General features: G+C 70.4%; 51 protein-coding genes (1 of these 51 only partly in view). 14 read left to right on the top strand and 37 right to left on the bottom strand.

The features are described from left to right. Nucleotides 1-11 precede the first annotated feature (11 nt). Nucleotides 12-1931: a DUF2264 domain-containing protein gene (locus ACZ5CR_RS03485; RefSeq protein WP_468853152.1), complete on the top strand. Its 1920-nt coding sequence runs from the start codon at nt 12-14 to the stop codon at nt 1929-1931. 1 nt (nt 1932) lies between these two features. Here ACZ5CR_RS03485 and ACZ5CR_RS03480 read toward each other — a convergent pair whose 3' ends face one another. The 5 genes from ACZ5CR_RS03480 to ACZ5CR_RS03460 all read right to left on the bottom strand — a co-directional run bounded on the left by ACZ5CR_RS03480 (nt 1933) and on the right by ACZ5CR_RS03460 (nt 5721). Then, on the bottom strand, nt 1933-2460 hold the full coding sequence (locus ACZ5CR_RS03480; RefSeq protein ID WP_468853869.1) for a GAF domain-containing protein: 528 nt from the start codon (nt 2458-2460) through the stop codon (nt 1933-1935). Further along, nucleotides 2457-3053, bottom strand: a complete 597-nt coding sequence (locus ACZ5CR_RS03475; RefSeq protein ID WP_389900417.1) for a GTP-binding protein — start codon at nt 3051-3053, stop codon at nt 2457-2459. Before ACZ5CR_RS03475 ends, ACZ5CR_RS03480 begins: the two co-directional genes overlap by 4 nt. Continuing rightward, nucleotides 3031-3402, bottom strand: coding sequence for a DUF742 domain-containing protein (locus tag ACZ5CR_RS03470; RefSeq protein WP_468853150.1), 372 nt, complete (start codon nt 3400-3402; stop codon nt 3031-3033). Before ACZ5CR_RS03470 ends, ACZ5CR_RS03475 begins: the two co-directional genes overlap by 23 nt. Nucleotides 3403-3404: 2 nt before the next feature. Then, nucleotides 3405-3839 carry a roadblock/LC7 domain-containing protein gene (locus ACZ5CR_RS03465; protein WP_365855210.1) on the bottom strand — a complete coding sequence of 145 codons (435 nt, stop codon included), beginning with the start codon at nt 3837-3839 and terminating at the stop codon, nt 3405-3407. Between the two features lie 67 nt (nt 3840-3906). Then, nucleotides 3907-5721 (bottom strand): sensor histidine kinase, encoded by a 1815-nt coding sequence (locus tag ACZ5CR_RS03460; RefSeq protein ID WP_468853147.1) that lies wholly within the window; start codon nt 5719-5721, stop codon nt 3907-3909. A 299-nt stretch (nt 5722-6020) separates the two neighbouring features. Here ACZ5CR_RS03460 and ACZ5CR_RS03455 point away from each other — a divergent pair, with 299 nt between their 5' ends. Both ACZ5CR_RS03455 and ACZ5CR_RS03450 read left to right on the top strand, forming a co-directional pair. Continuing rightward, the gene (locus ACZ5CR_RS03455; protein ID WP_468853145.1) at nt 6021-6569 is read left to right on the top strand and encodes a YciI family protein; all 549 of its coding nucleotides are present in this window, start codon (nt 6021-6023) and stop codon (nt 6567-6569) included. A 253-nt stretch (nt 6570-6822) separates the two neighbouring features. Then, a complete protein-coding gene (locus ACZ5CR_RS03450; RefSeq protein WP_468853144.1) occupies nt 6823-8376 on the top strand; it encodes an ATP-binding SpoIIE family protein phosphatase in 1554 nt (517 codons plus the stop codon). 33 nt (nt 8377-8409) lie between these two features. On the opposite strand, the gene ACZ5CR_RS03445 is transcribed toward ACZ5CR_RS03450, so the two are convergent. Beyond that, nucleotides 8410-9630: an MBL fold metallo-hydrolase gene (locus tag ACZ5CR_RS03445; RefSeq protein WP_468853143.1), complete on the bottom strand. Its 1221-nt coding sequence runs from the start codon at nt 9628-9630 to the stop codon at nt 8410-8412. 153 nt (nt 9631-9783) lie between these two features. On the opposite strand from ACZ5CR_RS03445, the gene ACZ5CR_RS03440 reads away from it, so the two are divergent. Beyond that, nucleotides 9784-10977 (top strand): Glu/Leu/Phe/Val dehydrogenase dimerization domain-containing protein, encoded by a 1194-nt coding sequence (locus tag ACZ5CR_RS03440; protein ID WP_468853141.1) that lies wholly within the window; start codon nt 9784-9786, stop codon nt 10975-10977. Between the two features lie 55 nt (nt 10978-11032). Continuing rightward, the gene (locus tag ACZ5CR_RS03435; RefSeq protein WP_468853139.1) at nt 11033-11647 is read left to right on the top strand and encodes a TetR/AcrR family transcriptional regulator; all 615 of its coding nucleotides are present in this window, start codon (nt 11033-11035) and stop codon (nt 11645-11647) included. Between the two features lie 21 nt (nt 11648-11668). On the opposite strand, the gene ACZ5CR_RS03430 is transcribed toward ACZ5CR_RS03435, so the two are convergent. Next, on the bottom strand, nt 11669-12487 hold the full coding sequence (locus ACZ5CR_RS03430; protein WP_468853137.1) for an SGNH/GDSL hydrolase family protein: 819 nt from the start codon (nt 12485-12487) through the stop codon (nt 11669-11671). 272 nt (nt 12488-12759) lie between these two features. Here ACZ5CR_RS03430 and ACZ5CR_RS03425 point away from each other — a divergent pair, with 272 nt between their 5' ends. Further along, on the top strand, nt 12760-13566 hold the full coding sequence (locus ACZ5CR_RS03425) for a tyrosine-protein phosphatase (RefSeq protein ID WP_468853136.1): 807 nt from the start codon (nt 12760-12762) through the stop codon (nt 13564-13566). 16 nt (nt 13567-13582) lie between these two features. On the opposite strand, the gene ACZ5CR_RS03420 is transcribed toward ACZ5CR_RS03425, so the two are convergent. The 19 genes from ACZ5CR_RS03420 to ACZ5CR_RS03330 all read right to left on the bottom strand — a co-directional run bounded on the left by ACZ5CR_RS03420 (nt 13583) and on the right by ACZ5CR_RS03330 (nt 34568). Continuing rightward, nucleotides 13583-13699 (bottom strand): DUF6126 family protein, encoded by a 117-nt coding sequence (locus ACZ5CR_RS03420; protein WP_361830421.1) that lies wholly within the window; start codon nt 13697-13699, stop codon nt 13583-13585. A gap of 68 nt (nt 13700-13767) precedes the next feature. Next, nucleotides 13768-14409 carry a helix-turn-helix domain-containing protein gene (locus ACZ5CR_RS03415; RefSeq protein ID WP_468853134.1) on the bottom strand — a complete coding sequence of 214 codons (642 nt, stop codon included), beginning with the start codon at nt 14407-14409 and terminating at the stop codon, nt 13768-13770. A 76-nt stretch (nt 14410-14485) separates the two neighbouring features. Continuing rightward, nucleotides 14486-15871: an aspartate aminotransferase family protein gene (locus ACZ5CR_RS03410; RefSeq protein WP_468853133.1), complete on the bottom strand. Its 1386-nt coding sequence runs from the start codon at nt 15869-15871 to the stop codon at nt 14486-14488. Continuing rightward, nucleotides 15868-17748, bottom strand: a complete 1881-nt coding sequence (gene dxs / locus ACZ5CR_RS03405; RefSeq protein ID WP_468853131.1) for a 1-deoxy-D-xylulose-5-phosphate synthase — start codon at nt 17746-17748, stop codon at nt 15868-15870. Before dxs ends, ACZ5CR_RS03410 begins: the two co-directional genes overlap by 4 nt. 25 nt (nt 17749-17773) lie before the next feature. After that, entirely contained in the window at nt 17774-18940 is a 1167-nt protein-coding gene (ispG, locus tag ACZ5CR_RS03400; protein WP_468853129.1) for a flavodoxin-dependent (E)-4-hydroxy-3-methylbut-2-enyl-diphosphate synthase, read from the bottom strand. A gap of 4 nt (nt 18941-18944) precedes the next feature. Then, nucleotides 18945-19967, bottom strand: coding sequence for an adenosyl-hopene transferase HpnH (hpnH, locus tag ACZ5CR_RS03395; RefSeq protein WP_468853127.1), 1023 nt, complete (start codon nt 19965-19967; stop codon nt 18945-18947). 5 nt (nt 19968-19972) lie between these two features. Continuing rightward, nucleotides 19973-20626 (bottom strand): phosphorylase family protein, encoded by a 654-nt coding sequence (locus ACZ5CR_RS03390; protein ID WP_468853126.1) that lies wholly within the window; start codon nt 20624-20626, stop codon nt 19973-19975. Next, nucleotides 20626-22620, bottom strand: coding sequence for a squalene--hopene cyclase (gene shc, locus ACZ5CR_RS03385; protein ID WP_468853124.1), 1995 nt, complete (start codon nt 22618-22620; stop codon nt 20626-20628). The genes ACZ5CR_RS03390 and shc overlap by 1 nt, the downstream gene beginning before the upstream one ends. Before the next feature lie 101 nt (nt 22621-22721). Then, nucleotides 22722-23852, bottom strand: a complete 1131-nt coding sequence (locus ACZ5CR_RS03380) for a polyprenyl synthetase family protein (RefSeq protein ID WP_389900448.1) — start codon at nt 23850-23852, stop codon at nt 22722-22724. Next, nucleotides 23849-25261, bottom strand: coding sequence for a hydroxysqualene dehydroxylase HpnE (gene hpnE / locus ACZ5CR_RS03375; protein WP_468853122.1), 1413 nt, complete (start codon nt 25259-25261; stop codon nt 23849-23851). Before hpnE ends, ACZ5CR_RS03380 begins: the two co-directional genes overlap by 4 nt. Before the next feature lie 109 nt (nt 25262-25370). Continuing rightward, complete coding sequence (gene hpnD, locus ACZ5CR_RS03370) at nt 25371-26321, bottom strand: presqualene diphosphate synthase HpnD (RefSeq protein ID WP_468853121.1); 951 nt, start codon at nt 26319-26321, stop codon at nt 25371-25373. Further along, a complete protein-coding gene (hpnC, locus tag ACZ5CR_RS03365) occupies nt 26318-27217 on the bottom strand; it encodes a squalene synthase HpnC (protein WP_468853120.1) in 900 nt (299 codons plus the stop codon). Before hpnC ends, hpnD begins: the two co-directional genes overlap by 4 nt. 336 nt (nt 27218-27553) lie before the next feature. Then, on the bottom strand, nt 27554-28348 hold the full coding sequence (locus ACZ5CR_RS03360; protein ID WP_389900454.1) for an ABC transporter ATP-binding protein: 795 nt from the start codon (nt 28346-28348) through the stop codon (nt 27554-27556). Further along, nucleotides 28341-29288: an ABC transporter permease gene (locus ACZ5CR_RS03355; protein ID WP_468853119.1), complete on the bottom strand. Its 948-nt coding sequence runs from the start codon at nt 29286-29288 to the stop codon at nt 28341-28343. Before ACZ5CR_RS03355 ends, ACZ5CR_RS03360 begins: the two co-directional genes overlap by 8 nt. Before the next feature lie 95 nt (nt 29289-29383). Then, nucleotides 29384-30229 carry a glycosyltransferase family 2 protein gene (locus ACZ5CR_RS03350; RefSeq protein WP_468853865.1) on the bottom strand — a complete coding sequence of 282 codons (846 nt, stop codon included), beginning with the start codon at nt 30227-30229 and terminating at the stop codon, nt 29384-29386. 47 nt (nt 30230-30276) lie between these two features. Then, nucleotides 30277-31056 (bottom strand): CDP-alcohol phosphatidyltransferase family protein, encoded by a 780-nt coding sequence (locus ACZ5CR_RS03345; RefSeq protein WP_468853118.1) that lies wholly within the window; start codon nt 31054-31056, stop codon nt 30277-30279. After that, nucleotides 31034-32098, bottom strand: a complete 1065-nt coding sequence (locus ACZ5CR_RS03340) for an iron-containing alcohol dehydrogenase family protein (protein WP_468853117.1) — start codon at nt 32096-32098, stop codon at nt 31034-31036. The genes ACZ5CR_RS03345 and ACZ5CR_RS03340 overlap by 23 nt, the downstream gene beginning before the upstream one ends. Continuing rightward, a complete protein-coding gene (locus ACZ5CR_RS03335) occupies nt 32086-32823 on the bottom strand; it encodes a phosphocholine cytidylyltransferase family protein (protein ID WP_468853115.1) in 738 nt (245 codons plus the stop codon). The genes ACZ5CR_RS03340 and ACZ5CR_RS03335 overlap by 13 nt, the downstream gene beginning before the upstream one ends. After that, nucleotides 32820-34568: a DUF5941 domain-containing protein gene (locus ACZ5CR_RS03330; RefSeq protein ID WP_468853862.1), complete on the bottom strand. Its 1749-nt coding sequence runs from the start codon at nt 34566-34568 to the stop codon at nt 32820-32822. Before ACZ5CR_RS03330 ends, ACZ5CR_RS03335 begins: the two co-directional genes overlap by 4 nt. Here ACZ5CR_RS03330 and ACZ5CR_RS03325 point away from each other — a divergent pair. From ACZ5CR_RS03325 to idi, 4 genes are all read left to right on the top strand, one after another. Then, a complete protein-coding gene (locus tag ACZ5CR_RS03325; protein ID WP_468853113.1) occupies nt 34458-34685 on the top strand; it encodes a hypothetical protein in 228 nt (75 codons plus the stop codon). The genes ACZ5CR_RS03330 and ACZ5CR_RS03325 overlap by 111 nt on opposite strands. Before the next feature lie 206 nt (nt 34686-34891). Further along, nucleotides 34892-35875, top strand: a complete 984-nt coding sequence (gene galE, locus ACZ5CR_RS03320) for a UDP-glucose 4-epimerase GalE (RefSeq protein ID WP_468853112.1) — start codon at nt 34892-34894, stop codon at nt 35873-35875. Between the two features lie 165 nt (nt 35876-36040). Next, on the top strand, nt 36041-36967 hold the full coding sequence (locus ACZ5CR_RS03315; protein WP_468853111.1) for a cation diffusion facilitator family transporter: 927 nt from the start codon (nt 36041-36043) through the stop codon (nt 36965-36967). 91 nt (nt 36968-37058) lie between these two features. Then, nucleotides 37059-37652, top strand: a complete 594-nt coding sequence (idi, locus tag ACZ5CR_RS03310; RefSeq protein ID WP_468853110.1) for an isopentenyl-diphosphate Delta-isomerase — start codon at nt 37059-37061, stop codon at nt 37650-37652. A gap of 1 nt (nt 37653) precedes the next feature. Here the strand turns inward: idi and ACZ5CR_RS03305 are convergent, their stop codons facing one another. Next, complete coding sequence (locus ACZ5CR_RS03305; protein WP_468853859.1) at nt 37654-38145, bottom strand: ATP-binding protein; 492 nt, start codon at nt 38143-38145, stop codon at nt 37654-37656. Nucleotides 38146-38274: 129 nt separating this feature from the next. Continuing rightward, nucleotides 38275-38949: an HdeD family acid-resistance protein gene (locus tag ACZ5CR_RS03300; protein WP_468853108.1), complete on the bottom strand. Its 675-nt coding sequence runs from the start codon at nt 38947-38949 to the stop codon at nt 38275-38277. Between the two features lie 103 nt (nt 38950-39052). Here ACZ5CR_RS03300 and ACZ5CR_RS03295 point away from each other — a divergent pair, with 103 nt between their 5' ends. Continuing rightward, nucleotides 39053-39838, top strand: coding sequence for an enoyl-CoA hydratase/isomerase family protein (locus tag ACZ5CR_RS03295; protein WP_468853106.1), 786 nt, complete (start codon nt 39053-39055; stop codon nt 39836-39838). Between the two features lie 73 nt (nt 39839-39911). Here the strand turns inward: ACZ5CR_RS03295 and ACZ5CR_RS03290 are convergent, their stop codons facing one another. Next, nucleotides 39912-40979 carry a GlxA family transcriptional regulator gene (locus tag ACZ5CR_RS03290; RefSeq protein ID WP_468853105.1) on the bottom strand — a complete coding sequence of 356 codons (1068 nt, stop codon included), beginning with the start codon at nt 40977-40979 and terminating at the stop codon, nt 39912-39914. Between the two features lie 164 nt (nt 40980-41143). Between ACZ5CR_RS03290 and ACZ5CR_RS03285 the strand changes: the two genes are divergently transcribed. Together ACZ5CR_RS03285 and ACZ5CR_RS03280 are read left to right on the top strand one after the other, a co-directional pair. Then, on the top strand, nt 41144-42034 hold the full coding sequence (locus ACZ5CR_RS03285; RefSeq protein WP_468853104.1) for an SCO6745 family protein: 891 nt from the start codon (nt 41144-41146) through the stop codon (nt 42032-42034). Nucleotides 42035-42133: 99 nt separating this feature from the next. Next, the gene (locus tag ACZ5CR_RS03280) at nt 42134-44530 is read left to right on the top strand and encodes a Tex family protein (protein ID WP_468853102.1); all 2397 of its coding nucleotides are present in this window, start codon (nt 42134-42136) and stop codon (nt 44528-44530) included. 39 nt (nt 44531-44569) lie between these two features. Here ACZ5CR_RS03280 and ACZ5CR_RS03275 read toward each other — a convergent pair whose 3' ends face one another. The 5 genes from ACZ5CR_RS03275 to ACZ5CR_RS03255 form a co-directional block, all read right to left on the bottom strand. Then, the gene (locus ACZ5CR_RS03275; protein WP_468853100.1) at nt 44570-46213 is read right to left on the bottom strand and encodes an ABC-F family ATP-binding cassette domain-containing protein; all 1644 of its coding nucleotides are present in this window, start codon (nt 46211-46213) and stop codon (nt 44570-44572) included. A 257-nt stretch (nt 46214-46470) separates the two neighbouring features. Then, nucleotides 46471-47502 (bottom strand): oxidoreductase, encoded by a 1032-nt coding sequence (locus ACZ5CR_RS03270; RefSeq protein ID WP_468853099.1) that lies wholly within the window; start codon nt 47500-47502, stop codon nt 46471-46473. A gap of 290 nt (nt 47503-47792) precedes the next feature. Continuing rightward, on the bottom strand, nt 47793-49457 hold the full coding sequence (locus ACZ5CR_RS03265) for a BCCT family transporter (protein WP_468853098.1): 1665 nt from the start codon (nt 49455-49457) through the stop codon (nt 47793-47795). A gap of 136 nt (nt 49458-49593) precedes the next feature. Next, nucleotides 49594-50892, bottom strand: coding sequence for a M14 family metallopeptidase (locus ACZ5CR_RS03260; protein WP_468853096.1), 1299 nt, complete (start codon nt 50890-50892; stop codon nt 49594-49596). After that, nucleotides 50889-52850, bottom strand: a complete 1962-nt coding sequence (locus tag ACZ5CR_RS03255) for a Xaa-Pro dipeptidyl-peptidase (RefSeq protein ID WP_468853094.1) — start codon at nt 52848-52850, stop codon at nt 50889-50891. The genes ACZ5CR_RS03260 and ACZ5CR_RS03255 overlap by 4 nt, the downstream gene beginning before the upstream one ends. Nucleotides 52851-53057: 207 nt before the next feature. On the opposite strand from ACZ5CR_RS03255, the gene ACZ5CR_RS03250 reads away from it, so the two are divergent. Beyond that, the gene (locus ACZ5CR_RS03250) at nt 53058-54554 is read left to right on the top strand and encodes a M1 family metallopeptidase (protein ID WP_468853092.1); all 1497 of its coding nucleotides are present in this window, start codon (nt 53058-53060) and stop codon (nt 54552-54554) included. Between the two features lie 68 nt (nt 54555-54622). Here the strand turns inward: ACZ5CR_RS03250 and ACZ5CR_RS03245 are convergent, their stop codons facing one another. From ACZ5CR_RS03245 to ACZ5CR_RS03235, 3 genes are all read right to left on the bottom strand, one after another. Then, entirely contained in the window at nt 54623-55507 is an 885-nt protein-coding gene (locus ACZ5CR_RS03245) for an alpha/beta fold hydrolase (RefSeq protein WP_468853091.1), read from the bottom strand. An 87-nt stretch (nt 55508-55594) separates the two neighbouring features. Beyond that, a complete protein-coding gene (locus ACZ5CR_RS03240) occupies nt 55595-56074 on the bottom strand; it encodes a F0F1 ATP synthase subunit B family protein (RefSeq protein ID WP_468853090.1) in 480 nt (159 codons plus the stop codon). A gap of 109 nt (nt 56075-56183) precedes the next feature. After that, nucleotides 56184-56600, bottom strand: the 3' portion of a protein-coding gene (locus ACZ5CR_RS03235; protein WP_468853088.1) for a macro domain-containing protein. The gene runs 63 nt beyond the window's last position; 417 of the gene's 480 nt are visible here — the last part of the coding sequence; the start codon falls outside the window, past its right edge; the stop codon is at nt 56184-56186.

The following is a 56600-nucleotide window of genomic DNA, read 5'->3' as shown; positions in this document are numbered from 1 at the left end:
ACAGACCCACCATGTCCGCACCGCCGCTCAGGCCCGCACCGCACCTGGCCCTGCCGCCCACCGACCGTGTCCTGTCCCCGCTCACGGGCTGGACCCGGTCCCACTGGGAGGCGCTCGCCGACCGGCAGCTGGAGGCGCTCGTCCCGTACGCGACGCCGAACTTCGCGCAGTACAGACTGCCGGGGCGGGGCAGTTGGTCCGGGGTCGTGTCGGACGGTCTCGAGGGGTACGCACGGTCATTTCTCCTCGCCTCCTTCCGGATCGCGGGAGCGGGCGGCGAGGTGGACCCTCACCTCATCGAACGCTACGCGCAGGGTCTGACAACGGGCACGGACCGCGACGGCGCGGGCGGCGAGGCCTGGCCCGAACTCAGCGACTGCTCACAGCAGATGGTGGAGGCCGCGTCGATCGCGGTCGCTCTGCACGAGACCCGCCCCTGGATCTGGGACAAGCTCGATTCCCGGGTCCAGGAGCGGGTCGTCGACTGGTTCTCCGGCTTCGTCGGCGCCAGGACGTGGGACAACAACTGGCGTCTGTTCCAGGTGGTGTCCGAGCAGTTCCTGGCCTCCGTCGGCGCCCCGTACAGCAAGGCGGACATCGACGGCGGCCTGGACCGCATCGAGGACTGGTACCGGGGCGACGGCTGGTACAGCGACGGCGAAGGACGCAACTTCGACTACTACATCGGCTGGGCGATGCATCTGTACCCGCTGCTGTGGGCGCGCATGGCGGGCCCGGACGACGAAGGGCGCGCCAAGGTCTACCGCGAACGCCTTGCCCAGTTCCTCGCCACCTACCCGCACTTCTTCGGCGCCGACGGCGCCCCCGTCCACCAGGGCCGCTCCCTGACGTACCGCTTCGCGGCGACCGCCCCGGTCTGGATGGGCGCCCTGGCCGACTGCACGCCCCTGGCCCCCGGCCTCACCCGGCGCCTCGCGTCCGGCACCGCACGGCACTTCGTGGAGCGCGGCGTCCCCGACGAACGGGGACTGCTGCCGCTCGGCTGGTACGGAACATTCCTGCCGTCCACGCAGCCCTACTCGGGTCCTGCGTCCCCGTACTGGGCGAGCAAGGGATTCCTCGGCCTGCTCCTGCCCGCCGACCACCCGGTGTGGACGGAAGCCGAACTCCCGCTCCCCGTCGAGGAGTCCGACCAGTACACGGCGCTCCCCGAGCCCGGCTGGCTCCTGCACGGCACGCGCCACGACGGCATCGTCCGCCTGATCAACCACGGCAGCGACCACAACCCCCTTCAGGGCCCCGCGGCCGACGACCCGCACTACGCCAAGTTCGGCTACTCCACGGCGACCGCCCCCGAGACCGGCTCCCGCGCGTGGGCGCGCACCGTGGACAACCACCTCGCCCTGCTCGCGCCGGACGGCACAGCCTCCCGCCGCCGTCGGATCCATCCGGTGAGGTGCGAGGGACGCGTGGCCGCATCGCGCCACGACGCGCTCCTTCCGGGCACGCAGGAAGAGTTCCCCGTCGAGACGACCAGCGTGCTGCACGGCCCGTGGGAGGTGCGCGTCCACCGCGTCCAGGCCCCGCCCGGTGTGACGGTCCGCGAGGGCGGCTATGCGGTGGCCGACGAGACACCGCCTTGTGCCGAGCGGGGTCCTGGCTGGGCCCTCACCCGTACGGAGGCCGGGGTGACCAGCGCCGTCGTCGCACTCCACGGGTGGAACGAGGAGGCGGGCATCACCCGCGAGGTGGCGGCCAACGCCTACGGTCCGCACTCGGCGACGCCGTATCTCACGTTCGCCGGTCACGAGGGCGCCGGTCACCAGGGCGGGGCAAGCGTCCACGTCACGCTCGTCGTCCTGTCCCAGGACACCGTCAGGCCTTCGGTGTTGCGGGATTCCCTCACGTGCACGGTGGAGGAAGGCACCGTCGTCCTGCGCTTCCCCGACGGCACCGACCTTGAGGTATGAGTCAGATCCCGCCGTCCTCCCGGCGGTGAATCTGCTCGATCAGCTCCGCCGCCATCGCTTTGATCGTCTCAAGTCCCGCCCTGCCCCAGGGCCGGGGCTCGACGTCCACGACGCAGACCGTGCCGAGCGCGATGCCCGTGCGGTCGATGAGCGGGGCGCCCAGATAGGAGCGGATCCCGATCTCGTCGACCACCGGGTTCCCCGCGAACCGCGGATAGTCGCGGACGTCCTCAAGGACGAGGGCCTTGCGCCGCACGACCACATGCGGGCAGTAGCCGTGATCGCGCTCCATGTAGCGGCACGCCGTGCCGTCCGGGGTGTGCAGGCCCGCGAAGAACTGCCGGTTCTCGTCGATGAAGTTGACCATGGAGTACGGGGCGCCCGTGACCTGGGCGAGCCGGTCGGCGAAGGCGTCGAAGGCGAGGTCCGGACGGAGTCCTATGCCGAGCCTGTGCAACCGCCGCACCCGATTCGGCGCCTCCTTGTCGACGGGAGTGAGCAGCAGGTGCGCGGTCGAGTCGTACATCAGGTGTGGGCTCCGTAGCTCGGGGCGGCCGGGGCGTGGGCGAGGAGGTGTTTGACGAGGGTGAGGAGGGTCGCGATGCCGGAGCTGGAGATCCGCGCGTCACACCGCACGACGGGCACCTGAGGATCCAGGTCGATGGCGGAACGTACCTCTTCGGGTTCATAGCGGTGACCACCGTCGAATTCGTTGATGGCGACGATGAATCCCATGCCGCGCTGCTCGAAGAAGTCCACGGCCGCGAAGCAGTCCTCCAGGCGGCGGGTGTCGGCGAGGACCACCGCGCCGAGCGCCCCTTCGGAGAGTTCGTCCCACATGAACCAGAAGCGTTCCTGGCCGGGCGTACCGAAGAGATAGAGCACGTGCTCCGGATCGAGGGTGATGCGCCCGAAGTCCATGGCCACGGTCGTGGTGGTCTTGTTCTCGACGCCCGACAGATCGTCGGTGCCCTCGCTGACCGTGGTGAGGAGTTCCTCCGTGCTCAGCGGCGAGATCTCGCTCACCGCGCCCACAAAGGTCGTCTTGCCGACCCCGAACCCTCCCGCGACCAGGATCTTCAGCGCGGTGGGGAAGGGGTCAGAGCTGTCGTCGTAGTCCATCGAGCACTGCCTCCAACAGGGACCGGTCAGTGGGGTTGTGGTAGAAGTCCGGGGCTCTCAGGGTGAGTGCCCCGCAGTCGACGAGATCGGAGAGCAGCACCTTGGTCACGACCGCGGGCAGCTTCAGCTGCGCCGCGATCTCCGCGACCGATGTGGGTGTCGCGCAGAGCCCGAGCGCCGCCGAGTGCTCAGGGCCCAGGTAGCCGACGACCGGGCCTCCGGTGGCCATCACCTGGGTCAGGAGGTCCAGTTGGGCGGTCGGACGGGTCCGTCCGTCGCTGACCGTGTAAGGACGGACGAGCCGTCCTGCGGATTCGTCGAGCCATGGCCCGTCGTGCGGGGCCGCCACGGTCAATGCCTCATCGGGGCGGGTTCGCCGGCGAGCTGCCGGGGTGCCGTCATCAGGTAGGGGCGCACGCTCTTGACCAGCATCGCCATCTCGTAGCCGAGCACCGCCGCGTCCGCGTCGCGCCCGGCGAGCACCGCCAGACAGGTGCCCGAGCCCGCCGTGGAGACGAACAGGAGGGTGGAGTCGAGTTCCACGACGACCTGGCGTACGTCCCCGCCGTCACCGAACCGGATGCCGGCGCTGCGCCCCAGCGAGTAGAGCCCGGACGCGAGGGCCGCCATGTGGTCGGCGCTGTCCGGGTCGAGGCCATGGACCGACTTCACGAGTCCGTCGGAGGAGAGCAGGACCGCGCTGTGGGTGTGCGGCACGCGCTGCACGAGTCCGCTCATCAGCCAGTCGAGGTCGGATACCTGCCCGGTCGGCGCATCGCTGGCCATGGTGGATCGACTCCTAGGGGTACGAGGGTCTGCCTCGGCAGACGTGGGGCTTGCGGGGTGGTGCGGGTCAGCCACCCTGGTCGCCTCCGTCACGGGAGACGCCCAGGTCGGGTCCGGGCGCCGGGTCACGCGGCTCCTGTGCGGCGGCGAGTCCGATGCCGCGCTGGAAGGCGGCCATCAGGCCCGGGTCGTGACCGATGTGGTGTTCGCTCTCCGGGCGGGGCGAAGGACCGTCCCGCAGTTGGGGCGCGATGTGTTCCTGGGCGCGCCGCTTGGGCAGCAGGGGCTTCGCCACCCGGCCGTGCACGGCGCCGTTGAGGGGGGTCGGCGCGGTCCCCGCGTGCTCGGCGGCGGCCTGCCGGTCCTGAGGCCGGATCCCCGGCACGGCTTCGGCCGGGGTCGGCCTGCCCTCCCTGCTCCGCACGGGCAGCGGGACGGGGGCGGAGCCGTTCGCCGCGGGAGTCGAGCCGTTCGCCGCGGGAGCGGAGCCGTTCGTGGCGGGAGTGTGTGGCGCGCCCTGCGGCGCGTCCCGCTGCGGCTGCCGCGCCACGGGGACCGGTTGTGGGTGGGGAGCCGCCGCGGGCTGCTGTGCCGCTTCCCGTACGCCGACGGGGGCGACCGGCGGTGCGGCCTGCGGCGCCTGCTGCGGGCGCCCCGCGGCGGCGGGCTCGTCCTGCGGTTCGCTGCCCAACAGGCCCTGCGGCAGGATCAGTACGGCCTGCACGCCTCCGTAGATGTTGGTCTGGAGGCGGACCGCGATGCCGTGCCTGCGGGCGAGCGCGGAGACCACGTAGAGGCCGATCCGCCCGTCCTGGAGGAGGCTCGCGACGTTGACCTGGTCGGGGTCGGTGAGCAGGTGGTTCATCTTGTTTTGCTCGGTCAGGGGCATGCCGAGCCCCCGGTCCTCGACCTCGACGGCGAGCCCGGCCGTCACCAGGTTGGCGCGCAGCAGGACCTGGGTGTGCGGGGCGGAGAAGACCGTGGCGTTCTCGACGAGTTCGGCCAGGAGGTGGATGACGTCGGCGACGGCGTGACCGCGCAGGGTGCCGGCGATCGGCGGCACCAGCTTGACCCGTGAGTACTGCTCGACCTCGGCGATGGCCGAGCGGAGCACCTCGGTCATGGGGACGGGGCTGCTCCACTGGCGGCGCGAGATGGCGCCGCCGAGCACGGCGAGGTTCTCGGCGTGCCTGCGGATGCGGGTGGCCAGATGGTCGACGTGGAAGAGGCCCTTGAGGAGCTCCGGGTCCTCGACCTCGTTCTCCAGGTCGTCGAGGATCGAGATCTCGCGGTGCACGAGGGACTGCAGCCGCCGGGCCAGGTTGACGAAGACCTCGACCTTCTGTTCGCTGCCCGCGTGGCTGGAGAGCTGCGAGGCCTGCACGACGGCGGTGACGGCGACGTCCTGGGCCCGGTTCAGCTCATCGGCGAGCAGCCCGAACTCGTCGCCGTCCGGTGCGGATCTGGCCGGCGCCCTGCGGGCGGGCGGACCGTCGCCGCGGCGCAGCTTCTCGACGACTTCGCGCAGCTCGGCCTGTCCGCGCGCGGTGGTGCGTCGCAGGGTGCCGACGCGGTCGCGTACGGAGGAGGCGGTGCGGTCGGCTGCGACGGCGGCGATCACGACGCTGGCCAGGCTGATGGCCCCGGCGGCGGCGAGGATGACAAGGAGCGCGGGGTCGAGCGGGCCGGGGGCCGAGCGGACGATGAAAAGGACGGCGGCACCGGCGCAGAGCACCACCGCGACGGCGGGCAGCACGGCGATGCGCAGGAGCTGCGGCCGTATCCGGGCCTCGGGCAACGGCGCGGCCCGGCTCCCGGGCCTGCCGTGCCGCCCGCCCTCACGGCGGTCTGCGCGGGCGGCCGGTGCACGAAGGTGAGACATCAGCGTCCTCGGTCAGGGTGCGGGCTCCGACGGGCGCGCGACGCGTGGCTTCGCGGCATCGCCGTACCGGTCGGGAGGGCACAGACGTGATCGCTGCCATGATCCCTGCGTCGACCGGCGGACACTCACGGTAGTCACCAACGCTTGAAGTGCGGGGGGCAGTTGCCAAAGTCCGGCACCCATCGTCCCGCTCTGGTATGACACGTCGCACGGTCGTCCGAATGCTCCTTCGGACACCAGTTCAGATCATCGTTCAATTCCGTTGAAAGTCCGGTGTCCGTTGGACGAGAGTCTGCGGCATGGAATTCTTCTGCTACCACCGCGACCGGCCCGGCTCCCTCACGTTGCGCAACGAACTCGTCGAGGACCACTGGTCCTACATGGACCGGTACGCGCGGGAACTGATCGCGCGCGGCCCGACGTTCGCCGCCGACGGCGAGACGCCCACCGGCAGCGTGCACATCGTCGACCTGCCGGATCCCGCCGCCGCCCGCGCGTTCGCCTTCGACGAGCCCAACTACCAGGCGGGCGCGTACCGGGATGTGCTGCTGCGCCGGTGGCGCAACCGGCTCGGACGCACCATGTGGGATTTCCCCGGTGGCAACGCGGGTGGCAACCGTTATCTGGTCATCGGCCTCGGCTCGGGGCAGGCGGCCGACCTCGACGTACCGCACGACCGGGGCGAACTGATCGCTTACGGGCCGCTGCTGTCCGACGACGGCACCGTCTGGCTGGGCACGGCCGCACTGCTCAGGGCCCCGGACCCGGAGGCGGCACGCACCGTCCTGACCCCGGGCCGGTACGCCGACATCGAGGTCCACGACTGGGAGTTCGGCGGACGCCGGTGAGCCGACAGGCCGCCCGGCGCTTCCGGCGTGAGCGAAATTCTCAATATGACACCCGGTCCACCGGGAATTTGCACAGAGAGGACAACTGCGAATCCGTATCAGTGAAATACCGGCAGAACCCTGAGGGCGATCTCTGATGTGCTGCAATATCCGTCATCACAACAGGTGATGGATGACGTGGACGTGCGGCGATGTCGGAGGACGCGGTTCTCCGCCCGGGTGCGAACGCGTCAGGTGAAGCGAGGCATCAGTGATGTCAGTGGAAAAGCTGCGGGGCGCCGGAAGCCAGCCGGGGTTCTTCCGGGAGCTGGTCGAATCCTCACAGGACGCGATCCTCATGAAGACCCTCGACGGGGAGATCACCTTCTGGAACGCGGCAGCGCGACGGCTGTACGGATACTCGTCCGAAGAGGCCCTCGGCAGCCACGTCGACATGCTCGTGCCCCCCGATCTCAAGGACGAGGAAGCCTGCCTGCTCGAGCAGATCGCCCGCGGCGAGCGGATCGACCACTACGAGACCCGCCGGATGGCCAGCTGCGGCCGTGTCCTGGACATCGACGTGACCCTGTGGCCGATCCGCGCGCGCGACGGGTCCATCACCGCCGTCTGCTCGCTCATGCGCGATATCACCGACCGCAAGGCGGCCGAGGCGGAGCTCACCGAGTTGCACGCGCAGCAGCGGCAGATCGCCCTCGCCCTCAATCTGATGGGGAACGCCCGGCAGATTCCCGGCGCGCAGGCGGCCAGCCGCTATCTGCCGTCGACCCAGGGGCAGGGGGTCGGCGGGGACTGGTTCGACCTGATCGACCTGGGGGCCGGGCGGGTCGGGGTCTTCGTCGGGGACGTGATGGGGCGCGGTCTGGACGCGGCCGTGGTCATGGGGCAGTTGCGCTCGGCGGCCCGCGCCCTGGCCCTGGCGGGGCTCCCGCCGTGCGAGGTGATGCAGACGCTCGACGCGTTCACCCGCGACCTGCCCGAGCCGTTCGTCACCTGCGTCTATCTGGAGGCCGACCCGGCGCAGGGCGAGATGACCGTATGTTCGGCCGGTCACCTGCCGGTTCTCCTCATCGAACCGGACGCTAACGTCCGCGAGCTGCCGGTGCCGACCGGCATTCCCCTCGGGGTGGGCGGTGTGCCGCACCAGCAGGTCCGCCTTCCGCTGCGGGCCGGGACGATCCTGACCCTCTACACCGACGGTCTGGTGGAGACGTCGAGCAGCGACATCGACCTCCGTCTGAAGCTGGTGACCAGCATGCTGGAGGACGCCGTCGCCAGTGCCGGCGGCCTGGAGAGCGCCGCCGACCGCGTCCTGCACACGCTGCTTCCGGACACGAACACGTACGCCGACGACGTGACCCTGCTGCTCGTCAGTTTCCCCACGGCTCCGCTGGCCACCGCGGACACGGGGCTGGAGTGCGAGGCGGTCTCGGTCCCGGCCGGACGGCGGTTCCTGGGGGCGAAGCTCCAGGAATGGGGGCTCACGGCACAGGCCGACACGGCACTCCTGCTGGCCTCGGAACTCCTGACCAACGCGTTCCGCCACGCACAGGGGCCGCTCAATCTGCGGGTGTGGCACAGCGTCCGCGAACTGGGCGTGGAGATCACCGACCACAGCACGCCGCGGCCCCGGGCCCGGCTCGCCGAGAGCACCGAGGAGGACGGCCGCGGCCTGTACCTGGTCGAAGCCCTCGCCGACGCCTGGGGCACCCGGCCCACCACCAGCGGCAAGACCGTCTGGTTCACCATGCTCGTCGCACCGGCCGACAAGGGGGCCGACCGACCGGCCCTTGCGCCCTCGCCCGGCTGACGGGGCTCCCGGCTCCAGGGCCGGTCGGTACGGTCAGCCGACGCGCGCCGCCTCGGGCTCTCCGGTGCCCTCCGTGCGCTCAGGGCGGTCGGCGGGCTCGGCTCGCTCCGTGCCCGCGGCGATGTCCCGCGCAGGGGTCCACCCGCCCTCCGGCTCGATCGCGACACCGCGCCACCACGGCTGTGCCGGAACGGAGTCCGACGCGGGCTCGAACGGCTCCCCCGGGACGGGCAGCGCGACCCGCGCCCCCACCCGGCCCGCCGCGGCGAGTGTGCCCTCGCCCGGCGCTGACCACGGGTGCGGCGCGAGGTTGAACGTGCCCCAGTGGATCGGCAGCATCACACCGTCGGGCCGCCCGCCCTGGAGATCCAGGTGCGCGCGCATCCCCTCATCGGGCGTCATGTGGATGTCGGGCCAGAACTCGCTGTACGCGCCGATCTGGATCATGGTGACGTCGAAAGGTCCGTGCTCCGCGCCGATGTCCTTGAAGCCGCTGAAGTAGCCGGTGTCCCCGCTGTGGTAGATGCGGTGCTCGGATCCCGTGACGACCCAGGACGCCCAGAGCGTGTGCTGCTGGTTGCGCAGGCCGCGTCCGCAGAAGTGGCGCGCCGGCGTCGCCGTCAGGGTCAGGCCGCCCACCTTCGTGGCCTCGTTCCAGTCGAGCTCGCGCAGCCGGTCGGCGGGGACACCCCAGCGCTCCAGATGGGCTCCGACGCCCAGCGGGACCGCGAACACCGTGTCCGTGCCTGCCAGGGCCTGGATGGTGGGCATGTCGAGGTGGTCGTAGTGATCGTGCGAGATGACCACGACGTCCACCGGGCCGAGCGCCGCGAGCGGCACCGGCACGGGGTGCAGCCGCTTGGGCCCGACCCAGGAGAACGGAGAGCACCGCTCACCCCAGACCGGGTCGAAGAGCACCCGCTTCCCGTCGATCTCGGCGAGCACGCTGGAGTGCCCCATCCAGGTGATCCGCAGTCCGCCGGACGGAGGCTCGGCGAGGTCGGCGAGGGTCGTGGCATGCACGGGGACGGTGCCCGAGGGGCCGCGCCGGATCCGCTCCTCCTTACGGAAGTAGATCTTCGCGAATTCGAGCGAGGAACCGGTGGGCCGGGTCCGCGCCCCCTCGGGGTTCTGGAAGGTCCCGTCGGCGAAATTCGGCGATCTGTGGATCCTCGCGAGCCTCTCACCGGCCGGATCCGCGCCGAAGGGGGCGGTCCTGAGCGAGCGGAGCCCGGAGCTCAGCGAACGGGACACAGCGCCTCCTGAAATGGGTAGGTCAGATCTCCATTATGTGCACCGCCCCGGACAACGGCCGTCCGGAGGGGCCCGCACCGGCCACGTACGCCGGGGCCGCTTCCGGCGCGTGGTGTACTCCTACTGATTCCCGATTCAGTAGGAGTACGCTCCATGCCCCCACTTCCCACGCCTCTCCTGTCCCTCACCTGGACCGACCACATCACTGGCCACAGGGGTTTCCTGGTCATCGACCGCCTCGTACGGGGTGTCTGCAGCGGCGGTCTGCGGATGCGCCCCGGCTGCACCCTGGACGAGGTCGCGGGGCTTGCCCGTGGGATGACCATGAAGGAGGCCCTCCACTACGACCCGAACGCCCGCTACATACCGCTCGGCGGCGCCAAGGGCGGCATCGACTGCGATCCGCGCGCGCCAGAGGCGTACGGCGTCCTGGTGCGTTACCTGCGGGCGGTGCGGCCGTACATCGAGAGCTCCTGGACCACGGGCGAGGACCTGGGCCTGACCCAGGACCTGGTCGACAAGGCGGCGGCGGAAGCAGGCTTGATCTCTTCCATCCAGGCCGTCTATCCGCTCCTGGACGACGAGGCGGCGGCCCGTGCACGCCTGGCGGATGCCTTCTCCGTGGAGGTCGAGGGGATCGGCCTCGGCGAGCTGGTCGGCGGGCACGGGGTCGCCGAGGCGGTTCTCGCGGCGCTCGACCGGGACGGCTACGCGCACGCGGGCGCGCGCGTAGCCGTGCAGGGCCTTGGCACCATGGGCGGCGCGACCGCCCGTTTCCTCACGCGCGCGGGGCTGATCACGGTGGCCGTCGCCGACGTCAGGGGCACGATCGCCAACCCGGCCGGGCTCGACGTGGAGGCGCTGCTCGCCGCCCGCGACGCGCACGGCACCGTGGACCGCTCGGCGCTGCGCCCCGGCGACCGCGAGCTGCCGGGCGAGGCCTGGCTCTCCACGGAGGCCGAGATCCTGGTCCCCGCGGCGGTGTCGTACACGATCGACGAGGTCAACCAGGCGCGGATAAGGGCCCGTTGGATAGCCGAGGCGGCCAACATGCCGGTCCTGCCGGAGGCGGAGCGGCTCCTCGCGGAGCGCGGTGTCACCGTCCTGCCGGACGTCGTGGTCAACTCCGGCACCAACGCCTGGTGGTGGTGGACGCTGTTCGGTGACGTCGGGGCCGACGCGGACGAGGCCTTCGCGTACACGCGCCGCTCGATGCGGGCCTTGGTCGATGTGGTCCTGTGCCGCGCGGATGCGGACGGCACGACGCCGCGCGCGGCCGCCCACGCGCTGGTCGCCGACCGGCTGCCGGTGATCGGGGAGCGATTCGGCTGGTGGGCGAACCCATGAGCAGGCGCAGCCGGACATGGACACGTAGGGACCGGCGGCGGATAGGCTGACCGGCGTGGCGAGAGTGCGGTTGAGCGTGGCGGAACGGCGGGCGGAGCTGCTTGCCGCCACCGTCGAACAGATCCAGGTGCGCGGCGTGGCGGCCGTGCGCATCGCGGACGTGGCCGCGGCGCTCGGGGTGAGCAACGCCCTGGTCCTGTACCACTTCTCCACGAAGGAGAAGCTGGTGGCGGCGGCTTTCGCACACGCCGCCGAGGGCGACCTGGTCCACCTCCGCGCCCTCCTGGGCCGCCGCACCACGGCCCTGCGCCGTCTGCGCGCCGCCGTCCGCTGGTACGCCCCCACCGGTCAGGCCAAGGGCTGGCGCCTCTGGATCGAGGGCTGGTCCGCGGCACTGCGCGAGCCCACGCTGCGTACGGTGACGCGCGAACTGGACCAGCAGTGGAAAGCGGCCCTCGCGGAGGTCATCGGGGAGGGTGTCGCAGCAGGCGAGTTCACCTGCCCCGACCCCCGGAGTGCGGCCCTTCGCCTCACGGCCCTGCTCGACGGCCTCGCGGTCCAGACGACGGCGTACGAGGGCACGCTCCCCCGCGCCCGCATGCTGGCGTGGGTGGACGAGGCCCTCACACGCGAGCTCGGCCTGCTCCCTGCCGCCACTCCGGCGAGCTGACGACCCCCGTCCGAGGCCCCCTCAGGGTGCCGACTCGATGTGCATCCTGACGGTGTACGGGTCCACGCTGCCCTTGGCCTCCACGTGGTCCCCCGACGACTCTCCCCGCAGCCGGCGCCCGAACCACGGCACCAGGTACTCGCGCGCCCAGTTGATGTCGTCGCGCCGCACTTCCAGCGTGCCGCGCGGCGGCTCCGGGGGCCACGGCTGGTCCGGGTCCGCGGGGACCTCGAGGCCAAGGACCTGGGCCGCGCGGAGGGCCACCCGGGTGTGGCCCTCGGCCGAGAGGTGCAGGCGGTCGCCGTCCCAGGCGCGACGGTCCTGGATGGTCTTGAGGGACCACAGGTCCAGGACGGGGCAGCCGTAGCGGTCGGCGATCGCGCGGACATGGCCGTTGTACGTGGCGATCTTGCCGCGCAGGTGCTTGAGGACCGGCACCCCGCGGGTGTCGAAGCCCGTGGTCACCATGACCGTGCCGACCGCCGACGTGAGGTCGGCGACCGCCCGCTCGAACCGCTCGGCGACCTCGTCCGGGTCGGTGCCGGGACGGATGATGTCGTTGCCGCCCGCGCAGAACGTCAGGAAGTCGGGGCCCATGGCCTTGGCCAGGGGCACCTGGTCGGCGACGACCTGGTCGAGCAGCTTGCCGCGCACGGCGAGGTTGGCGTACCGGAAGGTGTGCTCCGGCATCCGGTCGTCGAGCAGGACGGCGAGGCGGTCGGCCCAGCCGACGAACGTTCCGTCAGGACCGGGGTCCCCCACGCCTTCGGTGAAGCTGTCGCCGACCGCTGCGTAGGAGGTGAATGTGTCTGGGATGAAGGATGTCGACTCTGCTCTCACATCGTCATATCTTTCACCTTGCTAAGTGACCTACGCCACCGTAGGGAGGGGTTGACGGGTGGTGAGATAAGCCACCGGTCAAGTTTCGTTCAAGCCCGGAATACACAGCGGGTCGTGCGCCGGCGGTCGAAGCGGAGGGGCATCACCGGTGCGGCAACGCTGCGGCACCAGCAGTGGACCAGCAGTGATTGCCTCAGGAACCCATGTCGTATGGTCGAAGCCGCAATCCCCACCGGCGAGCCGCGCCGGCGGCCGGATGGGAGGAGCCCCCCGTGACGCAGCAAGTCCCGCCGTCAGAGCTGTCGGAGCCCGAGCTGACCGGAGTCCGCAACTTCCGTGACGTGGGCGGACTTCCGACCACGGACGGCCGCCGGGTCCGCCACGGCAGGCTCTTCCGCAGCGGTCACCTCGCGCACGCCACGGCGGCCGACGCCGCGTTCCTCTCCACCCTGAACCTGCACACGGTCTACGACTTCCGCAACGCGGCCGACCAGCGGCTCGAAGGCCCGGACGTCGAGCTGCCCGGCGTCCGCAACGTGAACCTGCCGCTGACCGACCCGGCCCACGGCGCCGAGTTCTGGACGATGGTCCGCGACGGGGACATAGACCAGCTGCGCGCGGCCCTCTCCGACGGACAGGCCGCGGGGCGCCTCTCCGACACGTACCGCGAGATCATCAGGGACCGCACCGCCGAGCACAGCCGCGTGCTGCGCGAGCTGGCCGCCGACAGCGTGCCCGCCCTGATGCACTGCGCCGCGGGCAAGGACCGCGCGGGCCTCTCGATAGCCGTCACGCTCCTCGCCGTCGGCGTCGAGCGCGACGCCATCGAGGCGGACTACCTGGAGTCGAACGCCACCCACCGCCGCTACAAGGTGCGCCGCGGCGACAACTCCCCGAGTGCCATGTCCCCCGAGGTCATGCAGCTCCTCAGCCCGCTCTTCGAAGCCCGCGCCGAGTACCTGGCCGCCGCCTTCGAGACGATCGAGCAGACCTGGGGCGACACGGAGACCTACCTCTCCGAGGGCCTCAAGGTGACTCCGGAGATCCGCGAGCGGCTGCGCGAGCACCTCCTGGACTGAGCAGCCGCGCCCACGGCTACTGGTTCTGCGCGCCCAGCGTGAACAGCAGGTAGATGAAGGCCGCGAAGAGGTGGCCGACGGCCACGTAGACGATCAGCCGGACCCAGAGCCCGCGGGGGAACTTCTCCTCCATGGACATCTTCTTCTTGGCGGGCACGGCCGCGAGGTCCGTCCGGTCGGGCTGCTGCGCTTCAGGTTCCGTCATCGCGGGTCTCCCGTGGTGGGGCTGTGCGAGGTCCCGCCGAGGCACAGCGCGGTGGCGGGACTCTGCAGCAGGGTGTGGACGAAGAGAAGGTCGGTGCCGAGGTGGTCGGCGGCGGCGATCCGGTGCGGGGTCAGCGAGTCGAAGTGCGCGCTGTCGCCGGGTTCGAGCGTGTACGTGGTGTCGCCGAGCCGCAGTCGCAGGCGCCCCGTCAGGACGTACAGCCACTCCTCACCGGGGTGGACGCGCACGATGTCGCCCTGCGCCCCGTGCGGCACGTGCACCCGCAGCGCCTGCATGCCTCGGCCCTGCGCACCCGCCTGCCAGTAGGTCCAGCCGCCCGCCCGTGTCGGCTCCATGTCCGCGACGCGGACGATCGCGTCCCGGTCGGCGGGCGTCTCGCCGAGCAGCTCCGAGACCGTCGTACCGTAGGTGCGGGCGAGTGCGAGCAGCAGGGGCAGGGACGGCTGGCGCTGCCCGGTCTCCAGGCGGGAGAGATGGGCGGGCGAGAGCCCGGCGTTGCGGGCGGCGGCCTCCAGCGTCAGCGCGGCACGGCGCCGCAGCTCACGCAGTTGCGGGGCGACGGCCGGCAGGACCTCTGCGTCCTGCGGGTCGACCGGTTCGGGCTCGGCGGTGCTCATACCTCGATTGAGCCAGCATCTTGCCCCCGAGGCAACTTTCTTGCCTCAGAGGCAAAGGCCGTACGTCCCTCGCAGCTCAGCGGTTGGCGACCGCCTGCTTCACCAGCGTCTTCCCGAAGTCCCACATGAGGCCGCCCCCGCTGTGCGCCTCGTCCATCACCGCGGTGAAGGCCTCCACGAACCGGTCGACCTCCTTCTCCCCGACGGTCAGCGGCGGGATCAGCTTGATGACCTCCAGATGGTCGCCGGAGACCTGGGTGAGGATGCGGTGCTTCTGCAGCAGCGGCACGACCACCATCTGTGCGAAGAGTCCCTTGCGCGCCGCCTGGAGCATCGCCCAACGGCTGCGCAGCTTCAGCGACTTGGGGCGCCCGAACTCGATGCCGACCATCAGGCCACGGCCGCGCACCTCGCTCAGCAGCTCATAGCGGTCGACGAGCGCGCCGAGCCGGGACTTCAGGAGCTCACCGGTCACGCGCGCGTTCTCGACGATCTTCTCGTCGTCCATGACGGACAGGACCGCGAGCCCGGCGGCCATGGCCTGCGCGTTGGACCCGAAGCTCGCCGAGTGCACGAGGACCCGGTCCATGGACGAGAAGACCTTCTTGAAGATCCAGTCCTTGCCGAGGGTCGCGCCCACCGGTACATAGCCGCCCGACAGTGCCTTCGCGACGCACACCAGGTCCGGCTCGACGCCCTCCTCGTACTGATAGGCGTAGAACTCGCCGGTCCTGCCGAGCCCGGTCTGCACCTCGTCGGCGATGAGCAGCGCCTTGTGCTGATGAAGCAGCTCCTGGGCGGCGCGCAGATAGCCGGGCGGCGTCTCGTGCACACCCTTGCCCTGGATGGGCTCGATGATGAGCCCGGCCACGTCGCCCTTCCTCAGCTCCTTGCGCAGGGCGTCCAGATCGCCGAGCGGGACCGCCGTGTCGGGGAGCAGCGGCGCGAAGCCGTCCCGGAAGCCGGACTCGCCGTTGACCGAGAGCGAACCGGTCGTCAGGCCGTGGAAGGCGTGCGCGCAGTACAGCACCCTCGGTCGGCCCGTCGCGTACCGGGCGAACTTCAGCGCCGTCTCGACGGCCTCCGTGCCGCTGTTGCCGAAGAACACCCGGTCCAAGTGCGGGCTGTGGGAGAGCAGTTGCTCGGCGAGCAGGCCGGGCAGTGGCTGGCAGTCGAAGCGCGTCAGGTCGGCGAGCGAGGCGTCCAGGACGTCGTGCAGCGCCTTGCGTACGACGGGGTGGTGGCGGCCGAGGCCCATCACCCCGAAGCCCGCGAGCATGTCGAGGTAGTCGTTGCCGTCCGCGTCCCAGAAGTACGCGCCATCGGCCCGCTCGTAGACCTTGTCGAAGCCGATGGTGTGCAGCATGCGCGGCAGTTGGTGGTTCAGATGCCGCGCGTGCAGTTCGTAGCGCTCGGCGCCACGCTCGGCGAGGAGTCTGCCGAGGTCGAACTCCTTGGTCATGCTCCGTGCTCCTTGGCTGCCAGAGTGGCGCTGATGCGCCCCGCGATCTCGACCGGGGTGAGCCCGAGGTCCGCGAGCACCTCGCCCCGCTTGGCGTGCGCGAGGAACTGCTCGGGGATGCCGAACCGCCTTACGGGTACGTCGACTTCGGCATCGCCGAGCGCGAGGGCGACCGCCGCGCCGACCCCGGCCGCCCTGCTGTTGTCCTCCACGACCGCCACGACACGGTGTCCTGCGGCGAGGGCGGGCAGTTCGGCGTCGACCGGCTTGACCCAGCGCGGGTCGACCACGGTGACGCCGAGCCCCCGCTCCCGCAGCAGGTCGGCGGCCTGCAGGCAGACGGGCGCCATCACGCCGACCGCCACGAGCAGCACGTCCGCGTCGGGGTCCTGGCTCAGTACGTCCATACCGCCGATCCGGTCCACCGCGGGTATCGCGGGTCCGACCGACTCCTTGGGGAAGCGCAGGAGCGTCGGCGCGTCGTCCACGGCGACCGCCTCCCGCAGCTGCGTGCGCAGTTGGTCGGCGTCGCGCGGCGCGGCGATCCGCAGCCCCGGTACGACCTGGAGGATGGACATGTCCCACATGCCGTTGTGCGAAGCTCCGTCGACGCCGGTGATCCCGGCCCGGTCGAGGACGAAGGTGACTCCGCACTCGTGCAGCGCGACGTCCATCAGGAGCTGGTCGAAGGCCCGGTTGAGGAACGTGGCGTAGACGGCGAAGACGGGGTGTAGTCCCCCTGTCGCGAGCCCGGCCGCCGACACCGTGGCGTGCTGTTCCGCGATCCCGACGTCCCACACGCGATCCGGGTAGGCCTCGGCGAACTTGGTCAGGCCGACCGGCCCCGGCATGGCCGCGGTGATCGCGACCACGTCCTCCCGCTCGGCCCCGATACGTACGATCTCGTCGCCGAACACCGAGGTCCAGGAGGGCCCGTTGGACGGTGCGAGGGGCTCGCAGGTCAGCGGGTCCATCACGCCGACCGTATGAAAACGGTCGGCCTCGTCGGCGAGCGCGGGCTCGTAGCCGCGGCCCTTCTCGGTGAGGCAGTGGACGATGACGGGTCCGTGGAAGCGTTTCGCACGTCGCAGTGCCGACTCGACGGCTCCGGTGTCGTGCCCGTCGATCGGCCCCACGTATTTGAGCCCGAGGTCCTCGAACATGCCCTGAGGCGCGAAGGCGTCCTTGAACCCCTTCTTGGCGCCGTGCAGCGACTCGTACAGCGTGTGCCCGACGACGGGTGTGCGCTGGAGTATGTCCTTGCCCCAGGCGAGCACCTGCTCGTAGCTGTCGGTGGTGCGCAGCGTGGCGAGGTGGTTGGCGAGGCCGCCGATAGTGGGAGCGTACGAGCGTTCGTTGTCGTTGACGACGATGATCAGGGGCCGGTTCTTCGCGGCGGCGATGTTGTTGAGCGCCTCCCACGCCATGCCGCCGGTCAGCGCGCCGTCACCGATGACGGCGACGACGTGCCCGCGCTCCCCCAGGACCTCGCGCGCCTTGGCCAGGCCGTCGGCCCAGCCGAGCGCGGTCGACGCGTGGCTGTTCTCGACGATGTCGTGCTCGGACTCCGCGCGCGAGGGATAGCCGGAGAGACCTCCCTTGCCGCGCAGCTTGGAGAAGTCCTGGCGGCCCGTCAGGAGTTTGTGTACGTAGCTCTGGTGGCCGGTGTCCCACACGATGCGGTCGAGCGGCGACTCGAAGACCCGGTGGAGGGCGATGGAGAGTTCGACCACCCCCAGATTGGGGCCGAGGTGGCCCCCGGTTCTGGCCACCGCGTGGACCAGGAACTCCCGTACCTCCTCCGCCAGTTCGTGGAGATCGGCCTCCGTCAGCGCCTTCAGGTCCCGCGGTCCCTTGATGGTTTCCAGAATGGTCATGCTCGGGCCCCCTCTCTGGTTGATCTCAGCTCACGGTGACGTCGGGCACTCCTGAGGTGACGCCGTCGTCCTCCATCTGTGCGGCGATCTTCATCGCCTCTTCGATGAGGGTCTGAACGATCTTCGACTCGGGCACGGTCTTGATGACCTCGCCCTTGACGAAGATCTGCCCCTTGCCGTTGCCGGACGCGACGCCGAGATCCGCCTCACGAGCCTCACCCGGCCCGTTCACGACGCAGCCCATGACGGCCACGCGCAGCGGGACCTCCATGCCGTCCAGGCCCGCGGTGACCTCTTCAGCCAGCTTGTACACGTCGACCTGGGCACGGCCGCAGGACGGGCAGGAGACGATCTCCAGGCGGCGCGGCTTGAGGTTCAGCGACTCCAGGATCTGGAGACCGACCTTGATCTCCTCGACCGGCGGAGCCGAGAGCGAGACCCGGATCGTGTCGCCGATGCCCTCGGAGAGCAGCGCACCGAAGGCCACGGCCGACTTGATCGTGCCCTGGAAGGCCGGACCGGCCTCCGTCACACCGAGGTGCAGCGGATAATCGCTGGCCGCGGCGAGCTGCCGGTAGGCGTTGACCATCACGACCGGGTCGTTGTGCTTGACCGAGATCTTGATGTCACGGAAGCCGTGCTCCTCGAAGAGCGAGGCCTCCCACAGGGCCGACTCGACCAGCGCCTCCGGAGTGGCCTTGCCGTACTTCTTGAGCAGGCGCGCGTCCAGAGAACCCGCGTTGACGCCGATCCGGATCGGCGTGCCCGCGTCGTTCGCGGCCCGCGCGATCTCCTTGACCTTGTCGTCGAACTGCTTGATGTTGCCCGGGTTCACCCGCACCGCGGCGCACCCGGCGTCGATCGCGGCGAAGACGTACTTCGGCTGGAAGTGAATGTCCGCGATCACCGGGATCTGCGACTTCCGCGCGATCGTGGCAAGCGCGTCCGCGTCGTCCTGCGTAGGACAGGCGACCCGCACGATCTGGCAGCCGGACGCGGTCAGCTCCGCGATCTGCTGCAGCGTCGCCCCGATGTCGGACGTACGCGTCGTCGTCATCGACTGCACCGACACCGGTGCGCCACCCCCCACGGCCACCGGCCCGACCTCGATGCGCCGCGTGAGGCGACGCTCGGCGATCGGCCGGACCGGCAGCTCAGGAAGGCCCAGTGCGACGGGCGTTCCAGGGGTCATGACGTCACCCGCGGTTTCCGGAGACCGTCTCACGGGCGGCGCGGATGGACTCCTTGAGGGAACCCATGGTGGCGAGGACGGCGGTCGGCTCGTAGCCGCAGTGCGCCATGCAGTTGGCGCACCGCGGATCCTTGCCGCGGCCGTACTTGCTCCAGTCGGTCTCCTCGATGAGCTCCTTGTACGTGGGGACGTACCCGTCGCTCATCAGGTAGCAGGGACGCTGCCAGCCGAAGAGCGAGTAGTTCGGGATCGCCCACGCGGTGCACGGGAAGTCCGCCTTGCCCTCCAGGAAGTCGAGGAACAGCGGCGAGTGGTTCAGGCGCCAGCGCCGCCTGTTGCCGCCCGCGAAGGCCTTCTTGAAGAGCTCGCGGGTCTGGTCGACGCCCAGGAAGTGCTCCTGGTCCGGCGCCTTCTCGTAGGCGTAGGCGGGCGACAGCATCATCTCGTCGACTTCCAGCTCGTCGTTGAGGAAGTTGAGGACCTCGATGATGTTCTGCGGTGTGTCGTTGCTGAAGAAGGTGGAGTTGGTGGTCACCCGGAAACCGGCCTTCTTGGCTGCCTTGATGGCCTCCACCGCCTCGTCGAACACGCCCTCCTTCGCGACGGATTCGTCGTGCCGCTCCCGCATTCCGTCGATGTGCACGGCGAACGCGAAGTACGGGGAAGGGGTGAACTTCTCCAGCTTCTTGCGCAGCAGCATGGCGTTGGTGCAGAGGAAGACGTACTTCTTCTTCGCCACCAACTGCCGCACGATCTCGTCCATGTGAGGGTGCATCAGTGGTTCGCCACCGGCGATGGACACCATCGGCGCACCGGATTCGAGCACGGCGCCCACGGCCTGGGCCACCGGCATGCGCTGCTTGAGCACTCCGGCCGGGTGCTGGATCTTTCCGCATCCCTCGCACGCGAGGTTGCACGCGAAGAGCGGTTCCAACTCGACGATCAGCGGAAACTTGTCACGCTTGCGGAGCTTCTGTTCAAAGAGATACGTCGCGACCTTGACGGTCTGGCGCAGCGGCATGGCCATCTGGCTCACCTCCGAGGGAGCAAAGAAGAACGGTGCCATTCGAAAAATGCGGGAAGCACGGCACGAAGGACGCGGAAAGCCGATATTCCACCGCGTACCGTGCCGATGCGGACGAGTTCGTGCTGTGGGGCGTCCACGACCACCCGGACGGCGGCAACCGGCCGGGCTCCCGCCCGCAGCGCGCTGTGCAGCGTCGCGGCGGACTCCATGTCCACCGCGATCGCGCCCGTGGCGAGCAGGGCGGAGCGTTCGTGTCCGCGGACGACGTGGTCGGAGCCGGTCAGCGGGCCGGTGTGCACGGTGCGCCCGGGCACGGCCCGCACCAGCTCCTTGACCAGCAGTTCCGTACCGACGCAGGGCGTGTGGCCGTGTGCGTCGCGGGTCTGGTCGGCGACGACCAGATCGCCGGGGTGCATGCCGGGAGCGAGCCCGGCGCAGAAACCGGTGGCCACGACGGCGGCGTGGCGCAGCGATTCCTTGCCGAGGGCTCCGGTGACGGCGCGCTCGGCGTTCTTGGGGCCCATGCCCGTACGGAGCACGGTGACCCGCCCGCGCCGCGCGCCCCCGCGGTCGCCCGTGCGCAGGGCGAGGTGCTCGATGCCCAGGGCGCAGGCGATCAGGAGCGGTGCGGGGCTCTGAGCGGCCGGGGTCCGGTCCATCAACCCCCCTTGACGGTGAGGCCCGCGAACGGCTCCCCGTTCACGTACCGGCCGAGGGCCGTGAGCGGGAACACCTGCCGGTAGAGGTGGTAGTTGATGGAGAAGTCCCAGGGGAAGCCGGTGCCGGTGAAGTACGGCTCGTCCCAGGAGCCGTCGTCCCGCTGCGCCTCGGCGAGCCAGGCGATGCCCCGCTCCACGGCCTTGGACTCCTCCTCGCCCGCCGCGAGCAGCGCGAGCAGCGCCCAGGCGGTCTGTGACGCGGTGGAGACCCCGTGGCCCCGCCACTCCTCGTAGCGGTAGGAGCGCAGGTCCTCGCCCCAGCCCCCGTCGTCGTTCTGTACCGACTCCAGCCAGTCGACGGCGCGGCGCAGCGCGGGGTGCGAGCCCGGCAGGCCCGCCGCGGTGAGCGCGGGCACCACGGACCCCGTCCCGTACACGTAGTTGACGCCCCAGCGGCCGAACCAGGAACCGTCCGCCTCCTGTTCGGCGAGCAGCCACTCGATGCCGCGCCGGGTGCGCGGGTCGTGCGCCTTGCCCTCGATGGCGAGCATCTCGACGACGTGCCCCGTGACGTCGGCCGACGGCGGGTCGATGACCTCGCCGAAGTCGCAGAACGGCAGCCGGTTGGGGAACGGACTCGTGTTGTCGGCGTCGAAGGCGGCCCAGGCGCCGTTCTTGGACTGCATGCCCAGGTTCCAGCGCACTCCGCGGGAGATCGCGTTCTCCATGCGCGGGCGGTCCGGGTGGTCGACGCGGCGCAGGGCCAGGATGACCTCGGCTGTGTCGTCGATGTCGGGGTAGTTGTCGTTGTGGAACTCGAACGCCCAGCCGCCCGGGGCGAGACCCGGTCTGCGTACGGACCAGTCGCCTGGCCGCGCGATCTCCTCGCCGAGCATCCAGTCGGCCGCCTTGACGAGCTGCGGATGGTCGGCGGGCACGCCCGCGTCGGCGAGCGCGATGGTCGCGAGGCAGGTGTCCCAGACCGGCGACTGGCACGCCTCGATCATCCGGGAGCCGTCCTCGCGCCAGATCGCGAACCGGTCGAGCGAGGCGAGGCCCGCCTTGAGGACCGGGTGTTCCAGGTCGTAGCCGAGCAGGTGAAGAGCGATCACGGAGTAGACGGCGGGCGGCTGGATGCCGCCCCAGCAGCCGTCGTTCTCCTGCCGTTCGATGATCCAGCGAGCGGCACTGTTCATCGCGGCCCTGCGCACTTTGCGCGGGGCGACCTTGTGGTAGACGTGCAGCGCCTTGTCGAGCCGCTGGAAGATGCCGTCCCAACTGCCCACGCGGGCAAGGGGCTTGCTGGGGTTCGGTACGCGCGCATCGCTGTGCAGCTCTTCCAGCGGGAAGGGCGCGGGCCGGACCGGGCGCATCGCGGAGACGACCGTGAGCGGCACGATCGTCTGCCGGGCCCAGCACCCGAAGTCGTAGATGTTGAGGGGCAGCCACTTGGGGAAGTAGATGAGCTCCGGCGGGAGTTCGGGCAGGTCGTCCCATTTCCACCAGCCGAACAGGGCGAGCCAGATACGGGTGAAGACGCGACTCTCGGCGATGCCGCCCTGGTCGCGGATCCAGGCGGAGGCCCTCGCCATGTGCGGATCGCTCGGAGCGTCGCCGGCCAGACGCAGCGCGACGTACGCCTCGATGGTGGTGGAGAGTTCGCCGGGACCGCCGTAGAAGGTGGCCCAGGTTCCGTCCTCGCGCTGCTCGCCGCGGATGAAGAGCGCGGCGGCGCGGGTGGTCTTCTCGTCCCGGATCCCCAGGAACTGACGGAGCAGCAGGTCTTCGGCGTCCATCGTCACGTTCGTGTCGAGGTCGCCCTTCCACCAGCCTTCGGCGTCCTGCTGCGCGAGCAGGAAATCGGTGGAGCGCTGTATGGCGCGCGCGGCGACGTCAAGTGGCCCTGGCGGCGCGGCGGTCGTGTCGAGTGGCTGGCTGGCCGAAGGTGCGCGGGGCGTCACCGCTCCGGTGCTTCCGTCGGTCGTCGCTGTCATGGCTTCCCCTTCGTGCAGTCGTCTTCTCTGCTGTGGGTCCGCCGTCGGCCGACGCGCTGGGCGCCGGCCGGCGACTGCGAGTCATATGCGCTCGATAGTGATCATCTCTTCCGTACGACGACGAAGTCGGCGAGCGCCACGAGCTGGGCCCGTACCCGCTCCGGCATCTCGATGGTGTCCAGGGCCTCGATGGCGATGGTGTGCTGGCGCCGGGCCTCTTCGGCGGTCCACTCGCGGCCGCCCGCCTGCTCGATCAGGGCCGCGCGCGCGGCGAACTCCTCCTCGGAGAAGCTGTCGAAGTCGTTGCTCTTGGCGTCGGCCGCGAGCAGCTCGCCGAGCTGCTCGGACGCGGGCCCGCCCGCGGCGAGCGCGGCGACGACCGGCAGTGACTTCTTGCGCTGGCGAAGGTCGCTCCAGGTCTGCTTCCCCGTGGACTCCGGGTCGCCCCAGATGCCGAGCAGATCGTCCACGGCCTGGAAGGCGAGGCCGAGGTGGTAGCCGTACTTCTCCAGGGTGTCGGCGGTGCGGTCGTCGGCGCCGCCGAGTACGGCGCCGATGGAGACGGCGCAGGCGAGGAGGGCGCCGGTCTTGTTGCCCTCCATCTCCAGGCACTCCTCGACGGTGACCCGCTCGCGGTGCTCGTAGGAGATGTCCTGCGCCTGGCCGTCGATCAGGGCGCGGGTCGCTGAGGTCAGGCGGCGCGTGGCACGGCCCGCCTCGACGGTGCCGATCTCCAGGAGGATCTCGTTGGCGAGCGCGAAGAGGGCGTCGCCGACGAGGATGGCCTGGGCCGGGCCGTGCACCTTCCACACCGTGTCGCGGTGGCGGCGCTGCTCGTCGCCGTCCATCAGATCGTCGTGCAGCAACGAGAAGTTGTGCACCAGTTCGACGGCGACAGCTCCGGGTACGCCGACTTCCGGCGCGGCGCCCGCCGCCTCCGCGGAGAGCAGGGCGAGCGCCGGGCGCACGGCCTTGCCGCCGTCGCCGTCCGACGGGTTGCCCTCGGCGTCGATCCAGCCGAAGTGGTAGGCGGCGACGGTGTCCATGGGCGGCGCGAGGCGGTCCACGGCGGACCGCAGCACCGGGGTGGCCAGCGTCCTTCCGCGCTCGAGCAGTGAGGTCACGTCCACCGTGTCGGCAGCCGTTTCGGCCGAGGGCACAGTCGGCACAGTCTCTCCTCTTGTTCCGGTGCTGGATTTCTGGGGACCTGACCCCAGAAGGGCTGGCTTCACGCGGCCTCCTCGACGTCGAAGAGGTGGTCGCGGGGGCGGTCGAGTGCGAGGAGAGCTGCCCCGGCGGCACTGATGCCACTGCGCACGGCGCTCTCCATGGTCGCGGGCCACCCGGTGGCGGTCCACGCCCCGGCGAGGTACAGGCCGGGAGCCTTGGTGCGAGCGCCGGGCCGCAGCCGGCCCACGCCGGGAGTCGGGGCGAACGTCGCCGTGCGCTCCCGGGTCACGAAGAAGTCCCGTACTCCGGCGCCGTGCGCGGCGGGCAGCATGCGCTCCAGCTCCGGCAGATAGCGCTCGCGCAGCGCGGCGACGGGAGCGTCGATCTCGTCCTGGGCTGCGGACTGGGACAGCGCAAGGTACTGGCCCTCGGCGAGCCCGGAGGCCTCGGTCCGGTCGAAGACCCACTGCACCGGTGATCCGATGGCCGCGAAGAAGGGGCGCCTGAGCACCTTGCGGTCGTAGACGACGTGGATGTTGAGGATCGGGGCGGTGTCGATGTCGAGCAGCCGGTCCGGCTCGTCGAGGACGCCGTCCGGGAGCAGATCGTGCGTCTCGTGCTGCGGCACGGCGAGGACGACCGTCTCCGCCTCGATTTCCTCGCCGGGAACTTCGACCTTCCAACCCCCGTTGTCCGTACGGGAGATGGAGGTGACTCGTGTCTTCAGTTCGGTTCGCACGCCCGCGGAGTCGAGCGCCTTGCGGGCGAGCGTGTCATGGATGTCACCGAGGGGCACGTGTGCCCAGCCGATGTCGGCGGCGCCCGGCTGCGAGAGCAGCCCGGTCTTGAACACCATCGCGGCGAGACCGAGCGAGGAGTCCCCCGCGACGGCGTTCAGCGTGGCCACACCGACCAGGTCCCACAGGGCCTCGACGGCGCGCGCCGACTGACCGTGCGCGGCGAGCCAGCTGCCGAAGTCCTGGCCGTCGAGCTTGGGATCGGTCGGGTCGAGTCCCTTGAGGGCGAGCGCGGCGCGCCCCACGTTGGCGCGCTCCGCGAGCGACAGATGCGGATACGTGGCGAGGCTCGCCGCGAGGTGCAGCGGCACGGGCAGTTCGGTGCGCCGAAGGCGTCCGAGACGATTGCGGTCGGCGTCGAGCACCGGCACGTCGAGACGTTCCTGCAGGGGCGCGAGAGCCGCGCCGTCGACGCGGTCGAGGAACCAGCGGTAGGCGGTGCAGCAGCGCAGATAGACGTGCTGGCCGTTGTCGACGGTCAGCTCACCGCGCTTGAAGGAGAAGGCGAGCCCGCCGAGGCGCGGCCGCCCTTCGAGCAGCGTCACGCGCAGCCCCGCGTCGGCGAGGGACAGGGCCGCGGTGATACCGGCGAGACCTCCGCCGACCACCACGGCGGCCCCCCGCCCGGCACTGCCGTCGGCCTCCGCAGCCGGACGCGTGTCGTCGTCCCTCATGCGCTCTCCCCCTCGGCTGTCGCAGTCTGGGACGCCAGGGCCGTACGGAGGGTTGCCAGACGGTTGCAGGGTCTTGCCCTACGTTCACCGCATTCGCCGTGGATGCCCATCAGGTACGCCTCCGGACGCTCTGTCGGGAGACGGTGCGTGCGTCGAGACCGGAGAGACCGCGCACGGCGACATACGCCTTTTCGTGTCCCGGCAGCGAGACACGGCCGCGCAGGACCGCCTCCGGCTCCCGCTCGATGCGGTCGAGGAGCCGTCGGTAGATGCCCGCCATGGCGGCGACACAGGCACCGCTGCGCCGGTCAAGCATGGGAAGCAGCCGGTATCCCTCGGCGAAGAGGGCACGCGCCCTGCGCACCTCGAAGTGCACAAGACCGGCGAAGTCGGAACCGGCGGGCGGCTGTGAGCCCGAGAACCCGGCGGAGCAGCCGAACTTGGCGAGGTCGTCGGCGGGAAGATAGGTGCGGCCGTTCTCCGCGTCCTCGCGAACGTCGCGGAGGATGTTGGTGAGTTGGAGCGCGAGACCGAGCGTGTCGGCATACTCCGGCGCGCGCTCGACATTGAGCGCCCCCCGCTCCGTACCGAACACGCCCAGGGAGAGCCGCCCGATGGCCCCGGCCACGCACCGGCAGTAGACCTTGAGGTCCTCCCACGTCTCGTACGTCTCACCGCGGACGTCCATCAGGACGCCGTCGATCAGCTCGTCGAGACCGCCGAGCGGGATGGGAAAGCGCGTCGCGGCATGCGCGAGCGCCACCGCCACGGGGTCCGTGTCGTCCTCGTCCACCTCGCCCTCGCGGATCCGGACGAGCAGTGCCCGGGTCTCTTCGAGGCGGTCGGCCTTGACGTCCGGCTCGAGTGCGCCGTCACCGATGTCGTCCACGCGCCGCGAGAGGGCGTAGAGCGCCGACATCGCGCGGCGCTCGGGCATCGGGAGCAGCCTGATGCCGTACGCGAAATTGCGTGCTTGCTGTCCGGTCACGGCCTCGCAGTAGCTGTATGCGGCAAGAACCGGCGCGGACACGTTCGGGCCTGACTCCACGGTCCGGCTCACCCCTCTCCTCGCAGAACCGCTCCCACCTCGCGCAGCAAGCGCGGCCTGGTGGGCTTCGGCGGTCCAGGAAGTACGTCGTATCCGGCAGCGGCGATCGAATGGACCGCCGCCCTCCCCCCAGCCACGAATCCCGCAAGCAGCACCTTCAGCCTGCCGTGGACGCTACCCACCAAGGGGGTTCCTTCATTCAGGAGGCAGCGGGCGCGTTCTGCTTCATATGCAACCAGTGCGCGCACCGATGCGCCTGCTGTCGGTGCGGCCAGGTCCCGCTCCCGCACATGAAATCGCTTCATGTCCTCGGCGGGCAGGTAAATACGGTCGCGCCCCAGATCCTCGGCGACGTCCTGCAGGTGCTCGACGATCTGGAGGGCGGTGCACACCGCGTCCGAGCGGCGGATCCGCTCCGGGGTCGCGGTGCCGGTGATGCCGAGGACGAGACGGCCCACGGGGTTCGCGGACAGTTCGCAGTAGGCAAGGAGGTCGTCGTACGTCTCGTAGCGCGCGACGAGCTGGTCCTGGCGGTTGGCCGCGATCAGGCCGAGGAAGGGTTCGGGGGTGAGGTCGCAGCGGCGCACGGTCGGCTTGAGCGCGCGCATCAGGGGGTGGCGGGGCTCGCCGGGCCCGAAGACCCGGTGCAGGTCGGCCTCGAAGGCGTCCAGGAGAGCGAGCCGGTCCTCTGCGGCATCGGGGTCCACACCGAGGTGGCGCGCGTCGGCGCCGCCGGGGGCCAGGTCGCCGTCGCCGATGTCGTCGACGAGGCGGGCGTAGCCGTACACCGCCATGAGGTCGTCGCGCCAGGCGCGGGGCAGGAAGAAGGGCGCCACCGGGAAGTTCTCGTCCGCGGCCTTCGCGAGGACGGCGGATGCGTCGCGCAGCTGGAGATCATCCGTAGCCATTGCCGTCACATCTCCCGTTCTACACTGCCGACCCAATACATCCCATTTCGGACACGCCGCCCGAACCACCATGAGGCGGTCCGTGCCATGAGCCGGGGCGTCGCGCGATATCGCCCCACTTGCCGCGAATCAGCACCGCTACAGCTTACGTTGTACAACGCAGCCTGCGTCGTCGGGGTGTTCCGCGCATCACAACAACACACCGATTGGCGTCAATCTTCCTTGGGCCCAAGGGACTTGAGAGAGCTGCCGGGGCGGTCGAAGACTCAGGACGCACGAGGGCCCCACCGGGTTGACTCCGGTGGGGCCCTCACGCATTCGGGCGTACGCGGCGGGCTATTTACCCGTGAACTTCTCGTATTCCTTTATGACCTCGTCGGTCGGCCCGTCCATGCGCAGCTCACCGCGTTCGAGCCAGAGCACGCGGTCACAGGTGTCACGGATGGACTTGTTGTTGTGACTGACGAGGAAGACCGTGCCGGCCTCCTTGCGGAGCTCGCGGATACGGGCCTCGGAGCGCTTCTGGAACTTCCGGTCGCCGGTGGCGAGCGCCTCGTCGATCATCAGTACGTCGTGGTCCTTGGCGGCCGCGATGGAGAAGCGCAGGCGGGCCGCCATGCCGGACGAGTAGGTGCGCATCGGCAGGGTGATGAAGTCGCCCTTCTCGTTGATGCCCGAGAAGTCGACGATGTCCTGGTAGCGCTCCCTGATCTGCTCGCGCGTCATACCCATGGCGAGTCCGCCGAGTATGACGTTGCGCTCGCCCGTCAGGTCGTTCATCAGGGCCGCGTTGACGCCGAGCAGCGAGGGCTGGCCGTCGGTGTAGACCTTGCCCTGCTCGGCGGGGAGCAGGCCCGCGATGGCGCGGAGCAGGGTCGACTTGCCGGAGCCGTTCGAGCCGATCAGGCCGATGGCCTCGCCGCGGTAGGAGGTGAAGCTGACGCCGCGCACGGCGTGCACCTTGCGTACGCCCCGCTCCTCGCCGCGCTTGAACATGCGGCTCAGCGCGGAGGTGGCGCTGCCCTTGCCCGTCTTCGCGCCGTTCACGCGGTAGACGATGTGCAGCTCGTCGGCGATGACGGTGGGGATGTGCGTCCTGTCGACCTTGTCGACGGTGTTCTCATCAGCCACGGCCGTACCGCTCCTCAGCCTTCCAGAAGTACACGAAGCCGACCGCGCCGAACACGATGGCCCAGCCGACGGCGATGAACCACACGTGGTCGGGCAGGTACGAGCTGCCGTAGTCGTCGATCATCGCGAAGCGGATCAGGTCCATGTAGACGGCTGCGGGGTTCCACTGGAGAACCTCCCCGACCCAGCTCGGCACGCTCTCCTTGTCGGCGAGCATCGCGGGGATGCTGAACATGACGCCCGACGCGTACATCCACGTACGCATCACGAACGGCATGAGCTGGGCGAGGTCGGGCGTCTTGCTGCCCATCCTCGCGAAGATCAGGGCGAGCCCGGTGTTGAAGACGAACTGCAGGGCGAGCGCCGGGACCACCAGGAGCCAGGACCAGGTCGGGAAGATCCCGAAGCCCAGCATGATCAGCACGAGCACGATCATCGAGAACAGCAGCTGCTGGAGCTGCTGGAGCGAGAAGGAGATCGGCAGCGAGGCGCGCGGGAAGTGCAGCGCCCTGACCAGGCCGAGGTTCCCGGAGATCGCCCGCACGCCCGCCATGACGGAGCTCTGCGTGAAGGTGAAGACGAAGACACCCGTGACCAGGAACGGCACGTAGATGTCGTGGTCGATGCCCTTCCTCGCGCCGAGCAGCAGTCCGAAGATGAAGAAGTAGACCGCGGCGTTCAGGAGCGGCGTCGCCACCTGCCACAGCTGGCCGAGCTTGGCCTGGCTGTACTGGGCGGTCAGCTTCGCCTGCGAGAAGGCGAGGATGAAGTGGCGCCGTCCCCAGAGCTGGTGGACGTACTCGAAAAGTCCGGGCCGTGCGCCGCTGACGGTCAGACCGTACTTGGCGGCGAGATCGGCCCGGGAGAGCCCGTCATCGGGCGGCGGTGTCGACGGGGATGCTGTCACCGCGACTCCGCCGTCATGCGTTGTCTCACTCACGAGTGGAAACTTTCGTCTTCAGATGCGCAGCCGGTCGGGCGTAGGCATGGGCCAGGGACCGGAGTATGGCCCAGATGTTCTCAGACCCGAGCTTCTCAGATGACAGGAGGTCGGCCCAGTCGGGTCAGGCGCCACACCGTACGCCACCTCATCGGCTTGCGAGGTCCGCAGGGCGTGGTCCAGCCCTCCTTGAACCCGCCGAACCACGCCTTGAGCGCGGGGCCCGAAGGCCGCCTGGCCAGGGTCAGGAGCATCCACACACCGAGGTAGACCGGGACGAGGAGCGCGGGCAGATTACGGCGGGCGAGCCAGACGCGGTTGCGGGCGACCATCCGGTGGTAGACCGCGTGCCGGGACGGGGCGGTCGTCGGGTGGAAGAGCACCATGTCGGCGCGGTAGTCGATCATCCAGCCCGCGTTCAGCGCACGCCAGGCGAGGTCGGTCTCCTCATGGGCGTAGAAGAACTCGTCGGGCAGACCGCCGACCTCGGCCATGACCTGCGTACGGACGGCGTTGGCGCCGCCGAGGAAGGTCGTGACGCGCGAGGAGCGCATCGGGTCTGCCGCGCGCAGCCGCGGGACGTGACGGCGCTGGGTCTCCCCGGTCTCCGGGTCGGCGATGCGGAAGCTGATGATGCCGAGCTTCGGGTCGGCGGTGAAGGCCTCGCGGCACAGCTGGGCCGTGTCCGTGTTCGCCAGGAGGCCGTCGTCGTCGAGGAAGAGGAGGACGTCGACGTCGGTGCCGCCGGGGCCGAACGCCTCGATGCCGACGTTGCGGCCGCCGGGGATGCCGAGGTTCTCGGGCAGTTCGACGGTGCGTACGCCTTCGGGGACGTCGGGCACGGGGGCGCCGTTGCCGACGACCACCACCTCGACCGGGTCGCCGTCCTGCTTGGCGACCGAGTCGAGCAGGGCGCGCAGCTCCTGCGGCCTGTTGCCCATGGTGATGATGACCGCGCCGACCTTCAGGGGCCGGCTCCCCGCCGCACTCACTTGAGCCTGCTGGAGGCGAGGATGGACACGAGGTGCAGGAGCGTCTGGAGCAGCGCGATACCGGCCAGTACGGCGACACCGAGCCGCGAGAAGAACAGGTCGCCCCGCGCCTGGTCCACGATCGCGAGGACCAGGATGAGCAGGGACGCCTCGATGCCGAGCACGAGCCGGTGGAACTTGAGGGCTCCGGCGGCCTTGCGGGCCAGGGCCATGCCGGACGAGCGCGGCTCGGAGGCCGACTCCTTGACCGGCGCGAGGCCCTGCTGGTGCCGGGCGACACCGACGAGGTCGGTCTCCGCCTTGATCAGGATGGCGCCGAGCGCGGCGAGCGTGCCGAGGAAGGCCCACAGCCAGTCGATCCGGCCCGAGCCCCACAGGTCGGCGGCGCGAAGCCCGAAGCCGACCAGGACCGCGGCGTCGCACAGGTAGGCGGCGACCCGGTCGAGGTAGACCCCGGCCATCGAGTACTGCTTGCGCCAGCGGGCGATCTCGCCGTCGACGCAGTCGAGCAGGAGATACAGCTGGACCATGAGCACGCCGAGCACGGCGCCCGTGATCCCCGGTACCAGGAGGGCCGGGGCGGCGAGGGCGCCGGCCACGGTCATCAGGTACGTGAGCTGGTTGGGCGTGATCCTGGTGTTCACCAGGTAGCGGTCGCAGCGCAGCGAGATCTCTCGCATGTACAGGCGTCCCGCCCAGTGCTCACCGCTGCGCCGGTCCTTCACCCCTGCGGGGTGAACGACGGGGCGGAGTTCAGCTACCGATGGCCTTGGCATAGTCGGCGTATGCGTCCTTGATCTGGTCGGAATTCAGATTGAGGTGCTCGAGGATCGTGTAGCGCCCGGGGCGCGTCTGCGGGGCGTACTCCACGACCTGGACGAACTCGTCCACGGTGAAGCCGATCTCCTGAGGCGTCACGGGGAGGCCGTGCCTGCGCAGCACCTCCACCATGTACGCGGACTCCTCCTTCGCCCCGCGCAGGAACATCGCGAAGGCCGCACCCAGGCCGCACTGCTCGCCGTGGCTCGCCGCGCGCTTGGGGAAGAGGAGATCGAAGGCGTGGTTGATCTCGTGGCAGGCGCCGGACGCCGGGCGGGAGTCGCCCGACACGGACATCGCGATGCCGGTGAGGACCAGACCCTCGGCGAGGACCTGCAGGAAGGCGTCGTCGCCGACGCCACCGGGGTGCCGCAGGACGGCCTCGCCCGCCTGGCGCGCCATCGCGGCCGCGAGGCCGTCGATGTCCTCGCCGCGCTCGCGTGCGGCGAGCTCCCAGTCCGCGATCGCGGAGATGTTGGACACGGCGTCGCCGATGCCGGAGCGCACGAAACGTACGGGAGCCTCGCGGATCACATCGAGGTCGATGACGACCGCGATGGGGTTCGGGACTCCGTACGAGCCGCGGCCCGCGTCGTTGTCGAGCGTGGCGACCGGCGAGCAGAGGCCGTCGTGCGACAGGTTCGTCGCGACGGCGACCAGCGGCGCGCCGACCCGCGCGGCGGCGAACTTGGCGCAGTCGATGATCTTGCCGCCGCCGAGGCCGACGACCGCGTCGTAGCGGCCCTTCTTGATGGCGTCGGCGAGCTTGATGGCGTCGTCGAGCGTGCCGCCGCCCACCTCGAACCACTCGGCGGTGGGCAGCGACGCTTCGAGCCGCTGACGCAGGACCGCGCCGGAGCCGCCGCTGATGGCAATGGCGAGCTTGCCGCTTGACGAGCAGATCCGCTGGTCCGCGAGGACTCCGGCCAGGTCGTTGAGCGCCCCTGCCCGGATGTCCACGACGACCGGCGAGGGGATGAGCCTCGTCAGTACTGGCACGCGATCTCCCGGCCCTTGGCGAGGTCGTCGTGGTTGTCGATCTCGACCCACTTGACGTCGCCGATCGGCTCCACGTCGATCTTGAAGCCGCGGTTGACGAGCTCCTGGTAACCGTCCTCGTAGTAGAGGTCGGGGTCGCGCTCGAAGGTGGTCTTCAGGGCGTCGGCCAGCTGCTCGGCGGCGTCGCCCTCGATGAGCGTGACACCGATGTACTCACCGGTGGCGGACGCGGGGTCCATCAGCTTGGTGATCTTCTGGACGCCCTTCTCGGGGTCCACGATGACCTTCATCTCCTCGTCGGCGAGGTTCTTCACCGTGTCGAGGGCGAGGATGATCTTCTTGCCCTCGCCGCGGGCGGCGAGCAGCGTCTTCTCGACGGAGACCGGGTGCACGGTGTCGCCGTTGGCGAGGATCACGGTGTGCTTGATCGCGTCACGACCGCACCAGAGGGAGTAGGCGTTGTTCCACTCCTCGGCCTTGTCGTTGTCGATCAGCGTGAGCTTGAGGCCGTACTTCTCCTCGAGCGCCGCCTTGCGGTCGTAGACGGCTTCCTTGCGGTAGCCGACGATGATCGCCACCTCGGTGAGACCGATCTCCGCGAAGTTGCCGAGGGTCAGATCGAGGATGGTGGTGTCACCGTCGACCGGCACCAGGGCCTTGGGAAGCGTGTCGGTGTAGGGGCGAAGACGCCGTCCGGCGCCGGCCGCCAGCACAAGGCCGATCATGCGGGTTCTCCTTCATCGTGTACGGCGGGTGCGCCGCGCTTGTGAGCGGTCACCCAGTAGCGGATGCTCTCGACGAGCACCACGAGTGCCACGGCCACGGCGAGTGCCGTGAGCGCGACGGTGAAATCTGTGCCGGTGAGCAGAGCGGCGGCGACAGCGACCACAAGGGTCCTGCCTTCGTGTCCGACGATCGCCCGCACCAGCCAGTGCGGAGGGGCGCCGGCGTCGCCGCGGATGCGGTACACCGTGTCGTAGTGATGGTAGGCGACGGCGGACACCAGTCCGAAAGCCGCGGGCAAGGCGCCGTTCACGTCCGCCTTGGCGGCGAGCAGCAGGATCGTGCCGTACTCGGCCGCGCGGAAGAACGGCGGGACCAGCCAGTCGAGGGTGCCCTTGAGGGGGCGGGCGACGGCGAGACCCGAAGTGATGACGTAGATGACCGCGGCGACGACCACCCAGGGGCTGCCGTACGACGTGAGACCCGCCACGCAGACGACCACGGCGCCGCCGACGAAGGCGATGACCGGGGCGGGCAGGGGCAGGCGGCCGCGCCCGAGCGCCGCGAAGGCGGACGCGAGCGGCCCGCTGTCGGAGAGGTCCGCGAGTGCCTGCGCGGCGCGGTCGGTGCGGGTCGCCCTGCGGGTCAGCGAGCGCAGGACGCGCCCCGCCGTGGTGTAGCAGGCAGCGAGACCGCAGCCGATGAGCAGCACGATCAGGGTGATGCGGGGTGTGGTGACCGCGGTGAGCACGGCGATCAGCGCCCAGCGCTCACCGATCGGGAGGACGATCATCCGGCGCAGCCAGACGGTCCAGCCGACGCTGTCGAGCTTGTCGGAGAGGGCCGCGGTGGGGCTGGTGTTGGCGGTCGCGTCGTGGTTCGCCTCGTTGAAGGAGAAGTCCACGACGTGCCGGCAGGTCTGCAGGACCATCGCGCCGAGCGCGAGCGCCCATACGTCGTCGCCCGTGGCGTTGGCCGCGCCGAGGGCGAGGCCCGCGTAGTAGGCGTACTCCTTGGCGCGGTCGAAGGTCGCGTCGAGCCAGGCGCCGAGGGTCGAGTACTGCAGGGAGTAGCGGGCGAGCTGCCCGTCCGTGCAGTCCAGGACGAAGGAGAAGAGCAGAAGGAGGCCCGCCGCGATGAAGCCGGCGCGGGTGCCGGTGGCCGCGGAACCCGCCGCGATCAGGGCGACGAGCAGCGACGCGGTGGTGACCTGGTTCGGGGTGAGGCCGCGGCGCGCGCACCAGCGGGCGATGTAGCGGGAGTAAGGGGAGATGCAGTACGTCGTGAAGAAGCCGTCCCGCGACTTGACGGCGGTGCGCAGGCGTACGGCTTCGTCGTCCACGGCGGCGACGGCCTGGCGTGCCTCGTTGCGGGCCTGCGGGTCGCTGGGCACAGTGGCGACGAGGGTGCCGAGGTCGGGGCGGTTGAGTGCGCGGCCTGAGGCCTCGATCGCCTCGGCGACGTGGTCGGCGATCGCCTCGACCGTGAGCGCGGAGCCGCCGCCGTTGCCGGAGCCGGTGGTGGCGCGCAGCGCGTGGTCGAGGTCGGCCCGTGCCTCGGGCTGCGCGCAGACGGCGCCGGGGACGGCGGATGCGGCGAAGCGCGGGTCGGTCAGGCCCAGGCGGAGCGCGTGGACGTGGCCCACGAAGCGCGCGTCCACGACCGCGACACGCTCTCCGGCCGGGACGGCGGCGAGCAGCGTCTCGGTGTCCGCCGCGTCGGACGCGACCCGGACGTCAAACCCCAGGGACCGCAGATCGCCTTCGAGCGGCGACCCGGGGACCGGCTGACCGGTCAGGATGGCGGTCGACAGACGAACTCACTCCTTGATTCCCGGCGCGGCTCGCGCCGGGCACGTGCGTGATGGGGGGCGCCCCTGGCCTGCAGCGGCCGGGCGGCACGTCGGCAGAGGCTATCGGATGATGGGAAGCGGGCGTTCACCGCCCGTTCACGGCCCGATAAGCGCGGCCTGCGAGGGCCGCCACCAACTCGATCATCATGGTCGATCGGAGGCGGCAGCCACAAACCGCGCTTCATGCGACCGGCACAAACGACATAAAGTCGACGCCCATGACATGGATGATCACAGGTGGAGCGGGATATATCGGGGCGCATGTGGCGCGGGCGATGGCGGGCGCCGGGGAGCGGGTCATCGTTCTCGACGACGTCTCGGCGGGGGTGCCCGAGCGGCTGCCCGCGGACATCCCTCTCATTAGGGGCTCTTCGCTCGACGGTGAGCTGCTGCGGCGGGTCTTCGCCGAGCACGGTGTGACGGGTGTCGTGCATCTCGCGGCCCGCAAGCAGGTCGGCGAGTCCGTGGAGCAGCCGCTGCGCTACTACCGGGAGAACCTGGGCGGCCTGGTGACGCTCCTCGAAGCGGTGGCCGAGGCCGGGATCAAGCGGTTCGTCTTCTCCTCGTCGGCCGCGGTGTACGGCAACCCGCCCGACGTGGACCTGGTGTCGGAGTCCACCCCCTGCGTCCCGATCAACCCCTACGGCGAGACGAAGCTCGCCGGGGAGTGGCTGGTACGGGCCGCGGGGCGGGCGCACGGCATGGCGACCGTGTGCTTGCGCTACTTCAACGTGGCGGGCGCCGCGGCCCCCGAGCTCGCGGACACCGGGGTCTACAACGTGATCCCGATGGTCTTCGACCGGCTCACCCGCGACGAGGCGCCGCGGATCTTCGGCGACGGCCATCCGACGCCGGACGGCACGTGCGTGCGCGACTACATCCACGTCGCGGACCTCGCCGACGCCCACCTCGCGGCGGCCCGCCGCGTCGAGGCGCACCCCGAGGGTGACCTGACGGTGAACATCGGCCGGGGCGAGGGTGTTTCCGTACGCGAACTCGTCACTCTCATCGGTGAGATCTCCGGCGACAGGCGCCCGGCGCTCGTCGAGCCGGGCCGCGAGGGCGACGCACCGCGCGCCGTCGCCGACGCGAGCCTGGCCGCCGAGGAACTGGGCTTCAAGGCGCGGCGCGGTGTACGCGAGATGGTCGAATCCGCGTGGGCGGGCTGGTGCCTCCACCACCCGCAGGCGCGCAGGGGCTAGCGGCGCCAGCGCTCTGACCTGCGGTCATTTCCGCAGGTCAGAGCATATGACAACGGTGTTCAGTGCCGTGTTGCCGGGTACCCCCCACCCGTAGTTCACTGTGATCGCGACAGACGCGCGACCGGGGAACAGCAGACCGACACCGAGCACACGGAGGCGGCCGCCATGGGGGCTGGGCACGACCACGGACACACGCACGGGGGGACCGCTACAGCGGCGTACCGAGGGCGGCTTCGTATCGCGCTCTCGATCACGATCACCGTCATGGTGGTCGAGATCGTCGGCGGCGTCATGGCGGATTCGCTCGCGCTCATCGCGGACGCGACGCATATGGCGACGGACGCGCTCGGCCTGGGCATGGCGCTGCTCGCGATCCAGTTCGCGAACCGCCCGGCGACCCAGAACCGCACCTTCGGCTACGCCCGCGCCGAGATCCTCGCCGCGCTCGCCAACTGTCTGCTGCTGCTCGGCGTCGGCGGCTACGTCCTGTACGAGGCGATCCAGCGGTTCATCACGCCCGCCGAGACCGAGGGCGGACTGACCATCGTCTTCGGCGTCGTCGGCCTGGTGGCGAACATGATCTCGCTCTCGCTCCTGATGCGCGGCCAGAAGGACAGCCTGAACGTGCGCGGCGCCTTCCTGGAGGTCATGGCCGACGCGCTCGGCTCCTTGGCGGTGATCGTCGCCGCGGTCCTGATCCTGACCACCGGCTGGCAGGCGGCGGACCCGATCGCCTCGCTCGTCATCGGCCTCATGATCGTCCCGCGTACGGTGAAGCTGCTGCGGGAGACCCTGAACGTGCTCCTGGAATCCGCTCCCAAGGGCGTCGACATGGCAGAGGTCCGCTCGCACATACTGGATCTGCCGGGCGTCGAGGACGTCCACGACCTGCACGCCTGGACCATCACCTCGGGGATGCCGGTCCTCTCCGCACATGTGGTCGTCAGCTCCGAGACGCTGAACGCGATCGGCAACGAGAAGATGCTGCACGAACTGCAGGGATGCCTGGGCGACCACTTCGACGTCGAGCACTGCACCTTCCAACTGGAACCGGTCGGCCACGCGGAGCACGAGGCGATGCTCTGCCACTGACCCCTTGAGGGTGGTCTCCGGTGGTTCCTTGCCGGGAGGGCCCCTCGCGTACGGCAGACTTGAGGTTCGAAGACCGAAGCGAAGGATGCGTATGCCGACCACACCTGCCACCGCGGCGAACAACTCGTCGAACGGCACCGGAGAAGCGATCTTGCTGGAACTCGTGGACGAGGACGGCAGGACGATCGGCACAGCGGAGAAACTCTCCGCGCATCAGGCGCCCGGGCAATTGCACCGGGCGTTCTCTGTTTTCCTCTTCGACGAACAGGGGCGGCTCCTGCTGCAGCAGCGCGCCCTGGGCAAGTACCACTCCCCCGGCGTCTGGTCGAACACCTGCTGCGGCCACCCGTACCCCGGCGAGGCGCCGTTCGCGGCCGCCGCCCGCCGGACGTACGAGGAGCTGGGTGTCTCGCCCTCGCTGCTCGCGGAGGCCGGCACCGTGCGCTACAACCACCCGGACCCCGACTCCGGCCTGGTGGAGCAGGAGTTCAACCATCTCTTCGTGGGGATGGTCCAGTCGCCGCTGCGGCCCGAGCCGTCCGAGGTCGGCGAGACCGCCTTCGTGACGGCCGACGAGCTGGCGCTGCGGCATGCGGAGGGGTCGTTCTCCGCGTGGTTCATGACCGTCCTTGACGCGGCGCGGCCCGCGATCCGGGAGCTGACGGGGCCTTCCGCCGGTTGGTGAGTCAACTCCCGGTCGGTGCGGAGCCGTTGGGTTTCAGGGGCAGGGCGGCCCAGATGACCTTGCCCCCGCTCGCGGTGTGATCGACGTCGCAGGCACCGCCCGCCTCCTGCGTGATCTCGCGGACGAGGAGAAGACCGCGGCCGCCGGTCTGGCCGTGATCGGCCACCAGGGCGGTCGGGCGGTAGGGGTGGTCGTCCTCCACGGAGACCCGCACCCACTCGGCGCCCACCGCCACCTCCACCGCGAGCATCGGCGAGAGCACGGCCGCGTGCCGCACCGCGTTGGTGACCAGTTCGGAGACGATCAGGAGCAGTCCCTGCACGAGGTCGTCCGACGCGGGCACGCCCTGCCGTGCGAGCAGGTCACGTACCGCGTGCCGCGCCTGGGGCACGGAGGCGTCGACGGCGGCGGCCGTGAACCGCCACACGCCTTCGTACGGCACCTTTCCGGTCTCCGGAGGGAGTGGGCCGGGCCCCCTCCCGTCGTCGTCCATCGTCCGGTCGCCGCCCTTGCGCTCGATTGTCACCACACATCGAGTGTTGGGAATACACAGGCCGGGGCCGGATAACTGACCAGAAGTCAGCGACTATCGACGGCATTTGATCACTGGCGGCCAACTGAGTCAGTTATGTGGCTGCTCCTGTTCCCCAGGTTTCGCTTTCAAGCTTTCTTCGGGTTGTACGGGTTCTGGGTTCCGTCCGGAATCCGGTGCCTCGGCGACCATGCTCACGATCCGGCGCCCGCCGAGCCCCGTGGCGAGCAGGCCGAGGCCGTCGAAGAGCAGCGCGAGCGAGAAGAAGCAGCCGATCACGTACTGGCTGCTGCTCGGCCAGTTGGCGAGCACCAGGATGCCGAGCAGGAGGCCGAAGGCTCCCTGCACGAGCGTCCAGCCGAACTGCGGGCCGCGCACCACCAGACTGCCGACAAGACGGAAGACACCGCCGGTCAGGAACAGCAGCGCCGCGAACATCGTCAGCGCCTCCGCCGCCACATCCGGCCTGCGGATGATCACGACACCGGCCGCGAGGTTCAGCGCGGCGACGACCACGCCGAGCCAGAAGAAGTTCGTGCCGCGCGACTGCACCGCGTGCAGCAGTCCGACGAGGCCGCCGATCAGGAGCAGCCAGCCGAAGAGGAGCATCGAGGTGAGGGTGGCGAATCCCGTGTAGACGAGACCCACGAGCCCCGCCACGGCCAGGACCGCGCCGAGGAGGGCCAGCAGGCCGAGGCTGCGGTTGAGCTGCTTGGCGCCCTGAGCCTCCGGTGTGGCGGCCTTGGCGCCCTTGGTTCGGGCCATCAGCGTCTCCGTCCTGCCGCCCCCGCTGCGCACAGTTCTCGACCGTTCTCAGGGCCACCCCTTCTTGATCGTACGTTCGAGGAGTGCGGATAGCATCCGGCGCATGGAGCCGCAGCTGAGGCAGACCGTCACCCACGGCGTCGCCACCGTCGTCATCGACCATCCGGCCAAGCGCAACGCCATGACGGCGGACATGTGGCGTCGGATGCCGCCGCTGCTCGCCGGGCTCGCCGCCGACCCGGCCGTACGGGCGCTCGTCCTGACCGGCGAGGGCGGGACCTTCTGCGCGGGCGCCGACATCTCCTCGCTGAGGGAGTCGCCGGGCGAGGCGCAGGATCTGGCGGTACGGGCCGAGGAGGCGCTCGCGGCCTTCCCGAAGCCGGCGCTCGCCGCGGTGCGGGGCTACTGCGTGGGCGGCGGGAGCCAGCTGGCCGCGGCCTGCGATCTGCGGTTCGCGGACGAGGGCGCCCTGTTCGGGATCACTCCGGCGAAGCTGGGGGTCGTCTACCCGTCGTCGTCCACGCGGCGCCTGGTGTCGCTCGTGGGACCCGCCACCGCCAAGTACCTGCTGTTCTCCGGCGAGTTGATCGACGCGGGGCGTGCGCTGCGCACCGGCCTGGTGGACGAGGTGCTGCCCGCGGGCGAGCTCGACAAGCGGGTCGCGGAGTTCACCAAGATCCTCGCCGCGCGCTCGCAGCTGACGCAGGCGGCCGCCAAGGAGTTCACCGAGGGCCGCCCTGACCAGGCAGCCCGGGATGCCTACTGGGGCGAACAGGCGCGCGCGGGCGGGGAGCCCGGCGGGGACACCGCCGAGGGGGTCACCGCCTTCCTGGAGCGCCGCGAGCCGCGTTTCACCTGGACTCCCAGCGACGACACCGCTGTCGGCTGAGGCGGCTCACAGTCCCCCGTGCGCGGCGGAGGCGATCTCGGCGATCAGCTCCTCGCGCCCGCCAGGACCAGGGTCATGGCCTCGACCGCGCCCTTGGCCGCCTCGCAGCCGCCGCAGCCGGGCTCCGTTCTCCGGCAGGACCGCCGACGGGAGCGCCGACAGGGGTTTTGGCCAGGACTGCGGCAGGGGCGTGGAAGCGTCGCCGGTACTCGGCGGGGGCCGACCCGAGGATCTTGACGAAGGCCCTGCGCATCGACTCCGGTGTGCCGTAGCCACAGGCGCGCGAGACCTCCTCGACCCCGTCGGAGGTCTCCTCCAGGAGGCGGCGCGCGTGCTCGACGCGTACGCGCTCGACGTACTTGCCCGGCGTCATCCCCGTCTCCGTCTGGAACGCGCGGGCGAAGTGCCGGGGAGAGAGCCGGGCGCGGGCGGCGAGCGACTCGACGCAGAGGTCCTCGTCCGGGTGTTCGGTGATCCACTGCTGGACCTCGCGCAGGGGTTCGCGCCGGGCGGTCTGCGCGGAGAGCTGGGCACTGAACTGCGCCTGGTTCCCCGGGCGCCGCAGGAAGACCACGAGATGCCGCGCGACCGTCAGCGCCTCGTCCCGGCCCAGGTCCTCCTCGACGAGAGCCAGGGCCAGGTCGATGCCCGCGGTCACGCCCGCGGACGTCGCGACGTGGCCGTCGCGGACGAAGATCGGGTCGGGGTCGACCTCGACGGCGGGGTGATCACGGGCGAGGCCGGCGCAGAACGCCCAGTGGGTCGTCACCCGGCGGCCGTCCAGGAGGCCCGCTTCGGCGAGCAGGACGGCGCCGGTGCAGACCGAGACCAGGCGCCGGGCGCGCGGGGCGTTCGTCCGCAGCCAGTCGATCAGGCGGGGATCGGCCTGGCCGCCGCCGAGGCCGCCCGGGGCGAGCAGGGTGTGCGGTGCGGGGGCGTCGGCGAGGGAGGAGTCCGGTACGAGCGTGAGCCCGCTGGAGGTACGTACGGGAGCGCCGTCCAGGGACGCGGTGTGGATGCGGTACGCCGACACGTCGCCCCCGCGGCAGACGGCCGCGCCCGCGAAGACCTCCACCGGTCCCGTGACATCGAGGCTCTGCACCCCGTCGAAGAGGACGACCAGGACGGTTCTCTGCTCCATGCCCCGATTCTTGGCCTCGCGCGCGATGGCCGCAATGACAAATAGCCCACTTTTCCGGCCATCAGGCTTCGCTTCCGCGCCGTCCGCGCATGTGACGCCGCGGGGCCCGGCTGCGCGTGCGCCCCGGACTTCACCTCATACCAACCAGTCGGTAACGTGCATCCATGACTTCACTCACGCCCCCCTCCCCGGCCGCCGCACTGCACCCCCGCGCGGGACGTCGATGTCACAACGTGCTCAATTCGCTGCACTCGACGCACTACTTCTCGCCCGACGCGGCGCGCGAGCTCGCCGGCATCGGGATCACCCACCCCAAGGCCGTCAATTTCGCCGTGCGCACGGCGGCGATGGGACCGGTCGGCGCCGGAGTGGTCACCGCGGCGTTCTACAACTACAAGCACGAACTCGTCGCCCGGCACGTGCCCGGCATCTGGCGCACCGCGTCCCCCGAGGACGTCCTCGCGGCACGCGCGCGCACCGTCGACGCGACCCTGCGCCGCCTCCTGGGCGAGGAAGCGCTCACGTCCCCGGAGATGGCGGAGGCGGCCGAGCTCGCGCTGCGCGCCACCGAGGCCTGCTCCCGTTCCGCACGGCCGCTGTACTCCGCCCACGCGGACCTGCCCGTCCCCGAGCAGCCGCATCTCGCGCTCTGGCACGCCGCGACGCTGCTGCGCGAGCACCGGGGCGACGGGCACCTCACGGTCCTGCAGAACGCCGAACTCGACGGCCTCGAGGCGCTGGTGAGCCACACGGCGACCGGCAAGGGCACGACGCCGAAGTGGAACTTCTCCACCCGCGGCTGGAACCAGGAGGAATGGGACGCGGCCGTGCAGCGGCTCCACGCCCGCGGACTGCACGACGGGGAGTCCGAGCTGACGGAGGCCGGAGTCGAGCTGCGCCAGGAGATCGAGGAGGCCACGGACCGCCTCGACCGGGCGCCGTACGAACACCTGGGCGAGGCGGGCGTCGAGCGCCTCACCGACCTCGGCACGGTGTTCGCGGGCGCGGCGCTGGAGGCGGGGGCGTTCCCCGCGGACCTGCTCGGCAAGGCGTAGACAGAGCGCCCGTCGGGGCGGGCACGCCGGGTGTGATCCCCCCGCTGTCGGTGCCACCTGCCACAATTGCCCGGCAACCCCAGTGAGAAGGCGGGAAACGTGGCACCTCTGCAGACGTCCACTCCAGCATCGATCGAAGGCAGGATCGCCGAAGAACTCGGCGTACGGGAGCGGCAGGTGAAGGCCGCCGTCGACCTGCTCGACGGCGGCTCGACGGTGCCCTTCATCGCTCGCTACCGCAAGGAAGCGACCGAGATGCTCGACGACGCGCAGCTGCGCACGCTCGAGGAGCGGCTGCGCTATCTGCGGGAGCTCGAGGACCGGCGCGCGGCGATCCTCGAATCGGTGCGCGAGCAGGGCAAGCTCACCGACGATCTTGAGGCGCAGATCCGCGCCGCCGACACCAAGGCGCGGCTCGAGGACATCTACCTGCCGTTCAAGCCGAAGCGCCGCACGAAGGCGCAGATCGCCCGTGAGGCCGGACTGGAACCGCTGGCCGACGGCCTGCTCGGCGATCCGTCGGTGGAGCCGCTCGCCGCGGCGGCGGCCTTCGTGGACGCCGACAAGGGCGTGGCCGACCCGCAGGCCGCGCTCGACGGCGCCCGCGCGATCCTCGCCGAGCGGTTCTCCGAGGACGCCGACCTCATCGGCGAGCTGCGCGAGCGCATGTGGGTGCGCGGCCGTCTCGCCGCGAAGGTCCGCGACGGCAAGGAGGAGGCGGGCGCCAAGTTCGCCGACTACTTCGACTTCGCCGAGCCCTTCAAGGAGCTGCCGTCGCACCGCATCCTCGCGATGCTGCGCGGCGAGAAGGAGGACGTCCTCGACCTCGTCCTGGAACCGGAGGAGGCCACGGAGGGACCGTCCTCGTACGAGGGGATGGTCGCCCACCGCTTCGGGGTGGTCGACCGGGGGCGCCCCGGGGACAAGTGGCTTCAGGACACCGTGCGTTGGTCCTGGCGCACCCGCATCCTGGTGCACCTGGGCATCGACCTTCGCCTTCGGCTGCGCACGACCGCGGAGGACGAGGCCGTGCGTGTCTTCGCGTCGAACCTGCGCGACCTCCTCCTGGCCGCACCGGCGGGCACGCGCGCGACGCTGGGGCTCGACCCCGGTTTCCGTACGGGCGTGAAGGTCGCCGTGGTCGACGCGACCGGCAAGGTCGTGGCGACGGACGTCATCAACCCGCACGTCCCCGCGAACAAGTGGGACCAGTCCCTGGCCACCCTCGCGAAGCTCGCCAAGGAGCACGCGGTCGACCTGATCGCGATCGGGAACGGCACGGCGTCCCGCGAGACGGACAAGCTCGCCGGTGAACTCATCACGAAGCACCCGGAGTTGAACCTCACGAAGGTGATGGTCTCCGAAGCGGGCGCCTCGGTGTACTCCGCGTCGGCCTTCGCCTCGCAGGAGCTGCCCGACATGGACGTGTCGCTGCGCGGCGCCGTGTCCATCGCACGCCGCCTCCAGGACCCGCTCGCCGAGCTGGTGAAGATCGACCCGAAGTCCATCGGCGTCGGCCAGTACCAGCACGACCTCTCCGAGATGAAGCTGTCGCGCTCGCTCGACGCGGTCGTCGAGGACTGTGTGAACGGCGTCGGCGTCGACGTGAACACGGCGTCCGCCCCACTGCTCTCCCGGGTCTCCGGCATCGGCGCGGGCCTCGCCGAGAACATCGTGTCGCACCGCGACACGAACGGCCCCTTCTCCTCCCGCAAGGGCCTCAAGGACGTGGCACGCCTGGGCCCCAAGGCGTACGAACAGTGCGCGGGCTTCCTGCGCATCCGGGGCGGCGACGACCCGCTCGACGCGTCCAGCGTGCACCCCGAGGCGTATCCCGTGGTCCGCAAGATGGCGAAGAAGACGGGCGGCGAGGTCGCCTCGCTCATCGGCGACACGGCGACGCTGCGCTCGCTGCGGGCCGACGAGTTCGTGGACGAGTCCTTCGGTCTGCCCACCGTGAGCGACATCCTCAAGGAGCTGGAGAAGCCCGGACGCGACCCGCGTCCCGCGTTCAAGACGGCGACCTTCAAGGACGGCGTCGAGAAGCTCTCCGACCTGGCGTCCGGGATGGTCCTGGAAGGCGTCGTCACGAACGTGGCGGCGTTCGGCGCCTTCGTGGACATCGGCGTCCACCAGGACGGGCTCGTGCATGTCTCCGCGATGTCCAAGACGTTCGTCAAGGACCCGCGGGACGTGGTGAAGCCGGGCGACATCGTCAAGGTGAAGGTGATGGACGTCGACATTCCGCGCAAGCGGATCTCGCTGACGCTGCGCCTGGACGACGAGGCGAGCCCGGCGGACGGCGAGCAGCCCAAGCGGGGCGGGCGTCCCCCGCAGCAGCGGCAGCAGGGCGGCCAGCGCCCCCAGCGACAAGGCCAGGGGCAGGGCCAGCGGCAGGGCGGCGGCCAGGGTCAGCGCAAGGAGCGGCAGGGGCCGCCCCCGGCCAATGACGCGATGGCGGACGCGCTGCGCCGGGCCGGGTTGCTGAAGCCCTAGGGCCCCTTGCCGCGCTGATCCGGGGAGAGTCGGCGGAGGTCAGGGTGACAGCTCGGTCACCTTGCCCTCCGTCACCTCCAGACGGCGCGTGACCCGTACGGCGTCCAGCATTCTGCGGTCGTGCGTCACCAGGAGCAGTGTGCCCTCGTACGCGTCGAGGGCCGACTCCAGCTGCTCGATCGCGGGCAGATCGAGGTGGTTCGTGGGCTCGTCGAGCACCAGGAGGTTGACGCCCCTGCCCTGGAGCAGCGCGAGGCCCGCGCGGGTGCGTTCCCCCGGGGAGAGCGTGGCGGCCGGGCGCAGGACGTGTGCCGCCTTCAGGCCGAACTTGGCGAGCAGCGTGCGCACTTCGGCGGGTTCGGTGTCGGGTACGGCCGCGCAGAACGCGTCAAGGAGCGACTCCGGGCCGTGGAACAGCGCGCGGGCCTGGTCCACCTCGCCGACGAGCACCCCTGAGCCGAGGGCCGCGTGGCCCGCGTCGGTGGGGATGCGGGTCAGCAGGGTCCCGAGCAGGGTCGACTTGCCCGAGCCGTTCGCGCCGGTGATCGCCACCCGGTCCGCCCAGTCGATCTGCAGCGACACGGGCCCGAGCGTGAAGTCGCCGCGGTGCACCTCGGCGTCGCGGAGGGTGGCGACGACGCTGCCGGAGCGCGGCGCCGACGCGATCTCCATGTGCAGCTCCCACTCCTTGCGGGGCTCCTCGACGGCGTCGAGCCGCTCGATCATGCGCTGCGTCTGGCGCGCCTTGGCCGCCTGCTTCTCGCTGGCCTCGCTGCGGAAGTTCCGGCCGATCTTGTCGTTGTCGCCCGCCTTGCGGCGGGCGTTCTTGACGCCCTTGTCCATCCAGCCCCGCTGCATCTGGGCGCGGCCCTCGAGGGCGGACTTCTTGTCGGCGTACTCGTCGAACTCGTCGCGTGCGTGGCGGCGCGCGACGTCCCGCTCCTCCAGATACGCCTCGTAGCCGCCGCCGTAGAGGTTGATCTGCTGCTGGGCGAGGTCGAGTTCGAGGACCTTGGTGACGGTGCGGGTGAGGAACTCGCGGTCGTGGCTGACGACGACCGTGCCCGCGCGCAGTCCGCGCACGAAGCTCTCCAGGCGTTCGAGGCCCGCCAGGTCGAGGTCGTTGGTCGGCTCGTCAAGGAGGAACACGTCGTAGCGGGAGAGGAGGAGGGACGCCAGGCCCGCGCGGGCGGCCTGGCCGCCGGAGAGGGAGGTCATGGGCTGGTCGAGGCTGATGTCGAGGCCCAGCGACGCCGCGACCTCCTCGGACCGCTCGTCCAGGTCGGCGCCGCCGAGCGCCAGCCAGCGCTCCAGGCTCAGCGCGTACGCGTCGTCCGCGCCCGGGGTGCCGTCGACCAGGCCCTGGGTGGCCTCGTCCATGGTCCGCTGGGCCTCTTCGACGCCGGTGCGGCGGGCCAGGAAGCCGCGGACGGACTCGCCGGGGCGGCGCTCGGGCTCCTGGGGGAGGTGGCCAACGGACGCGCCGGGCGGGGAGAGGCGCAGCTCGCCGGTCTCCGGGGTGTCAAGGCCCGCGAGGAGGCGGAGCAGGGTCGACTTGCCGGCGCCGTTGGCGCCGACCAGGCCGATGACGTCGCCGGGGGCGACGACAAGCTCCAGGGCGGAGAAGAGGGAGCGGTCGCCGTGGCCGGCGGCGAGATTCTTGGCGACGAGGGTTGCGGTCATCAGGGGGTCGAGTTTAGGCGAGGTCCGGGGCGGCTCGTCCGGCAGCATGGCCCGGGTCCGGCGTCCGCGGGCGGCACAGGCTTGCGCACTGGCGGCGGCCTCGGGCGGCACGGGCTTGCGCACTGGCGGCGGCCCCGGGCGGCACGGACTTGCGCACTGGCGGCGATCGCGGGCGGCACGGGCTTGCGCACCGGCGGCGGCCCCGGGAAGCACGGGCCACCTCACTGGCGGCGGCCCCCGACACAGCACGGGCTTGGCTACCGCACTATCGGCGCCACCAGAACACTGCCCGTCGTCCGTGCGACCACGAACGACTCCCCCTTCGTCGCCTTCGCGTCCAGCGTGATGCGGTGCTCCCCCGGCTCGAGGACGCCGTCGAACACCTCGTGGATCTGGGTGCGCCAGAGCCGGTCGAGACGGTAGGCGATGATCTTTACCCGGCAGGTCGACGTGGTCTCGACGTCCGCCGTGCCGTCCACCGCTGCCAGCCGCGTCAGGCGACGCTGCTCCGACGGGCTCTGGTCCAGGGCATGTTCTATCTGCGCGACCAGCAGCGGAACGATCGGGGCCAGGCCGTCGACGTACGCGACCTGGATCCCCGCCGTGTCGAACGCCGCGCGCACTCCGTCGCGTGTGTCCGCCGGGACGGCCTGCCCGAAAGCGACGGCCCCGTACGTCCGCAGCTCGTCCGGCGGCACGCCCGCCGCGTCCGCCGCGATATCGGCGCCGACACCGATCGTGCGCAGCGCCGCCGCGAGCTTGGCCAGGACGGCGACGCGGGCGCCGATCAGGAGCACCCTGCGACGCGCCGCGGGTTCGCCTTGTGCCAGCAGTTGGAGCAGCGCCTCGCGGTATTCGGCGCCGTCGAAGCGGAAGGGCCCTATGCCGTGGTAGCCGTTGAGTTCGAGGTCGGCTCGCTCGGCCGTCTGCCAGGCGAAGTCCCGCCATACGTAGGCGTCGGTGCCGTCCGGTGCCCGCTCGATGACCGCCGTGACCGCCCCGCACTCCAGGCCTTCGCACTCGGGACATCCGTAGATGACGTGCCGGTCGTCGATCAGGGGTGCTTCCGTCTCCAGGAGGAGTCCGCGTACATGGTGGGTGAAGATCGCGGGTGGTACGTCGGAGGCGAGTGGGGAGACGGCGTCGAGGTCGGAGAGCTGGAACAGCAGCGGGCGCCCGTTCACGATGAAGTCGACGAAATCCCGGTGGACTTGGTAGTCACCGTTGGCGTGAACTCCACCGGCGCGCATGGCCGGCGCCAGACCGAAAGTCGCGTATTCGGCAGACATGGTGTGAGTATCCCCATCTGCGCGGTGATGTGAGCACGGCATGCCTCATTCCGCTGTGTTCTCGTCGAACCGGGGGCACCGGCCGGTGAGTGGTCGCTCCAACCACCTGTCCCGAAAGCGGAGTTGACGACACCGGCGGCAAAGAAGGGCGTACGCGTGGTCGATGGCGTACAGGACGAGACGCGGCTGGACGCCGGGGCACACGCAGGAGGCGGCACGCTTCGCGAACGAAGCGGCCGCCTCCTGAAAGTGGAGCGAAGTGGAGCAGAGTAGAGCAGAGTGGAGCGAGGTCAGACCTTCGTGGCCCCGCTGTCCTCCTCGTCCCCGTTCTCGCTCGGGCCGATGCGGATCTCGAAGTCACCGTCGTACTGCTCGTGGCCCGCGATCACGGCCTTCTCGACGGCCTCCGTGCCGTGCTCGCCCCGGACGATCAGCGGGTCGTGGCGCAGGTCCCGCATCAGCGCCACACACATCCCGATCATCACGATCACGAACGGCGCGGCGACGAGAATCGTCAGATTCTGCAGGCCCGTCAGGGCGTTACCCGATCCGTCACCGATGAGCAGCATGATCGCCGCCACGGCCCCGGTCACGACGCCCCAGAACACGACCACGAGTTTGCCGGGTTCGAGCGCTCCCTTCTGGGAGAGCGTGCCCATCACGATCGACGCGGCGTCGGCACCCGAGACGAAGAAGATACCCACGAGGATCATCACGAGCAGGCTCGTCCCCGTGGCGATCGGATACTCGTGCAGCAGGCCGAAGAGCTGGCCCTCGGGGGTCGAGGCGTCAGCGAGACCACCGCCCTCCTTCGCCTTCATCGCCGTTCCGCCGAAGACGGCGAACCAGATGAGGCTGACGGTGCTGGGCACCAGGATGACGCCGCCCACGAACTGACGGATCGTACGGCCCCGGCTGATCCTGGCGATGAACATGCCCACGAAGGGCGTCCAGGAGATCCACCAGGCCCAGTAGAAGACCGTCCAGCTGCCCAGCCAGTCCGACACGCCCTTGCCGCTCGACGCCTCGGTGCGCCCGATCAGCTGGGGCAGATCGCCGAGGTAGGCGCCGATCGAGGTCGGCACCAGGTCGAGGACGATGACGGTCGGGCCCGCGATGAAGACGAACACGACGAGCAGCAGCGCGAGCACCATATTGATGTTCGAGAGCCACTGCACGCCCTTCTCCACACCGGAGATGGCGGAGGCCACGAAGGCCACCGTCAGGACGGCGATGATGGAGACGAGCAGACCCGTGCTCGCGTTGTCCATCCAGTCGAGGACCTCGAATCCGCTGCCGATCTGCAGGGCACCGAGGCCGAGCGACGCGGCGGAGCCGAACAGCGTCGCGAAGATGGCGATGATGTCGATGACCCTGCCCCAGGCGCCGTTCGCGCGCTTCTCGCCGATGAGCGGCGTGAAAACGGCGCTGATGGTCTGCCTGCGCTTGCGCCGGAAGGTGCTGTACGCGATGGCGAGACCCACGACCGCGTAGATCGCCCATGGGTGGAGCGTCCAGTGGAAGAGGGTGGTGGACATCGCCGTTTCCATCTTCGCCGCGGAGTCGGCGGGATCGGTGCCCGGCGGGGGCGTGGTGAAGTGGGCGAGCGGTTCGCTCACGCCGTAGAACATCAGGCCGATGCCCATACCGGCGCTGAACATCATGGCGACCCAGGAGACGGTGCGGAACTCCGGCTCCTCGCCCTCCTCACCGAGGGTGATCTTCCCGTACCGGCTGACGGCGAGCCAGAGCGCGAAGACCACGAATCCGCTGGCCGCCAGCATGAAGGCCCAGCCACCGTTGTGGATCAGGCCGTTGAGCATCTTCGTCGAGGCGCTCTCGAGCGAGTCCGTGGCGACGGCGCCCCAGACCACGAAGGCCAGGGTGAGCACGGCGGTCACACCGAAGACGATGCGGTCGGTCTGGGGATGGCTGCCGCCGTGAGCGGCGTGCATGAGGTGCCCGTCCCCTCCCCCGCCGTCGTCCGCTTTATGTTGGTCTTGCGTCACAAGTGCACCTCTCACGGTCTCTCATTCGTACGGTCTCTGTGCTCCGCTACCCAGTACCACATGTGACGCACCTATCAACTACTCAACAGCGGGTGTCGGGTGAACCCGCGACGAGGTGGTACGTCGCACGCTCGTCGAGAAGCAGCGGCACGAGAGCGCGTGCGGACTGCCGCATCGGTACGTAGGCGCCCGCGCCGTCCCGCCTGACCTTGACTCCGTGCAGCGCGAGTTCGTCCTTGACGTCGCCGTACTGGGCGGCGTCGAGCCGGTAGCCGCAGGGCGGGTCCTGGATCACTTCGGCCGGTTCGGCGGGGTCGTTGTCCGCGCCGCCGACATAGATGGGCCCACGGTCGCGGAAGCCTTCGAGGCGGGACGCACCGGTTGCCGCCTCCAACTGACCGCGCCGCTCGTCGGTGTAGGCGAACAGGCCTCCAAGAGCGGAGAGTTGGGATTTCACGCGGCGCCGGTTGTTCAGCGCCTCGTCCTTCTTCTCGGCGTCGCTGAGGGGATCGACACGGCTCTCGATGAGCAGTCCCGCCGCGTGCTTGATGCCGGAGACGTTGCGCAGGATGCGCTCCTGACCGTCGCCCGCGGTCTGCTTGATCGGGTCACCGGTCACGGGATCGGTCCAGATCCCGTACGTCCCCGTCGTGTGGCCCGCTCTGTTGGCGGCGGGCCTGACGTACGCCTCGGAGAGGGTCTGCGCCTCCTTGTGCACCGCCTCGTCGGTGTTGAGGTTGCGCGGCCACAGGTCGAACAGGTCTTTGTCGTAGTACTTCGGGGTCGCTCCGTACTCGTGCAGGTCGTAGATGGAGTCGGGCTGCCGGTCACGGATGACGGCGGCCATGGCGCGGGCCTCCGCGGTCTTCAGGGAGATGTGGTCGCGGTTGATGTCGACGCCGTCGGAGTTGCCGCGGGTGTCGGCGGCGCGGCCGTCCGGGTTGGCGGTGGGAACGACGAGGAGCGTGGTGCGGGAGAGGAACTTCCGGGTCTTCTCGTCCTTCGCGTACGCCAGGTCGCGGATGGTCGACAGACACGCGTCACGGCCCGACGGCTCGTCGCCGTGCTGGCTGCAGATCAGCAACACCGTGTTCTTCGTGGGGCGTTCGCCGATGCGGACCAGTTGGACGGGCCGGTTCTGCTTGGTGGTGCCGATGCGGGAGACGGAGACCCGGTCGGTCGCCTTGTCGATGGCCGCGAGGAACTTCTGCTCCTCGGGCTGGCTGGTCCAGCGAGCGCCGTCGGTCTCCTCGAATCCGGTGCGCGGCGGGGTCGACGTGGCCTGCGCGGGCACGGTCAGGAGCGGAGCGGCGAGCGCGGCCGTGGCGCAGGCGAGCGCCAGGGTGCGGACGCGGGGTGTGAGGCCGGTGCGGGGTCTCATGAAGTGCTGCCTCCGGGGACGGGGCGGATCGGACGCGGCGGGGCCACGCCGTCGAGACGGGACTCGCGGGGGGTGACGGTCTTGGTGGTGCGGAACGCGTCGGCGCCGCCGACCAGCGGGACCTTCGCCGACGTACGGGACAGGTCGATGGCGAGCGTCGGGGTGTCGACGGGGGGATCGATGAGGTCCTTGTCCGTGCCCGCGACGATCAGGGCGAGCCGGTGCCCCTTCGGTACGACGTGGTCGCTCGCGGCCAGGTCGAGGGTGATGGTGTGCGGCTTGCCCGGCGTGAGGGGGCGGCCCTTGTGGTCGTCGGCCCAGTTGCCCAGGTCGGCCCAGCCGCGGCTGAAGACCGTGTAGTCGACGTCGGCGGTCTTCGCCGCGGTCTCCTTGTAGCAGGAGCTGTCGCCGTCGGTGCTCGGGCCCCAGCAGGTGCGTTCGGGGAGCGTGCTGATGCCCTCGCCGGCGCCCGCGTAGTCGCGGATGGTGGCGGGGCCGAGGTCGACGAGGACGGCGGAGAGGTGGGCGGTGCGGGTGGTCGGGGTCACGGTGACGGTCACCTCGGATGAGCCCGACAGACGCAGGTCGCTGCCCAGGGGCTTGCTGATGAACCCGGCCTTGGACGGCGTCGAGGTGTCGATCTGCGCGGCCCAGTCGGTCTCGCTCAGCTTCGGGTCGTCGGTGAAGGTCTCGCTGCCGGTGCCGGGGCGCGTGGTGAGGGTGCCGACGCCGGGTGAAGTCCCCTTGCCGGGGCGGAGCTTCACGGTGTCCGTGGCGCGCGGGGGCCAGACGCGGTCGGTGGTCCACTGTCCGGGGGAGCGCTCGATGTCGGCCATCGGCTCGCGGTCGATGCCGTTGTCGTAGCCGAGGAGCTCGTGGTCGAACCAGCGGTGCAGGGTGCGCACCCAGTCGCTCCGGCGGAAGTCGAAGGGGTCGACGTGACCGGTCTGGCTGAGCCACACCTTGCGGTCGACGCCCGCGTCGGCGAGGGCGTCCCACCACTGGCCGAGGTGCTTCGTGCGGACGTTCAGGTCCTGCATGCCGTGCACGGCGAAGACGCTGGCCTTCACCTTGTCCGCGTCCGGGGTGTAGTCGCGCTCGCTCCACAGCCGGGTCCAGTCGCCGGTGCGGGGCGCTTCGTCGACAAGTCGTTTCTGTACGGCGCCGCAGCGGGTGCGCGCCTCCGGGCTCTCCACGTAGTCCGAGAGCCACTCGGGGCCGCTGTCGTAGAGCGGGGCGCCCTTGGCGAAGTAGTAGTCGTACCAGGAGGAGATCGCACCGATCGGCACGATGGTCTTGAGACCTCGCACTCCAGTGGCGGCCACGCCCTGCGCGATCGTGCCGTCGTAGCTCTTGCCGATCATTCCGGTCGCGCCGGTCGTCCAGGACGCCTTGGCGCTCTTGCCACCGGTGCGGGTGGTGTAGCCGTGGGCCCGGCCGTTCAGCCAGTCGACGACGGCCTTGGCGGACTGGATGTCGGAGCGGCCCCCGACGTCCACACAGCCGTCGGAGCGGTTCGTCCCTGCGAGGTCGACGGCGACGAATCCATAGCCGCGGGGCACGAAGTAGTTGTCGTAGTAGAGCGGGAACTGGACAGGGTTGCCGTCCGCGTCGTACGTCTTCTTCTGGCTCTCGTTGCCGCGCCCGCAGCAGGAGTAGTACGGGCTGGCATCCATGATCACGGGGATCTTCCGCCCCCGCTGTGCGGGTTCGCGGGGCCGGACGATGTCGACGGCGACGCGGTCGGACTTCCCGTCGCCGTCGCCGTCGATCTTCGTGTCGACCCAGACGGATTCGCGGATCGCACTCTCGTACGAGTAGACGGGCTTGCTCTCGCGTGGGGCGTTCGGCGCCCCTTGGGCGGCTCCCGGGGCCACAAGCGTGGCCAACAGGGCGGCAAGGGCCGCCGTGAGCAGTGATCTCCAGATGAAGCGCGTGCGGCGCGCACGTATCGGCATGGCGCGGAAGGTACACGGGTCAACTCCCGCGCGACAGAGGGCGATACGCGGCGACGACAGGCTCATGGGGCGTTTTGGCACATGTCGGCCGAATGGCGATCGTGTGACAGGAGCGACCATGGACATGACGCGTGGCCACCGGGCTCAATAGGGTCGGATTCATTGTCGGACTCATCTACCGATGTGCCCCTACGACTTGGAGCTCTTGTGCACCGCAGACTCATCGCCCCGGGCGCGCTCGCGGCCTCTCTGCTGCTGGCGATCCCGGCATCGGCCGCCGACTTCTCCCCCGGGGCGCCGGGTATCGGCGATCCCTATTACCCGGCGAGCGGCAACGGCGGCTACGACGTGTCGCACTACGACCTGCGCCTGAAGTACCAGCCGAAGACCGACCTGCTCGAGGGCACGGCGACCCTCAACGCCACCACGACGCAGGATCTCTCCCGCTTCAACCTCGATCTCGGCCTGAAGGTCAGCGAGGTGCGCGTCAACGGCAAGAAGGCGGCCTTCAAGAAGTCCGGCGAGCAGGAGCTGGAGATCACTCCGGCGGCCGGCCTGCCCAAGGGCACGCCGATCACCGTCGTCGTGCGGTACGCGGGCAAGCCGTCCGAGGTGAAGATCAACGGCTTCACGGCGTGGGCACGGACGCCGGACGGCGGCGTGGCCGCGCAGGAGCCCGACTCGGCCGCCTGGTGGTTCCCGTCCAACGACCACCCGCTCGACAAGGCGACGTACGACGTCTCGGTCTCCGTGCCGGACGGCTCGCAGGCCATCTCCAACGGCGTACTGCAGTCGCAGAGTTCGAAGCTCGGCTGGACGCGCTTCAACTGGCGCTCGAACAAGCCGCAGGCCAGCTATCTGACGACGCTCGCCGTCGGCAAGTTCGACATCACGACGGACAAGACCGCGGACGGTCTGCCCGTCCTGAACGCCTACAGCAAGGACCTCGGCGACAACGCGGGGGCCGCGCGGGCGAGCATCGAGCGGTCGGCCGAGGTCACGGAGTGGCTGGAGACGGTCTTCGGCAAGTACCCGTTCAACGCCCTGGGCGGTTACGTCCCGAACGTGACGAGCGGCTTCGCCCTGGAGACGCAGACGCGGCCGTTCTACAGCCCGAAGCAGTTCGCCAACGGGGCGAACGTGTCCGTCGTGGTGCATGAGCTGGCCCACCAGTGGTACGGCGACAGCGTGTCGGTCGACGGCTGGAAGGACATCTGGGTCAACGAGGGCTTCGCGCGCTACAGCCAGTGGCTGTGGTCGGAGAAGGAGGGCGAGGGTACGGCGCAGGAACTGGCGGACTACGTGTACGCCCAGCACCCCGCCGACGACCCGTTCTGGAAGGTCAAGCCGGGCGACCCGGGCCCGGAGAACCAGTTCGACATCGCCGTGTACGACCGTGGGGCGCTGGCCCTGCAGGCGCTGCGCAACGAGGTCGGTGAAAAGTCCTTCTCCGCGATTCTCAAGGGGTGGCCCAAGGAGCACGCGTACGGGAACGCGAAGGTCAGTGACTTCGTGAAGTACGCGGAGAAGGTCTCCAAGAAGCCTCTCGCTTCGCTCTTCGACGCGTGGCTCTTCCAGCCTTCGCGGCCGGACGCGCCTGCCGCGAAGGGGGCGGGGATCGCCCGGTCCGCCGCTGCGGGGTCGGCTGCCAAGCCGAAGTCGTGGAAGTCGATCGCCGCGACGAACGGTGTGCACGATCACTGACGACTGACAGTGGGCCGCCGCCTCGCGGCGGATCTCTCCCGCCCGCCCACGTTCGGGGTGGGCGGGAGCTACCTCGTGGGCCCGTATGACTCGAGGATGATGTCCGCGACCGCCTCCGGCTCCCGCAGGGTCGGGAAGTGGTCGCTGTCCCGCAGCCGCACGAGCCGGCAGCCCGGGATGCGTGCCGCCATCTCCTCGTTGCAGCGGACCACCTCGGGGTCGTCGTGCTCCCCCAGGGCGAGCACACACGGCACGGTGAGCTCGCCGAGCCGGTCGAAGGCGGGCGGGTCGGGCACGTGGTGGGGTTGAACGGCGAACCAGGCCGGGATCACCGCCCTGATGAGCGCCTCCGCCTCGGAGTCGTCCCCGGTGCCCGCGGCGGCCGACGTGCGCTTCACCAGGGCCACGATGCCGTCCATGTCGCCCGCCTGCCCGAGCCTGACCACCTCGGCCGTGAACTCCGCCATGAGGAAGTCCGGGTTGCCGGTGATGCCGGGGACCAGCAGGGTGAGCCCCGCCACCCGGGCCGGGTCGCCGAGCGCGAGGCCGATGGCCGTGGTGCCGCCCATGCTGGATCCCGCGATGAACGCCCGGGGGACGTGGAAGTGGTCGAGGACCGCGATCAGGTCCTCGACGAGCGAGAACGACGCGGTGGGGGCGGGCGATCTGCCGTACCCCCGCGCGTCGTAGCGGATGACCCGGCGCTCCCGCGTGAGACGCGGCAGGATCCCGTCCCAGACGCGGGAGTCCGCGACTCCGGGGTGCAGCAGGACCAGCGGCAGGGCGTCAGCGCCGGAACCTACCGGCCCTGCCGAGCCTCCCGGTCGTCCCGAGCCTCCCAGTCCTCCCGGTCCTGCCGGTCCTGCCGGTCCTGCCGGTCCTGCCGAGCTTCCCGGTCCTCCCGAGTCCTCCGCCCAGACCTCGCCGTCTTTGACCGGCACCATGAGTTCCATGGTGCGAGCGTGACGTGACAACGGCCTGGGCGCCAGACCACCGGGCCGGACGGCGGGAGGTTGGCGACAGGCCCAGGCGACAGACCCCTAGCGGCCGGAACCCGACGCGGCCCCGAGGGGCTCCCCCACGATCCTGCTCGCCAGCGCCGAAGCCAACTCCGACACCTGGAGCCGCAGTTCGATCTCCGCCGACGTGCGCTCGGCCTCGATCCTGTCCTTGCCGACCGCAAGGACCTCGTCGCGTTCGCGCACGCCGTCCTCACGGGCGGCGGCGATCAGGGCGGCGCCTTCCTCCCTGGCCCGCTGGCGCACCTGCGCGGCCTCGCGGCGGGCCTCGGCCAGCGTCGCCTCGTGCTCGGCGCGTATCCGCTCGGCCTCGCGCCGCAGTTCCGCCCCCGGTCCGCCGGTCACCCCTTCGAGGAGCGTGGCGCGCTCCTCGAGTACGCGGTTGAGGCGGAGGATCATGCGCCTGACGAGGAAGTAGAGGGGACCGAACAGCACGGCTCCGACTACGAGATGCTCGACATCCGGGTTGATCGGCCCTAACGGCATGGGAATGAGCTGCATGCAGCCGATCTACCCGCTCATCCGTGCACAACAACGCACGCCTGTAGGGCAGTTGCGTGATTCCCGCCACACGAGGCCAGAGAGGCGGGCGGCCGTACGAGCGGGCGGCTCAGTCTCCGAAGTCGTACACCGTCACCGCGATCCCCCGCTCCACCAGGCGCCGGGCTATCAGCGGCTCGACGCGGGACCACTTGCCGCCCGCGAGCCCGCAGCCGATGCGCGGCATGTGCACGGAGGCGTCGAGTTCGGCCGCCTTGTCGGCGAGCGCGGCCAGGGCGGTGTCGATCGCCTCGTACCGCACGGGGACGCCCTTGCTGCCGGTGCGCGTGCCGTGCTGGCCGATCATGTTGGCCACCCATGTGTGGCGAGAGACCTCGACGAACTGGACCGCACCGAGGCCGAAGTCGTTCTTGGCGCGCTCGCGGTGCCACCGGCGGTACGCGGCCTCCGGCTCGGGCCAGCGGCGCGACACGGCGACGACGAAGCCCTTGCCCCAGCCCCCGAGGTCGTTGCAGACATGGGCGAT

Source organism: Streptomyces sp. NPDC031274 (genome assembly GCF_055570235.1).
This window is presented reverse-complemented; position numbering and strand designations above follow the sequence as displayed.

Coding starts and splice junctions, on each gene's coding strand:
- hpnH (WP_468853127.1), bottom strand. CDS start 19,967: ATGGCCATGCCGCTGCGCCAGACCGTCAAGGTCGCGACGTATCTCTTT.
- ACZ5CR_RS03390 (WP_468853126.1), bottom strand. CDS start 20,626: ATGGACCGGACCCCGGCCGCTCAGAGCCCCGCACCGCTCCTGATCGCC.
- idi (WP_468853110.1), top strand. CDS start 37,059: ATGCCGACCACACCTGCCACCGCGGCGAACAACTCGTCGAACGGCACC.
- ACZ5CR_RS03265 (WP_468853098.1), bottom strand. CDS start 49,457: ATGCACGCCGCTCACGGCGGCAGCCATCCCCAGACCGACCGCATCGTC.
- hpnE (WP_468853122.1), bottom strand. CDS start 25,261: ATGAGGGACGACGACACGCGTCCGGCTGCGGAGGCCGACGGCAGTGCC.
- ACZ5CR_RS03335 (WP_468853115.1), bottom strand. CDS start 32,823: ATGATCGGCCTTGTGCTGGCGGCCGGCGCCGGACGGCGTCTTCGCCCC.
- ACZ5CR_RS03245 (WP_468853091.1), bottom strand. CDS start 55,507: ATGGAACTCATGGTGCCGGTCAAAGACGGCGAGGTCTGGGCGGAGGAC.
- ACZ5CR_RS03290 (WP_468853105.1), bottom strand. CDS start 40,979: ATGGAGCAGAGAACCGTCCTGGTCGTCCTCTTCGACGGGGTGCAGAGC.
- shc (WP_468853124.1), bottom strand. CDS start 22,620: ATGACAGCGACGACCGACGGAAGCACCGGAGCGGTGACGCCCCGCGCA.
- ACZ5CR_RS03315 (WP_468853111.1), top strand. CDS start 36,041: ATGGGGGCTGGGCACGACCACGGACACACGCACGGGGGGACCGCTACA.
- ACZ5CR_RS03420 (WP_361830421.1), bottom strand. CDS start 13,699: ATGGAGGAGAAGTTCCCCCGCGGGCTCTGGGTCCGGCTGATCGTCTAC.
- ACZ5CR_RS03350 (WP_468853865.1), bottom strand. CDS start 30,229: ATGGGCAACAGGCCGCAGGAGCTGCGCGCCCTGCTCGACTCGGTCGCC.
- ACZ5CR_RS03295 (WP_468853106.1), top strand. CDS start 39,053: ATGGAGCCGCAGCTGAGGCAGACCGTCACCCACGGCGTCGCCACCGTC.
- ACZ5CR_RS03485 (WP_468853152.1), top strand. CDS start 12: ATGTCCGCACCGCCGCTCAGGCCCGCACCGCACCTGGCCCTGCCGCCC.
- ACZ5CR_RS03285 (WP_468853104.1), top strand. CDS start 41,144: ATGACTTCACTCACGCCCCCCTCCCCGGCCGCCGCACTGCACCCCCGC.
- dxs (WP_468853131.1), bottom strand. CDS start 17,748: ATGACCATTCTGGAAACCATCAAGGGACCGCGGGACCTGAAGGCGCTG.
- ispG (WP_468853129.1), bottom strand. CDS start 18,940: ATGACCCCTGGAACGCCCGTCGCACTGGGCCTTCCTGAGCTGCCGGTC.
- ACZ5CR_RS03450 (WP_468853144.1), top strand. CDS start 6,823: ATGTCAGTGGAAAAGCTGCGGGGCGCCGGAAGCCAGCCGGGGTTCTTC.
- ACZ5CR_RS03275 (WP_468853100.1), bottom strand. CDS start 46,213: ATGACCGCAACCCTCGTCGCCAAGAATCTCGCCGCCGGCCACGGCGAC.
- ACZ5CR_RS03475 (WP_389900417.1), bottom strand. CDS start 3,053: ATGGACTACGACGACAGCTCTGACCCCTTCCCCACCGCGCTGAAGATC.
- ACZ5CR_RS03440 (WP_468853141.1), top strand. CDS start 9,784: ATGCCCCCACTTCCCACGCCTCTCCTGTCCCTCACCTGGACCGACCAC.
- ACZ5CR_RS03255 (WP_468853094.1), bottom strand. CDS start 52,850: ATGCCGATACGTGCGCGCCGCACGCGCTTCATCTGGAGATCACTGCTC.
- ACZ5CR_RS03415 (WP_468853134.1), bottom strand. CDS start 14,409: ATGAGCACCGCCGAGCCCGAACCGGTCGACCCGCAGGACGCAGAGGTC.
- ACZ5CR_RS03305 (WP_468853859.1), bottom strand. CDS start 38,145: ATGGACGACGACGGGAGGGGGCCCGGCCCACTCCCTCCGGAGACCGGA.
- ACZ5CR_RS03300 (WP_468853108.1), bottom strand. CDS start 38,949: ATGGCCCGAACCAAGGGCGCCAAGGCCGCCACACCGGAGGCTCAGGGC.
- ACZ5CR_RS03460 (WP_468853147.1), bottom strand. CDS start 5,721: ATGTCTCACCTTCGTGCACCGGCCGCCCGCGCAGACCGCCGTGAGGGC.
- ACZ5CR_RS03260 (WP_468853096.1), bottom strand. CDS start 50,892: ATGAGACCCCGCACCGGCCTCACACCCCGCGTCCGCACCCTGGCGCTC.
- ACZ5CR_RS03345 (WP_468853118.1), bottom strand. CDS start 31,056: ATGCCAAGGCCATCGGTAGCTGAACTCCGCCCCGTCGTTCACCCCGCA.
- ACZ5CR_RS03410 (WP_468853133.1), bottom strand. CDS start 15,871: ATGACCAAGGAGTTCGACCTCGGCAGACTCCTCGCCGAGCGTGGCGCC.
- ACZ5CR_RS03455 (WP_468853145.1), top strand. CDS start 6,021: ATGGAATTCTTCTGCTACCACCGCGACCGGCCCGGCTCCCTCACGTTG.
- galE (WP_468853112.1), top strand. CDS start 34,892: ATGACATGGATGATCACAGGTGGAGCGGGATATATCGGGGCGCATGTG.
- ACZ5CR_RS03270 (WP_468853099.1), bottom strand. CDS start 47,502: ATGTCTGCCGAATACGCGACTTTCGGTCTGGCGCCGGCCATGCGCGCC.
- hpnC (WP_468853120.1), bottom strand. CDS start 27,217: ATGGCTACGGATGATCTCCAGCTGCGCGACGCATCCGCCGTCCTCGCG.
- ACZ5CR_RS03465 (WP_365855210.1), bottom strand. CDS start 3,839: ATGGCCAGCGATGCGCCGACCGGGCAGGTATCCGACCTCGACTGGCTG.
- ACZ5CR_RS03240 (WP_468853090.1), bottom strand. CDS start 56,074: ATGCAGCTCATTCCCATGCCGTTAGGGCCGATCAACCCGGATGTCGAG.